Here is a 57,256-nt window from a genome sequence, read left to right as displayed (position 1 = left end):
CGACCGGCGATGCGCGGCTGCAGGACGTCGCGGCGTGCGCGATCGCCGCGGCGCTCGCGCGGCACGGCGGCAACGTGTCGGCGGCCGCGCGCGCGCTCGGCGTGTCGCGCAACACGATCTACCGGAAGATGCCGTCCGTCGGCACCGCGCCGCTGCGCACGGACGAACACTGAAGGGCGGCCTCACTGTCACACCCGCTGTGTCAGCTTGCAACACCGGTGTTCAAGGATTCAACAGTCGCGCAGCCGGACGCCTGCCGCCCGCCGCCTGCGCCGACGGCAATTGAAACCGTTTTGTGGGTGATTCGTAAGGTTGTCGCCGCAACGACCGCGCGGCGGCATCCGCACGTCGTCGCACAGGCGATACGCCCGCCCGGCACGCTCCTTGCTGGATAGTGATCGACCGCCGATCGACGCGGTTCATTCGATGCAACTCAACTGAACAAGGAGACATGCCATGCAGTGGACGACCCCCGCCTATACCGATCTGCGCTTCGGTTTCGAAATCACGATGTATATCGCCAACCGCTGATCGGCGTACGCCGCGCCGCCGCCTGCCGCGCAGGCGGCGGCCGGCATCGGAGCACGCATCGATGAAGATCAGGATCCTCGGATCGGGCGCAGGCGGCGGACTGCCGCAATGGAACTGCAATTGCGCGAACTGCCGTCGCGCGCGCGCCGGCACCGACGGCATCGTGCCGCGCACGCAGTCGTCGATCGCCGTCAGCAGCGACGGCGTCGACTGGGTGCTCGTCAACGCATCGCCCGACATCCTCGCGCAGCTGCGCGCCGCGCCCGAACTGCAGCCGGCGCGCGCCGTGCGAGACAGCGGGATCGTCGCGGTCGTGCTGTGCGATGCACAGATCGATCACGTGACGGGGCTGCTCATGCTGCGCGAACGTACGTCGCCGCTGCCGCTGTATGCGAGCGCGCCGGTGCTCGACGATCTCTCGACCGCGCTGCCGCTCGTGCCGCTGCTCGGCCACTACTGCGGCGTCGACGCGCACACCATCGCGCTGCACGAACCGTTCGCGATTCCGGGCGCGGGCGGCATCCGCTTTACCGCGGTGCCGGTCGACAGCAAGGCGCCGCCGTATTCGCCGCGACGTGCGGCCGCCGTGCCGGGCGACAACGTCGCGCTACTGATCGAGGACGTCGCGAGCGGACGGCGCGCGTTCTACGCGCCGGGCCTTGCCGACGTCGACGATCGCGTGCAGGCCGCGATGCAGGCCGCCGATCTCGTCCTCGTCGACGGCACGTTCTGGACCGGCACGGAGATGATCGAGCTCGGCCTGTCGGCGAAGCACGCGGCCGACATGGGCCATCTCGCGCAACGCGGCGACGGCATGCGGCCGGGGATGATCGACCGGCTGCGCGCGTTGCCGGCACAGACGCGCAAGGTGCTCACGCATATCAACAACACGAACCCGATTCTCGATCCCGCTTCGGCCGAGCGCGCGCATCTGCACGGGCACGGGATCGAGGTCGCGCACGACGGGATGCATTTCGAGGTATGACCATGAACGCACCGATTTCCGCGGCGGCGCTGCACGCGAGCCCGTGGAGCGCCGACGAATTCGAGGCGCGTCTGCGCGCGCTCGAATCGCGCTATCACATTCATCATCCGTTCAACCGGCGGCTCAACACGGGCGCCTGCACGCCCGCGCAGATTCGCGGCTGGGTCGCGAACCGCTTCTACTATCAGATCAGCATTCCGCTGAAGGACGCGGCGATCCTCTCGAACTGTCCGGACCGCGACACGCGCCGGCTGTGGGTGCAGCGCATCCTCGACCAGGACGGGCACGGCGACGATGCCGGCGGCATCGAAGCGTGGGTGCGGCTCGGCGAGGCGGTCGGCCTCGACCGCGCGTCGCTGTGGTCGCTCGAGCACGTGCTGCCCGGCGTGCGCTTTGCCGTCGACGCGTACGTGAACTTCGCGCGTCGCGCGACGTGGCAGGAGGCGGTGTGCTCGTCGCTGACCGAGATGTTCGCGCCGCAGATCCATCTCGACCGGCTCGCCGGCTGGCCGTCGCACTATCCGTGGATCGACGCCGACGGTCTGCAGTATTTCCGCAGCCGCGTGCCGCTTGCGCAGCGCGACGTCGAACACGGCCTCGCGGTCACGCTCGCCCATTTCACGACCGCGGCCGCGCAGCGGCGCGCACTCGAGATTCTGACGTTCAAGCTCGACGTGCTGTGGTCGATCCTCGATGCCATTGAAAAGGCGTATTGCGCATGAATTCCGTCGACGTCAGCGGCGTGCCGCTGCGCCCCACGCTGAGGGGCATGTACCGCCTGCAATGGGAGGCGGCCCAGGATGCCTACGTGCTGCTGTATCCCGAGGGCATGGTGAAGCTCAATCCGAGCGCGGGCGAGATACTCGCGCGCTGCGACGGCACGCGCGAACTCGACGAGATCATCGGCGAACTCGAACGGCTGTTCAGCACATCCGATCTCGCGTCGGACGTTTATCGCTTCCTCGATCATGCGCGACTGCGCGGCTGGCTGGACTGACATGACGCGCGATCCGAACCGGCCGTCGCCGTCACCGTCGCCGCCGCTGTGGCTGCTCGCCGAGCTCACCTACCGCTGCCCGCTGCATTGCGCGTTCTGCTACAACCCGGTCGACTTCGCGACGCACGGCGCGGAACTCGACACCGACACGTGGCGCACCGTGATCGCCGACGCGCGCGCGCTCGGCGCCGCGCAGCTCGGTTTTTCCGGCGGCGAGCCGCTGCAGCGCGACGATCTCGAAACGCTGGTCGAGCACGCACGCGCGCTCGGCTTCTACACGAACCTCATTACGTCGGGCATCGGCCTGACCGCCGCGCGCATCGAGCGGCTGAAGGCGGCCGGGCTCGACCATATCCAGCTGTCGCTGCAGGATTCGACGCGCGAGCTGAACGACTTCCTGACCAGTACGCGGACGTTCGAGCTGAAGCGCAGCGTCGCGCGCCTGATCAAGTCGCACGGCTATCCGATGGTGCTGAACTGCGTGCTGCATCGCTACAACCTGCCGCACGTCGACCGCATCATCGAGATGGCGCTCGACCTCGGCGCGGATTTTCTCGAACTCGCCAACACGCAGTACTACGGCTGGGCGATGCTCAATCGCGACCAGTTGATGCCGACCGCCGAGCAGTTGCGCGATGCGGAGGAGACGGTGAACCGCTACCGGAAGCTCGTCGGCGAGCGTTGCAAGATCCTGTTCGTCGTGCCCGACTACTTCGAGCAGCGGCCGAAGGCGTGCATGAACGGGTGGGGCTCGGTGTTCCTCGGCGTCGCACCGGACGGCACCGCGCTGCCGTGTCATGCCGCGCGTGCGCTGCCGGGGCTCGCGCTGCCGAACGTGCGCGAGCGCTCGCTGAAGGAGATCTGGTACGACAGCGACGCGTTCAACGCGTTTCGCGGCGACGGCTGGATGCGCGAGCCGTGCCGCAGCTGCGACGAGCGCCATGTCGATCACGGCGGTTGCCGCTGTCAGGCCTACCTGCTCGCCGGCGATCCGGCCGAGGCCGACCCGGTATGCGCAAAGTCCGCGCATCACGGCCGCGTCGAGCACGCGGTCCGGCTCGCGCGCCGTGCGACGCCGCGCGACGAACAGCCGCTCGTCTTTCGCAGCGTCGCGAACTCGATCGCGCGCTCGCGCGGCTAACCGCGCGCGGTTTTTGCGGCGCGCCGCGCGGCGCCGGCCACGAGCGCCGCGAACGCCGCTTCGTCGGCGCGCAGCCCGCGCGGCGCGCGCCGGATCACGAGCGTATCGAGCCGGCCCGACTCGTACATCTCGAGCACGTCGGGGTGGATGTAGCAGCGCCGGCACACGGCCGGCGTGTTGTGCAGCATGTCGGCGACCGCGCGCACGGTCTCGACGATCTGCTTGCGGGCCTCCGTGACACCGCCGTGCGGCGCGCGGCGCAGCAGCGCGAGCGCCTGCACGCTGCCGGCCCAGGTCCGGTAGTCCTTCGCGGTGAATTCCGCGCCGGCGACCTCGCGCAGATAGTCGTTCACGTCCGCCGAGCCGATCGAATGGCGTTCGCCGTCGTCGTCGACGTACTGGAACAGCTCGTGCCCCGGCAGCTCGGCGCAGCGCCGCACGATTCGCGCGACGCGCGGATCGTCGACCGTCACGTCGTGCTCGACGCCGCTCTTGCCGACGAAGCGCAGCCGCACCTGCCCCGATTCGATCTTCAGATGCCGCTTGCGCAGCGTCGTCAGCCCGTACGACTCGTTCTCGCGCGCGTATTCCGCGTTGCCGATGCGCGCGAGCGTCGTGTCGAGCAGCCGGACGATCGTCGCGACGACCTTCTCGCGCGGCATCCCCGGTCGCGCGAGGTCGCGTGCGACGCGTGCGCGGATGCGCGGCAGCGCGAGCGCGAACGCGGCCATCCGCGCATACTTGTTCGCGTCGCGCGTCGCCCGCCACTGCGGGTGGTAGCGGTACTGCTTGCGCCCGCGCGCGTCGCGGCCGGTCGCCTGCAGATGGCCGCGCGGGTCCGCGCAGATCCAGACGTCGGTGTACGCGGGCGGAATCGCGAGCGCGTTGATCCGCGCGATCTCGTCCGGATCGCGGATCCGTTCGCCGTCCTGCGTGTAATACGCGAAGCCGTTGCGGACGCGACGACGCGTGTAGCCCGGCTGCCGGTCGTCGACGTGGCGCAGCGTGGCGGCCGCGCGCGCGTCGGACATGCGCATGCCGTCGCCGGCCGCGGAGCGGGGCGCGCGCGGCTTCATGCGGCGATGCACGGCAAGCTGCGGGGAAGCGCTGCGACCATCGTTCTTGTCTCCTGTGAGGTTCGTGGCGATCGGATGTGTGCCGCACCGCGCGGCGTGCGCAGGTCGGTGGAGCAAGATGCGTGCGCCGTTCGGGCAACGCCGCGACGCGTGTCGCGACACGCTTAGGTGTTTATACGTATGCCAATTCGGATATTGATTCAATCCAATATTTCATTGGCAGGTTATCGGACTTGTTTCTAGACTGATCCGGGGCCCATCAACCGCCGCCCCGTCCGCACGCGGCCGTCAGAATCAGAACAGCGCAGCACACGGCCGTCGCCGCGATACACAACGACATCATCGGAGACGCAACATGACGATCATCAGGAAGCTCGCGGCCGGCGCGCTCGTGGCCGCGACGGCCATGCTGGCATCCGGCGCATACGCGCAGCAAAAGCCGATCACGCTCGGGTTCTCGCAGGTCGGCGCGGAAAGCGCGTGGCGCACCGCGAATACGGTGTCGGTCAAGAGCGCCGCCAAGGAAGCCGGCATCAACCTGAAGTTTTCCGATGCACAGCAGAAGCAGGAGAACCAGATTCGCGCGATCCGTTCGTTCATTGCGCAGAAGGTCGACGTGATCGCGTTCTCGCCGGTGGTCGAGTCGGGCTGGGAGCCCGTGCTGACCGAAGCGAAGGCCGCGCACATTCCGGTGATCCTGACCGACCGCGCGGTCGACGTGAAGGACCCGTCGCTCTACGTGACGATGATCGGTTCGGACTTCCTCGAGGAAGGGCGGCGCGCGGGCCACTGGCTCGAGGAGCGCTACAAGAACGACGCGGGCCCGATCAACATCGTCGAGCTGCAGGGCACGGTCGGCTCGGCACCGGCGAACGACCGCCGCGCGGGCCTGCTCGAGGTGATCAAGAACAATCCGAAGTTCAAGGTGATCGCCTCGCAGAGCGGCGACTTCACGCTCGCCGGCGGCAAGCAGGTGATGGAGGCGTTCGCGAAGACCTACGGCAAGCAGATCAACGTCGTCTACGCGCACAACGACGACATGGCGCTCGGCGCGATCCAGGCGATGGAAGAGGCCGGGATGAAGCCCGGCAAGGACGTCAGCGTCGTGTCGTTCGATGCGACGAAGGGCGGCTTCCAGGCGATGATCGCCGGCAAGATCAACGTCGACGTCGAGTGCAGCCCGCTGCTCGGGCCGCAGCTGATGACGGCCGTGAAGGACGTCGTGGCCGGCAAGCAGCTGCCGAAGCGGATCGTCACGAACGAGACGGTGTTCCCGATGAATGTCGCGGCGCAAGTGCTGCCGACCCGCAAGTACTGAGCACCGCCGACGGCGCCGGCGGCGGCGCAACGGCCGCCGTCCGCCAACTCCATCGAATCGAGGGCGATCCATGACGAATTCGCCGGTGGTCGAGATGACCGGCATCGACAAGGCGTTTCCGGGTGTCCGTGCGCTGCAGCAGGTGAACTTCCGGCTGTTTCCCGGCGAAATCCATGCGCTGATGGGCCAGAACGGCGCGGGCAAATCGACGCTGATCAACGTGCTGACCGGCGTGCATGCGCACGATGCGGGCGAGATTCGCGTCGGCGGCGCGCCGGTGCGTTTCGCCGCGCCGCGCGAGGCCGAGGCGGCCGGCATCCAGACGCTGTACCAGGAAGTGAACCTGTGCGCGAACCTGTCGGTCGCGGAGAACATCTTCGCGGGCCGGCAGCCGATGCGGCGCGGCGCGATCGACTGGAAGACGATCCATGCGCGTGCGCGCGCTGCGCTCGCGGAACTGGATCTGTCGCTCGACGTCACGCGCTCGCTCGACGCGTATCCGATCGCGGTGCAGCAGATGGTGGCGATTGCGCGTGCGGTGTCGGTCGAGGCGCGCGTGCTGATTCTCGACGAACCGACGTCGAGCCTCGACGACGGCGAGGTCGCGCGGCTGTTCGACGTGCTGCGCCGATTGAAGGCGTCGGGCATCGCGATCCTGTTCGTCACGCATTTTCTCGAACAGACCTATGCGATCTCCGACCGCATCACCGTGATGCGCAACGGCGAGCGCGAAGGCGAGTATCTCGCGCGCGATCTGCCGGTCGATGCGCTCGTCGCGAAGATGACGGGCCGCGAACGATTGTCCGATGCGTTGCAGGCGCGTGCGGCCGAGGCGGCGCGCGGCGGCGCGAGCGCGCCGTTCCTGTCGATGCAGCAGGTCGGCCGGCGCGGCATGATCAGCGCGCTCGACCTCGACGTGCGGCCCGGCGAAATCGTCGGGTTGGCCGGACTGCTCGGCTCGGGGCGCACCGAAACCGCGCAGCTCGCGTTTGCCGCCGAGCGTGCGGATACGGGCGCGATCGAGATCGACGGTGCGCGCGCACGGCTCGCGTCGCCGCACGACGCGGTCCGGCACGGGATCGCGTATTGCCCGGAAGACCGCAAGAAGGAAGGGATCGTCGCCGCGCTGTCGATCCGCGAGAACATCGTGCTCGCGCTGCAGGCACGGCGCGGCTGGTGGCGGCTGATCGGCCGCGCGCGTCAGCGCGAGCTCGCCGACGCGTATATCGAGCGGCTCGGCATCAAGGCGCGCGACGCGGAACAGCCGATCGGGCTGCTGTCGGGCGGCAACCAGCAGAAGGTGCTGCTCGCACGCTGGCTCGCGACCGATCCGAAGCTGCTGATCCTCGACGAGCCGACGCGCGGCATCGACGTCGCCGCGAAGTTCGACATCATGGAGCGCGTGCTCGGCCTGTGCGCGAAGGGGCTCGCGATCCTGTTCATCTCGTCGGAGATCGGCGAGGTCGTGCGCGTGAGCCATCGGATCGCGGTGCTGCGCGATCGGCGCAAGGTGGCGGAAGTGTCGGGCGCCGACGCATCCGAGGAACAGATCTATCGATTGATCGCCGGAGGCCAGTCATGACGCGGCTTCGTACGCTTCTTCGTCATCCGCTCGTGTGGCCGGTCCTCACGCTCGTGCTGCTGTGCGCGCTCGACGTCGCGCATCGGCCGGGCTTCCTGTCGATCGCGCTGCTCGACGGCCATCTGTTCGGCGCGCCGATCGACATCCTGAACCGCGCGGCGCCGCTCGTGATCGTGTCGCTCGGGATGACGCTCGTGATCGCGACGCGCGGGATCGACATCTCGGTCGGCGCGATCGTCGCGATTGCGGGCGCGGCCGCGGCGATCGTGCTCGATGGCGATCCGTCGCGCGTCGGCACCGCGCTCGCGGCCGCACTCGGCGTCGGCGTGCTCGCCGGCGCATGGAACGGCGTGCTCGTCGCGTTCGTCGGCATGCAGCCGATCATCGCGACGCTGATCCTGATGGTCGCCGGCCGCGGCGTTGCACAGCTGCTGACGGGCGGACAGATCATTCCGATCGGCGCGCCCGGCTATCTCGCGCTCGGCGGCGGCTACCTGGCGACCGTCCCGTGCTCGGTGTGGTTCGCGGTCGCGACGATCGTCGCGATTGCGCTGCTCGTCAATCGCACGGCGCTCGGGCTGTTCATCCGCGCGATCGGCGTGAATCCCGTCGCGACGCGGCTGGTCGGGCTGCGCGCCGGTGCGGTCGTGTTCGGCGTGTATCTGTGTTCGGGCGTGATGTCGGCGCTCGCCGGGATTCTCGCGAGCTCGAACGTGCGCAGCGCCGACGGCAACAACGCGGGGCTGCTGCTCGAGCTCGATGCGATCCTCGCCGTGACGCTCGGCGGCACGTCGCTGCTCGGCGGCCGCTTCAGCCTCGCGGGCTCCGTGCTCGGCGCGCTGATCATCCAGACGCTGACCTATACGACCTATTCGATCGGCGTGCCGCCGGAGGCGACGCTCGTCGTCAAGGCCGTCGTCGTGATCGTCGTCACGCTGATCCAGTCGGACGCGGCACGCGCGCTCGCGCTCCGCCATCTGTCGAAACTGATAGCTGTTGCGCGTTCGCGCGCGACGACGGGAGCCACGCCGCGATGAACCGATTCCTTGGGCGGCTCGCCGACCCGCGCACGCTGCCGATCGTCGTGACGATCGTGCTGTTCGCGGCGCTGTTCGGTTTCGGGTCCGTGATGTACACCGGGTTCTTTTCGATGCAGGTGCTGACCGGCCTGCTCGTCGACAACGCGTTCCTGCTGATCGTCGCGATCGGCATGACGTTCGTGATCGTGTCGGGCGGCATCGACCTGTCGGTCGGCTCGGTCGTCGCGCTGACGACGATCTTCTGCGCGGTCGGCGCCGAGCGGCTGCAGTGGCCGGTATGGGTCATCGTGCCGCTCGTGCTCGCCTTCGGCGCGCTATACGGCGCCGCGATGGGCGCGCTGATCCACTACTTCCGGCTGCAGCCGTTCATCGTCACGCTGGCCGGGATGTTTCTCGCGCGCGGCGCGTGTTTCCTGATCACGACGCAGTCGATCACGATCAACGAGCCGACGTTTCATGCGATCGCCGCGATCAGTGTGCCGATCGGCGGCGGGACGCTGAGCGCCGGCGCGCTCGTCGCGCTCGCGACGCTCGCGGCCGCGATCTACGTCGCGCACTTCACGCGCTTCGGACGCAACGTCTACGCGATCGGCGGCAACGAGCGTTCGGCGCTGCTGATGGGGCTGCCGGTCGCGCGCACGAAGGTCGGCGTCTATGCGCTGAGCGGCTTTTGCTCCGCACTCGGCGGCGTCGTCTTCACGCTGTACGTGCTGTCCGGATACGGGCTGCAGGCGCAGGGGATGGAACTCGACGCGATCGCCGCCACCGTGATCGGCGGCACGCTGCTGACGGGCGGCGTCGGGTACGTGATCGGCTCGGTGTTCGGCGTCGGCATCCTCGGCACGATCCAGGTGCTGATTACGTTCGACGGCACGCTCAGCTCGTGGTGGACGCGCATCGTGATCGGCGCGCTGCTGTGCGTGTTCTGCCTGCTGCAGCGGATCATCGAGCGGCATGCGGCGCGCCGGCGCACGGGCGGCACAGGCCTGGGCGCGCACGGCAAGACGGCGGACGCGGTGCCGCCGCCGGCCGCGAAGCCGGGCGAGGATGCGGCGCTCGTATCGTCGTTCAGGTAGCGGGCGGTGACTGACGACGGTTTGTGGCGGACGGCGAGTGGCGGACGGCGAGTCGCGTTGCGCTCGATCGAACACGCGCACGAAAAACGAAAACCGAAGTGCACGGATCGCGTCGCCAACCTTTCGATACGCTCGCCGATGTTCAGATGCTTCGTCAGCGGCGTTTCACACGTTCCCGGTTCCGATCCCTCCGCGCGGCGCCGCCGATGTGCGCGCACCGTGTGCGTCGTTCATCGCTCGTCGTGAGCGGAAAGCGGCGAGTTCAATAAAGGCGGGTGCGACGCTGGCGTCGCGCTGCCGGTCACGTCGCGGATCGTTTCTGCCGATCGTCCGGCGGAACAAAGCGGGTATCCCCACGGATCGACGCAGGCGCCCCGTCGATCGCCGCGCTCACGCCGCATAGCCGAGTTCGGCGCTGATCAGCGCCGCCTCATGGCGCAGCGCCGTCGCGACCGGCCCGTCGATCGCCGCGTCGAAGCCGCCGGTCGCGCCCAACGCCGTGATCGCCGCGCACATATGCCCGTTGGCGTCGAAGACAGGTGCCGACACCGCACTGATGCCTTTCAGGTTCGTGTCGCGCACGGTCGCGACACCGGCCGCGCGAATCTCGCGTTGCAACGCGCCGACCGGATCGCGCCGATCGAGCTGCGCGCGCAACTCGGCCGGCGCCGACGCGAGCTCGTCTTCCGCGAGCTGCCGCACGCGCGGCTCGTCGAGCAGCGCGACGAACAGCCGCCCGGTCGCAGACCACAGCAACGACATGACGGAACCCGCACGAACGTTGACCGTCACCGGCAGGCCGGGCTCCTCGAAACGCATGATCGTCGGCCCGCGGTTGCCCATGATCGCGACGAAGCACGTCACTTCGAGACGCTCGCGCAGCCGCACGAGCGACGGTTCGGCGAGCCGTATCGGGTCGGCCATCCGCATCGCGGCGAGCCCGATCGAGATGCACTGCGGCCCGAGCACGTATTGCTGCGTGCCGCGGTCCTGCGTGACGAACGACTCCTCCATCAGGCTCGCCAGATAGCGGTGCACCTTCGCCGGATTCTCGTCGAGCCGCGCGGCGAGCGCCGTCAGCGTCGCACGGCCGCCGCACGCGGCGAGTTCCTTCAGCACGAGCAGGCCGGTCGATGCGGACTGAACGCGCTGCCGGCGGTCGCGCTCGGCGGGCGCGGTCTTCTTCGTTCTGGCGATTTTTTCCATAGGCCGGATTCTAGCCCGACGACCGGCGGCACCCGGCCGCCAAGGTTTACCCCAGTCGTTCGATTACGCATTGCGTATTAGATTTACGCAAAATCATAGCACGGGAGCGAATCATGTCCGTCACGGAGCGCGACGCGTCGTCGTCGAAATGTCCGTTTCATCCTGCGCCGGCCGCGGCGACCGCGCCGAACGGCTGCCCGGTCAGCGCCGCCGCCGCTGCGTTCGACCCGTTCGACGACGGCTATCAGCAGGATCCGCCCGAGTACGTCCGCTGGGCGCGCGAGCAGGAGCCGGTGTTCTACAGCCCGAAGCTCGGCTATTGGGTCGTCACGCGCTACGACGACATCAAGGCGATCTTTCGCGACAACCTCACGTTCAGTCCGTCGATCGCGCTCGAGAAGATCACGCCGACCGGCCCCGAGGCCAACGCGGTGCTCGCGTCCTACGGTTTTGCGCTGAACCGCACGCTCGTCAACGAGGACGAGCCCGCGCACATGCCGCGCCGCCGTGCGCTGCTCGATCCGTTCACGCCCGACGCGCTGAAGCATCACGAGCCGATGGTGCGCCGGCTCGCGCGCGAATACGTGGATCGCTTCATCGACGACGGCCATGCCGATCTCGTCGACCAGATGCTCTGGGAAGTGCCGCTCACCGTCGCGCTGCATTTTCTCGGCGTGCCCGAGGAAGACATGGACACGCTGCGCGAATACTCGATCGCGCACACGATCAACACGTGGGGCCGCCCGAAGCCGGAAGAGCAGGTCGCGGTCGCGCATGCGGTCGGCAAGTTCTGGCAGTTCGCGGGCAAGGTGCTCGACAAGATGCGCGAGGATCCGTCGGGGCCGGGCTGGATGCAGTACGGCATCCGCAAGCAGAAGGAGCTGCCGGACGTGATCACCGATTCGTATCTGCACTCGATGATGATGGCCGGCATCGTCGCCGCGCACGAGACGACCGCGAACGCGACGGCCAACGCGATGAAGCTGCTGCTGCAGCATCCCGACGCGTGGCGCGACATCTGCGAGGATCCGTCGCTGATCCCGAACGCGGTCGAGGAATGTCTGCGGCACAACGGCTCGGTCGCCGCATGGCGACGGCTCGCGACGAAGGACGTCACGATCGGCGGCGTCGACATTCCGGCGGGCGCGAAGCTGCTGATCGTCACGTCGTCGGCGAATCACGACGAAGCGCGCTTCGCCGACGCGGACCTGTTCGACATCCGCCGCGAAAACGCGAGCGACCAGCTGACGTTCGGCTACGGATCGCATCAGTGCATGGGCAAGAATCTCGCGCGCATGGAGATGCAGATCTTTCTCGACGAGTTCACGCGCCGTCTGCCGCACATGAAGCTAGCCGAACAGCGCTTCACGTATGTGCCGAACACGTCGTTTCGCGGCCCCGAGCACCTGTACGTCGAATGGGACCCCGCGCTCAATCCGGAGCGCCGCGACCGGTCGGTGCTGCGCCCGCGCGCGGCGGTACGCATCGGCGAGCCGTCGTCGCATGCGGTGAGCCGCGCGGTGAAGGTCGAGCGCGTGTCGATCTGCGCCGATCGTGTCGCCCACGTGCGGCTCGTGTCGGCCGACGGCCGCCCGCTGCCGCGCTGGACGGCCGGCTCGCATATCGACGTGATCTGCGGCGATACCGGCATCACGCGCCAATACTCGCTGTGCGGCGATCCGGACGAGCGCGATGCGTACGAGATCGCGGTGCTGCACGAAGCGCAGAGCCGCGGCGGATCGGCATGGGTGCACGCCAATCTGCGCGCCGGCGACGTGCTGAAGATCCGCGGCCCGCGCAATCACTTCCGCTTCGCGACCGACGCGGGCAAGGCGATCTTCGTCGCGGGCGGCATCGGCATTACGCCGATCAGCGCGATGGCGCGCGAGGCGCAGGCGCGCGGCATCGACTACGAAATCCACTATAGCGGCGCGCGGCGCGCATCGATGGCCATGCTCGACACGCTGGCGGCACTGCACGGCGAGCGTCTGCATGTGTACGTGTCGGAAGAAGGCACGCGCAACGACTTTCATGCGCTGTTCGCGCAGCCGGCCGACGACACGCACGTCTACGCGTGCGGCCCGGCGCGGATGCTCGACGCACTCGAAGCGAGCTGCGCGCACTGGCCGCGCGATGCACTGCGCGTCGAGCACTTCGTGTCGACGAAGGCGGTGCTCGATCCGTCGAAGGAGCAGCCGTTCGAAGTCGAACTGAAGGATTCGGGCATCACGCTGACGGTGGCGGCGAACCAGACCGTGCTCGACGCGTTGCAGCACGCGAACATCGACGTGCAAAGCGATTGCCGCGAAGGGCTGTGCGGATCGTGCGAAGTGCGCGTGCTGGCCGGCCGCGTCGATCATCGCGACAACGTGCTCACGCGCGGCGAACGCGACGCGCACGACCGGATGATGACCTGCTGTTCGCGCGCCTGCGGCGGCGAGCGGCTCGTGCTCGAACTTTGAACGCGCGGCGCCGCCGCGGCGCCCCGCATCAACCACAAAAACGACCGGAGACATGCGCGATGAAAAAGCGTGCCAACCTGATGTTTGCCTGCACCGTCGGCACCACGCTCGAGTGGTACGACTTTTTCGCGTTCGCCGCGTGTGCGGTGCTCGTGTTCGACAAGCAGTTCTTCGTCGTCGGCAATCCGCTCGCGGCCACGCTGCTCGCGCTCGCGACGTTCGCGGTCGGCTTCGTCGCGCGGCCGCTCGGCGGCATCGTGTTCGGGATGATCGGCGACCGCATCGGCCGGCGCAAGACGCTCGTCGTCAGCCTGTTGATGATGGGCATCAGCACGTTCTGCGTCGGTCTGCTGCCGACCTACGCGTCGATCGGCATCGCGGCGCCGCTGCTGCTCGTGCTGCTGCGGATCGTGCAGGGCATCGCGGTCGGCGGCGAGGCAACCGGCGCGATCCTGATGATCGCCGAGTCGATGCCCGGCACGCAGCGCGGTTTCTGGACGAGTTTCACGATGTTCGCGGGCCCGCTCGCCAACGTGCTGACCGCGTTCGTGATCGGGATGGTGCAGCGGTTCTACGGCGATACGGCGTTCGTCGACTGGGCGTGGCGGATCCCGTTCTTCATCTCCGCGCTGCTCGTGATCGTCGGCTTCTGGACGCGGCGGCGCGTCGAGGAATCGGCAGCGTTCGCCGCGCTCGCGGCCGCGCATCGGACGGTCGAGCGCGCGTCGCTGCGCGAAGCGTGTGCGGGCAACTGGCGGCAGATGGCGCGTGCGTTCTTCGTGAAGGCCGCGGAAAACACGTTCCTCTATCTGTTTTCGACGTTCGCGCTCGGGCTCGCGACCGGCTATCTGCACTTCAGCCGGCCGCAGGCGCTGTCCGCGCTGATGTGGGCGTCGGCGATCGAGGTCGTCGTGATCCTCATCGCTGCACATGTGTCCGACCGGATCGGACGGCGCCCGGTGCTCGTCGCCGGCCTGATCGGCGCGGCGGTCGCCGGGTGTTCGCTGTTCACGCTGTCGCCGGGCAGCGACTATGCGCATCTGCAGCTTGCGCTGATTGCGTGCCTGACCTGCCACGGCATCATTCTCGGGCCGATGGCCGCGTACATGGCCGAATTGTTCCCGACGCGCGTGCGCTTCACCGCGCTGTCGACGAGCTATCAGCTCGCGTCGGTGCTCGGCGGCTCGATCGCGCCGATCGTCGGCACGCTGCTCGTCAGCTATACGGGCTCGGCGATCTTCGTCGCCGGCTACGCGATCGTGATGGCGCTGCCGGCGTTCGTCGCGGTGATCGCGTCGCGCGAGTCGCGCGGCCAGGAGTTTGCGTTCCAGCCGGCGTCCGACGGCAACGCCGCCGTGCGCGCGGACCAAGCGCCGCGCGCGACACGGGCGTAAACGACGATGCCACCGCCGCAATACGGGCGGCGAACACGCGGCTACGCGCGCGCTTGCAGCCGACTGCGGCGAGCGCGCATGCGCGACGCGACGCCGGACCGGCCGCGCGCGAGCGTCGGAAGCCGCTATCCGGTACGCCGCACGCCGGATTACAGAATCGTCATCCGGCGGTCAGCGTCGCGTGCGCCGCGATCGCGAGAATGGAAGCGTCGGACGGTGAACCGCATCCGGTCCCGTCGACGGCGCATCGTCGATGCGTCCCCATCGAACCGTTCTCGGGAGTGCCATCATGAACCGCAAGCTGATTGCCGCCGTCGCACTGGCAGCCGTCGTCGGAGCGCCGGCCGTCGCGTTCGCCCAGACCTCGTCGTCCGGCCTCACGCGCGCCGAGGTGATTGCCGATCTCGTCCAGGCCGAACGCGACGGCACCGTGCCGACGTCGAACTGGGACTATCCGCCGAGCGCGCAGACGATCGCGCGCAATCGCGAGCTGTATGCGATCGCGCACGGCGAGCAGCGCACCGCGACGGCAGCCGTGTCGACGTCCGGAAGCGCGGCGAGTGTCCAGTGATGCCGCGCGGAACGACGATGCGTGCGGCGAGGTTCGCGATCGCGGTCGCGCTGACGGCCGCGATCGCACCGGCGTTCGCGCGCGGGCAGCCGCAACTGCCCGACGACGAAGGCGGTCGCGCGAGCGTGATCGGTGCGCTTTTTCCGTCAGATGCGGCCGTCACGCGCGGCGTTGCCGGCCGCCCGCGATCCGGCGATCAATCGGCGGCAGGCGTTGCAGGATGCGATGCTGCTCGAGCGGACCCGGACCCGGACGCGGCGGCGGCATCGGCAACCGCGGCCGCGCGCCGCGCATGCAGCCGCAACGCGAGCCAGCAGAGCGCGGCCCCGAGCCCGCCGAGCAGTCCGCCGAACGTGCCGATCCACGGCAGCCCGAAATCGTTCGCGATGTGGTTGCCGAGCAGCGCGCCGCCGCCGATCCCGACGTTGTACAGCGCCGAATAGATCGACATCGCGAGGTCGGTCGCATCGGGCGCGAGCTTCAGCACCCACGCCTGCATCGCGAGACCGAAGCAGATGATCGCGCCACCCCATGCGACCGTGTGCGCTGACAGCGTGACGATCGTGAGCGCGCTTGGGAACAGGATCAGCAGGCACGTCGACGTCGCGACGATCGATCCGAGCAGGAATTGCGCTGGCCTTGCCGGAAACAGGCGGTTGAAGCAGACGGCCGCCGGAATGCCGGCCGCGCCGAACAGCACGAGGATGTACGTGATCCGGTTCTCGCTCGCATGATTCACGTGGCGGACGAACGGCTCGATATACGTGTACGACGTGAAGTGCGCGGACACGACGAGGATCGTGATCGCGTACAGCAGGATCAGCGCCGGATTGCGCAGCAGCGCCGGAACGCTTGCGAGCGAGCCGGTGCGCTGGCTCGGCAGCTCAGGCAGCGTAAAGCGCAGCATCAGCAGCGGGACGACCGCCGTGGCGGCGATGGCGAGGAACGTCATCCGCCAGCCGAGCGTCTCGCCGATCACGCGGCCGAGCGGGATGCCGGCCACCATCGCGATCGCGGTGCCGGTCGCGATCAGCCCGAGCGCGCGGCTTTTCTTGTCGGGCGGTGCGAGCCGGACCGCGAGCGCGATCGAGATCGACCAGAACACCGCGTGCGCGCCGGCGATGCCGAGCCGGCCGATGACGAGCAGCGGGAAATTCCACGCGACGCCGGTCACGACATGGCTCGCAATGAACAGCGCGAATACCGAGACGAGCAGCCGGCGGCGCTCGACCTTGCGCGTCAGCAGCGTGAGGGGCAGCGACGTGAGCGCAACGGTCCACGCGTAGATCGTCAGCATTAATCCGACGTCGGTTGGCGCCATATGAAGGCTGTCGCCGATCGCACCGAGCAGCGCGACCGGTACGAACTCGGTGGTATTGAAAATGAAGGCGGACAGGGCCAAGGCCCATACTCCCCACCACGAATGCGTGGCGGCGGGCGATTCGGAAGGCGTCGTGGGCGTCTGCATAGTCGGAACAGGGCGGTCGTCGTACCGCTCGGCGCGCGTGGCGACGCGGCGTTCGGCGGCTCAACGCGCAAGCTTACCTGCTGTGCGCGCGCGCGGTTCGCTTCGCGTGCGCGACAGGCGGGCCGGCGGCCGGGCGCGGCGGCGCCGCCGAAAGAAATTCCAGAACATCGCGGTCGCATCGGGCCCGGTAGCCGAGTGGAACGGCTCGCGCGGATCGCCGCCGCTCCACGCATGCGCGAGCCGGCGCACGACGCACACCCGGACGATCGCGCGGCCGGCGCGCAGATAGTCGGTGTATTCGGCGTCCCCGTCGACGTACGTGCGCTGCTCGCCGACGCGCGGCGCGCCGTGTTCGTCGACGAGCCGGTTCAGCCGCGCGAACGCGAGGCCGAGCTGCGCCGCATTGCGGTCGGCCACGACCGCATCGAGCGCGCCGTGCACGATCAGCGCCGGCATCCCGGGATATGCGGCAGCGTCCGCGCATGCGTCCGCGACGCCGATCGGGTCGTCGCGCAGACCGCGGCGCATCAGGCCGACCGCGGCCATCGTCGACAACGGCGGCGCGATCGCCGGGCCCGAATGCAGCCCGACGGCCGCGAACAGATCGGGATAGCGGATCGCGAGCCGCGCCGCGAGCCCGGCGCCGGCCGACATGCCGGCCAGATAGATGCGGTCGCGGTCGATCGCACGCTCGCGGGCGACCGCATCGATCAGCGACGCGATCGCCGGTGCCTCCGACTGCGACGCGTCGCCATGCCAGTTCCAGCAGCGTTGCGCATGCGCGGTTTTTGCCTGTTCGGGAAACAGCACCGCAAATCCGGCGCGCTCCGCGACGCGGCAGATGCGCGTGCCGGCCGCGAACGACTCGGCGGTCTGCTTGCATCCGTGCAGCATCACGACGAGCGGCATCGCACCGCGCGTCGGCCCGGCTGCGGCAGCGGCCGAGGCGGGCAGATACAACGCATACGCAAGATGATTGATCAGCTGTCCGGCGGCCGGGCGCGCCGAATGAAACGAGCGTAGCCAGGTGCCGGGTGCGTCGCGTACCGACGTGCGGGCGGCGGGCGCCGCGGCCGCGCGTTTGGCGGTTCGCACAGCGCCCGCGCGCGCGACCGACGTCGCGGGCCGCGCGGGTTTCTTCTTCGGCCGGGCGGCGGTCGCGATGCCGCGCAGGTCGAAAGGCCATAACCGAACGCCGGATTTTTTCCTGGGCATCACGCGTTCCGTGCCGGCAGCGCGCTCGACAGCTGCGAACGCCGGCGGAGGTCGATGGAGGCAGCGCAGGTGTCGTGCTGCCGCGAACGTCAGCGTGCCGTGTGCGATCGTCTGTCGGTACGGCCGGACGAACGATCGGTGTCATCGAATGACGCGACGGCAGCAACACCGATACCGAGCGATCGCTCGGTCGGCGGAGCCGGACATTCTAGTCGAATCGGATGAAACGGGATCGGCAGAAAAACAGGCGTCCGGCCCGATTAAAGATAATTGAGCAGCACGACCATCGTCGCGTTGACGGGGCCCGGTTGCATGCTCGGTTCGGTCTGCACGTAAGACGCCGTCATCGGAATCGAATAGTTTCCGCCGACGGTTCGGTCGTAAGCGCTCAGCAATTGAGGAGACTGGAACGTGACCGGCGTCCCCGCTTCGTCGGTCAGTTGCACGCCGATGCCCGCGGTCGTGGAACCGGGTGCCAGTTGCAGCGTGCCGGGTATGGCGGAAACGACGCCTTGTGTCGGGTAAAAGCCGAATTCCACGCGATTGAAACCGGCTGGGCAATCGTTCACGCGGATCTGAAACGGCGTCTTGCCGATCGATGAACCGACGCCCTTGAATTGCGACGTATAGACGGTCGGCATCAGGACCGTCTCCTCCGGAATCTTGCATGCGCCGGCGATGGCCCGGACGCTGCCGTTCAGATAGATCGACGTCTTCGTGCCTGCCCACGATCCGTCGTCGTAAGTCAGGAGGTAATAGGTGTTGAACGACCCGCTCGCGAATTTCCCGCTCGATATGGGCGCACTGTTCCGGAGCAACTGAACCTCGCCGGTGCCGGAGAAACGCCCGCTGAATCGCTCTTTGACCACCTTCCCGTCGAGGACGACCTGCACCGAGACGCCCGGCACATTCGTTTCGAGCGAATCGCTCGTCGTCGGGGAACCCCAGATGCTGCCTTTGTTGTACCGAAGCACCTGCGTGATGGTGCAAACGGGCTTTCCGCATACATCGTTCGGTGTGAGCGTGTAGCGGGCGAACACGGTGCCGACGCCGATACCGGTGGGTGCGGTCATTTCGGCATTGCCGAACGCATAGATGCTCGCACTGAGCGCAAGCGAAGAATGGATGAGCGCCGCTACGACGAGCGCAGGGCGAATGATACGGAGCATGATGTTCATGGGCTGCCTGGCAAGTAGGATGACGAACGTCCTGGAAATCCGGATCCGGGAACTGCCTGGACAATGCCGTGGCGTTCGTATGAGTCGACTCCCTTTTCAAGCCGGGGGATCGGGCGGGTGGATGAATGCCGATCGCATGCACGTGAGAATCGGTGCCGCGATCGCCGTGCCGGCGATCTTAGCAATGCGTCTCCACGAGGGAAATGGGACGATTGCTCGAAATATTGAGATTAATTAGGACGTGTCCGATTTCGTGGCGATCCTCCGTATATCGGCGCTGGTAATCGGTGCGGCCGGTACTGGTCATTCGACTGCTTTCCCGAAAATACGGCTTGGTGCGGTCCTGCGCGGCGTTAGTACAAGTCTTATCGATTATTCAAAAATCGAGCATCTGTCCCATATCCATCCTGTAAACGGATTGATAGTATTCGCTCGGTCGATCCGCATTCAAAACAACTTCATGTGGATCGGCGGCTGCGATGTAGCGGACATGTCGAGATGATGGTCCGCATCGCTGTACGGGGACCATCATGGATAAATTCAGCGTTCGAACCGTGATTGCAAACGACCGGCCGTTGATGCTCGCCGGAATGGAATACGTTGCGATCCACTCAGGCGCAATCGAACTTGCCGCACTGTGCAGAAGTACCGATGAGCTGATCGAAACGCTGCAGAACGTGCGATGCGATGTCGTGCTGCTCGATTATTCGATTCGCGGCAGCGGAAAGCTTGAAGGACTGGCATTGCTCGGTTATCTGAAGCGCACGTTTCCGGATATGGCGATCGTGACGTTGCTAAGACATGAAAGCCCCGTTCTTGCGCATGCGATTCTGCAAAGCGGCGTGTCGAGCATCGTCAGCAAGTTCGACGAAGTCAATCATATCGTCACCGCGATCCACATGGGTTATGGCGGCGGTCAGTATCTGTCGCCGAAAGTGCGGTCCGCGCTGGAACATGCGTCGACCGAAAACGGCGACCGCATCGCAAAACTGTCGCCGCGCGAAATCGAAATTATCCGGCTTTACTTGTCCGGACTATCGGTCGGCGAAATTGCGGTGCAGTTGAAGAAGGGTAAGCAGACGATCAGTGCGCAGAAAACGTCCGCAATGAAAAAGCTCGGTGCAAAGACCGATGTCGCGCTGATCGAATGTGCAATGAATCTCGGGCTTGGCGATTTATCGCCATGATCGGTGGGAAATTATGAAGAAACCGATTGAATCGGGAGTGGCGCGCTGTCGTGACGGGCGCATGGGAGGTGATGGATGGCGTGAGTTATTGACTGATTGAATAACGAAGTCTTTCGATTTACTTCGCTTGGTCGACGAATACCGTCGATTTTTTATTGACCGATAGAAACTGGAAATCTCTATGACCAAATATTCACTCCTGACGGCGGCAGCCGGTCTGGCATTCGTCGCGATGAACGCGGCACACGCGTCGGAAGGCACGATCACCTTCCAGGGCTCGGTGGTCGCGTCCACCTGCAAGATCAACGGCGGCACGAACGATCTGACCGTGCAGCTGCCGCGCGCAGCGACGAACCAGCTGGCGACCGTCGGTGCAACGGCCGGCCGTACGCCGTTCACGCTCGCGCTGTCGGGCTGCACCACCGACAAGAAGGGCGAAGACGGCACGACCGTGATTCCGGCGCCGGTGAAGAAGGTGTCGGTCGCGTTCGAACCGGGGCCGACCGTCAATGGCAACGGCCGTCTGAAGCTGACGGGTGACGATGCCGCGAAGGGCGTCGAGATCGCGATCCTGAACGATAAGTACCAGCCGATCAAGATCGGCGCCGACACCGGCATGCAGGGCGTGCAGGTCGCCGACATCGACACCGCGCTCGACGGCACCGGCACTGCGACGCTGCAATTCGCGGCGCAGTACGTCGCGACCGGTCCGGTCACCGGCGGCTCGGCCAATTCGAACGTCACGTACTCGCTCACGTATCCCTGATCGGCGACGCGTCGATTGACGTTGCCGGCCGCCTCGCGCGGCCGGTCGGCGTCGGCTCTTTCGAATGCGTGACAAGCAGTTGATTCGCAGTACCAATGACAGGAGAGGAAAGATGAACGCACGTTCCTACCGCCACCTGCTCGCGTGGATGACGTTCGCGCTGAGCTTTTCGTTTGCACACGCGAGCGTGACGTTGTCCGGCACGCGCGTGGTGTTCGACGCGAACGAGAAGGAAGTCACGATCCAGATGACCAACGACGGCAAGCGTCCGGCGCTGGTTCAGACGTGGATCGACAGGGGCGACGAACGTGCTGCTCCGGAGAGCATCGACGTCCCCTTCGTGATTACCCCGTCGATTTTCCGCATCGAAGGCGGCAAGGGCCAGACGCTGCGGATCCTCCACACCGGAGAGCCGTTGCCGGCCGACAAGGAGTCGCTGTTCTGGCTGAACGTGCTCGACGTGCCGCCGAAAGCGGCGGTCGATGAGGACGCGAACCGGCTGCAGCTCGCGTTCCGCACACGCGTGAAGCTGATGTACCGGCCGGCCGGGCTGTCCGGCAATGCGCTCGACGCGCCGTCGCAACTGAAATGGCGGATCGCGGCCGACGCCGAGCGTCGTCCGGTGCTCGAAGCGACCAACCCGACCCCTTACGTCGTCAACCTGTCCGGCATCGCGCTCGTCGCGAACGGCAAGACGCTCGAGGCGGGAGTCGGCTTCGTGCGGCCCGGCGAGACCGCATCGTTCCCGATCGACGGCGCACTGTCCGCCGACGTTACGGCCGGCAAGGTCGTGTTCAGCAGCATGGACGACTGGGGCGCGAGTCATGCCCATCAGTCCGATGTCGCGCAATGACCGCACGGCGTGACCCGTTCGCAACCGGTTAGGCCCGCACGGGTCTGCCCGGCCGATACAACCGAATCGAAACAAGGGCGTGGTGAATATGGAGAAGCAAGTCATGGATCGGAGGCTAGACAACCAGCCGCGTCTGAAGCCTATCTGCGCACTGCTTCTCACCATTATCGCGGGATGGCAGGCGCAGGCGCGTGCCGGCGAGCCCGGTGAAACGTTCCAGGTCGCGCAGACGGAGTTTGCACAGGTCGAATTCGAGAGCGCGTTTCTGCAAGGTGCCGGCGCGATCGACGTGTCGCGCTACGGGCGCGGCAACGTCGTGCGGCCGGGCCGCTATACGCCGGACATCTACGTCGACGGCCGCTGGGTCGGCCGCGCCGACGTTCCGTTCAAGGCCGCCCCGAACACGCCCGACGCGCAGCCGTGCTTCGACCGCGCGCTGCTCGACCGGATCGGCGTCGATCGTGCACGCCTGCCGAAGGACATTCGCGCGACGTTCGAGCAGGAAGAGGCGTGCCTGCGTATCGGCCAGATCATTCCCGACGCGTCCGTCAGTTTCGACTTCAGCGAGCAACGGCTCGATCTGAGCATTCCGCAGATCGCGATGCGCCGCAGCGCGCGCGGGTACGTGAGTCCCGATCAGTGGACGGCCGGCGTGCCAGTCGCGATGCTCGGCTACAACGCGAACACCTACCACTCGCAGATGCGCGGCGGGCACGGCAACACGCAGGGCTACGTCGGTCTCGACGGCGGCCTGAACGTGCAGCGCTGGCATTTCCGGCACAACGGTTCGTTCAGCTGGGACGATCGCGGCGGGCGGCGCTATCAGAACGTCGCGACCTATTTGCAGCGCGATGTCGCGCGCTGGTCGTCGCAGTTCGTTGTCGGCGATACGTATACGTCCGGCGATCTGTTCGATTCGACGTCGTTCCGCGGTGTTCGGCTGTACACCGACGACCGGATGTTGCCGGAATCCCAGCGCGGTTATGCGCCGGTCGTGCGCGGCGTCGCGAACTCGAACGCGAAGGTCACGATCACGCAGAACGGGATGCGGCTGTACGAAACGACGGTCGCGCCGGGCGCGTTCGTGATCGACGATCTGTACCCGACCGGCTACGGCGGCGATCTGCATGTGACCGTGACGGAAGCGGACGGCTCCGTCCACGCGTTCTCGGTGCCGTTCGCGGCGATCCCGCTGTCGCTGCGTCCGGGGCAGAACCGCTACAGCTTCACGGCCGGCGCGGTTCGCAACCTCGACAACACGTCGCCGCTGTTCATGCAGGCGACGTGGCAGCGCGGGTTCACGAACACGCTCACCGGCTACGGCGGCGTGACGGTGGCCGAAGGCTACGTGTCTGCAATGCTGGGCGGCGTGCTGAACACGTCGCTCGGCGCGATCGGCGCCGACGTCACGCACGCGAGCACGCAGGTGCCCGGCGAGCGCCGCTACTCGGGACAAAGCGTCCGCGTGAGCTATGCGAAGACGGTCGCCGCCACCGGGACGAACATCGCGATCGCCGCGTACCGCTATTCGACGAACGGCTTCTTCGGGCTGAACGACGCGATGCGCGCGCGCGACCAGGCGGCCTCCGACATCCGCTCGTCGAGCCTCTACCGGCAGCGCAATCGCGCATCGCTGACGCTGAGCCAGCAGTTCGGCGACACGTGGGGCAGCGTGAACGCGACCGTATCGGCGGCCACGTACTGGAACCGCAGCGGCTCCGACGTCGATTACACGATCGGCTACAACAACACGTTCCGCAACATCGCGTATACCGTGTCGGCCACGCGCCAGCGCAATGCGTTCGCAGGATCGAGCACGATGATCTATGCGGGGCTGTCGATTCCGCTCGGCCGCACGCGGCCGGCCATCGTGTCGACGAACTTCAGCCACGATTCGCGTGGGTCGACGCAATGGCAGACCTCGCTGTCGGGGTCGGCCGGTACGGACGGCAAGCTCGCATACGGCGTCAACGTGATGCACCGCTCGGGCTTCGGCAATTCGCAGACGAGCGGCGGTGCGAACTTCACGTATCGCGGCGCGCTGGCCGAACTGAGCGGCAGCATGGGCGCGAGCGCCGACTATCAGCAGTACTCGGTCGGCGTGCGCGGCGCGGTTGTCGCGCATCCGGGCGGCGTCACGCTGTCGCAGCCGGTCGGCGAGACGTTCGCGATCGTGTCGGCACCGCATGCGGCCGGCGCGCGGATCACGAACTCGACCGGTGTGCAGGTCGATCGCAACGGTTACGCGATCGTCCCGTATCTGTCGCCGTTCTCGATCAACGACATCACGATCGACCCGAAGGGGCTGTCGACGGACGTCGAGCTGCGGGAAACCAGCCAGCGTGTCGCGCCGCTCGCAGGCGCGGTGCCGATGGTGACGTTCAAGACCGTATACGGCCGCTCCGCGGTGATTCGCGCGCGTCAGCCGGACGGCACGCCGTTGCCGTTCGGTGCGGCGGTGAAGGACGGCAAGGGCGCGGACGTCGGCATCGTCGGGCAGGGCGGAAAGATCTTCGCGCGCGGCCTCGCGGATCAAGGCGAGCTTACCGTCACGTGGGGCGCAGCCGACTCGGCATCCGCGTGCCGGTTGTCGTACGCGCTGCCGGTGCGCAAGCGAACTTCCGGCTATCAGCCGCCGCAGAGCCTCGATTTGCCATGCGCCGCGGCGCCCGCTGCCGATTACGCGCCGGCGCTGTCGAACCGCACGACGTCCGGCGCGTGACCGCGGCGCACGCCGTCGCGCGTGCGAATGCGACATTGCGATCGGCCGCGAGCCGACCCGATCGCTCGATCAACGAAAGTGTGTACGCCGAGGGGCATTATGCGCAAGGATTTGAAGCGTCTGCTGCAGATGCTGAAGTACGCGTCGCTGGCCGTTCTGCTGGTCCATGGCCAGCAGGCGCTCGCGGCTTGTACGGCCGCCCGGTGGACCGTGACGTCGAACGTGATCGGCATTTCCGCGCTATCGTTCTCCGGGCCGGCGGACGCGGTGCAGCACGGATCGTTGCTTGCACCGACTGCAACGGCGAAAGTGAACGGATGGCGTTACGAGTTCAACGAGCCGACGACCAATGCAGATTGCCAAAATCTGAAGGGCAGGTTCCAGTCGCTGGGAAAAGTGGTGCCCGGCGTACAGCACGTGTGGAACGGAGGACAAGTGTCGGACATCTGGGAAACAGGCGTTCCGGGTGTCGGCTATGCGCTTCTGATCCAGACCTTCCGCGGCCCCGAAACCGGCGTGAAAGAAGGCGGAATCGATGTGCCGTACGGCAGTGCGGCAAGCCCTTCGTCAATGGAAACGTCCATCACGGTGAAAGCCGCGCTTGTCGTGACCGGACGTCTCGCAACCGGCAGCTACCGGGTCCCGACACAGAACGTCGGCAGGTACACCATCATCGACGGCAGCGGAAAGCCGCTGACCGCCGATATTCCGTTGGCCAGCGTGCCGATCACCGTCGCGGCGCAGGGCTGCAAGGTGGTCGCGGGGGACGGCCAGACGGTCACGCTGCCGAGAGTCATTACGTACGACTTCAAGGAGGTCGGCGCGACATCGGCCGTTTCTTCTTCGTTCGAAATCGGTCTCAAATGCGATACCACGCTGGCCGTTCATGCGACGCTGACGGATGCGAACGATCGATCGAACCTGTCGACGGCACTCACGCTTGGGCCGGGCTCGACTGCGAGCGGGTTCGGTCTGCAGATCTTCCGCGATAAATCGTCGACGCCGATCGCGTTCGGCCCGGAATCGTCGACGAAGGGCAATCCGAACCAGTGGCTGGTCGGGACGGCCAACGCGTATAACACGCTGTTGATTCCGTTTACCGTGAAGTACGTGAAGACCGAGCCGAAGGTCGGGCCGGGAACCGTCAACGCGCGGATGTTCGTCACGTTTTCATATCAGTAGCCGGCAGGCGGCGCCGGATGCGGCGCGGTGACGCGTCGTTTCGGTCGGGATGCGCGATCGATATCGGTCGGCTTGCGAGAGCGGGCGTCGCCGGCCCGCATTCGCGCAGTCGCATGACTCATGCGTGTAAGCCGGCATCAAGCTCACGGTGCGCCGCACTCAGGACCACGCCGCCACGGGCGTTACACCCCTTCTCGAGAAAATCGGTCACCGAATCGCGACCCGGCACGAACGCGGGCAACTGCAGCGGCGCATCCGCGTTGCCGCGATGATACGTGCCGTGATGGCACGCGTGCTGCAGAATGTCGCCGTGCCGCATCCGTGGCGGCTTGCCGCTCGTGAACGTGAAATCGATCGGCTCGTCGAGGGCGCCTGCGTCGACACCGGCGACATACGCGACCTACCCGTCGTCGGCGTCGGCCGCGTCGCGCGCGAGCGTGTCGAGGTCGGGCAATGTGTCGGACCGAGCGGCGCGAAATGCCGGCCGGCGAAGAAACGGCAGGCGATCCGTTCGCGGCGCGCGCACAGATGACGAAATTGTCATCTTCGGGTCGGGCGCCGGTAAGGCGACACCGGCTACGCTCGTTTCATCCCGTTACCGAATCGGGTCGATCCCGTCTCGCTCGCCTGCGCCTGCGCCTGTGCCGCGCGGTGCTCGATGCGCGGCAGCGGCGGCCGCCGGCCGCGACCGGTCCGCGTTTCCGTATCCGGAGCGACAGATGAATCGGTTTGCTTCCATTCGCGTATTGCCGCGGCGACGCGACCGGATGCGTACCGGATGCGTACCGGATGCCGGCGTGCTGCCGGGCGCGCGGCCGGTGCCGACGTGCGCGGAGCGGCGCGTCGCCGAATGCGCGTAGTGCCGCCGCGCGACCGCGCCCGGCTGCCGAAGCGCGGCGGCCGACGGTCGCATGTGCCCGTCCGCCGGTCTGCCGCACCGGCCGGCGCCGGTCGCGCCGTATCCCGATTTTTCCCGGTAACATCACCGAATCTCCGCCAACCGCCTGCGATGGAGCCGATCATGCGCATCCTGATAGTGGAAGACGAACCGAAGACCGGCGCCTATCTGAAGAAGGGGCTCGAGGAATCCGGCTTCAGCGTCGATCTCGCGACCGACGGCGCGCAAGGGTTGCTGCTCGCGCAGGAAGAGTCGTACGACGTGATCGTGCTCGACGTGATGCTGCCGGTGCTCGACGGCTGGGGCGTGCTCAAGCGGCTGCGCGACACGCATACGACGCCGGTGCTGTTCCTGACCGCGCGCGACGACGTGCAGGACCGCGTGCACGGGCTCGAACTCGGCGCGGACGATTACCTCGTCAAACCGTTTGCGTTCGTCGAACTGCTCGCGCGCGTGCGCACGCTCGCGCGCCGCGGGCCGCCGCGCGAGACCGAGCGGATCACGGTCGGCGATCTCGACATCGACGTCGTGCGGCGGCGCGTGAAGCGCGGCGCGGTGCGGATCGACCTGACGCCGCGCGAGTTCTCGCTGCTGCAGCTGCTCGCGCGCCGGCACGGCGAAGTGCTGAGCCGCACCCAGATCGCGTCGTACGTGTGGGACATGAACTTCGACAGCGACACGAACGTCGTCGAAGTCGCGATCCGGCGGCTGCGCGCGAAAGTCGACGACGATTTCCCGGTCAAGCTGATCCACACGGTGCGCGGCGTCGGCTACGTGCTCGAACCGAAGGACGGCGCATGACGCGCGGCCGCTCGCTGACCGCGACGCTCGCGATCGCGTTCGGCGCGACCACGCTCGCGGCGTTCGGGCTCGTCGGCACCTATGTCTACAAAGGACTCGAACGGCAGGTCAGCACGCAGGACGATCTCGACATCGTGCTCGCCGCGCGCCATGCGCGGCGGCTCGCGAGCGAACTCGAGTCCGTCGACGCGGTGCGCGCGCACGCGGATCGCCTGACGAGCCAGGTGCTCGGCAACGAGGCGCTGTCGATGGCCGTCGTCGATACGGACGGCCACGTGCTCGCGCGTCACAACGTCGAGCGCACCGAACTCGGCGAGCTGCGCGACGCAGCGCCGGCGGCGGCCGGATCGTCGTCGGTGCTGCCGGACGCCGGCCTGTTTCCGCCGCACGCGGCGGCGGTGCCCGCGACCGAGCGCATCACCGTCGACCGCATCGCATCGTGGACGGCCGACGGCGGCACGCCGGTGCGCGGCGTCGTCACCGATGCGGCGCTGCGCGACCGGTCGCAGATCCGCATCGCGGTCGCGCGCAACATGAGCGATCGCGCGGAACTGCTGCACGGCTATCGCGACACGCTCGAGATCGCGGGCGGCGTCGGCGCGCTGTTCGCGATGCTGCTCAGCGTGTGGCTGATCCGCACGGCGCTCGCGCCGCTGCGCGAGATCGTCGCGAACACGGGCGCGATCACGGTCGACAAGCTCGACATGCGCGTCGACGCGTCGCGCGCACCGCGCGAGCTGCGCGCGCTCGTCGACGCGCAGAACGCGATGCTTGGCCGGCTGCAGCAGGCGTTCGGCCATCTGTCGCAATTCAGCGCCGATCTCGCGCACGATCTGCGCACACCGCTGAACAACATGCGCGGCGCCACCGAAGTCGCGCTCGCACGGCCGCGTGCCGTCGCCGAATACCAGGCGCTGCTCGAATCGAATCTCGAGGAGTACGACCGTCTCGCACGGATGATCGAGAACGTGCTGTTTCTCGCGCGCGCCGAACATCCGGGCTTCGTCACGCGGCAGCGCGCATTCGACGTGCGCGACGAGCTCGCACGCATCGCCGGCTATTTCGAAGGGCTTGCCGACGAAGCGGGTTCCACGCTGCACGTCGACGGAAGCGGGCATCTGACCGCCGATCTCGAACTGTTCCGCCGCGCGGTCAGCAATCTGCTCGCGAACGCGCTGCGCTATACGCCGGCCGGCGGCACGATCGCGCTGCGTGTCGACGAGACCGACGACGCGGTGCACGTGAGCGTCGCCAATCCCGGCGAGCCGATCGATCCCGCGCTGCTGCCGCGCATCTTCGACCGCTTCGTGCGCGGCGATCCGGCACGCAGCGGCGGCGTGCCGGGTGGCGCGGCCGGTCTCGGCCTCGCGATCGTCCGCTCGGTGATGGACTTGCACGGCGGCACCGCGCGCGTCGAAAGCGACAGCAGCGGCACGCGCTTCATCCTCACGTTCGTCAAGCATCCGGCTTCGTAGCGGCTGCACCGATCGCGGCGTTCGCCACCGCGTCGGCGCCGGCGTGCCAGCCGCCGCCGAGCGCCTTCATCAGCGCGACCGCCGCTTCCATCCGGCGGGCCGCGATCTGATCGGCGAGCCGGCGGTTCGTCAGCGCGATCGTCTGTGCGGTCACGACATCCAGATAGCTGACGGCGCCTGCTTTGAAGCGGTTCGTCGTGAGCCTCAGCGACAGGTCGGCCGCATCGGTCGCGCGCTGCTGACTGCGCGCTTCGGACGCGAGCGCGTCGAGTGCGGACAACTGATCCTCGACCTGCTGAAACGCGACGAGCACGGTTTGCCGATAGTCGGCGACGGCGCCGTCGTACTGCGCATGCGCGCCGCGCAGCGACGCGCTGCGGCGGCCGCCGTCGAACAGCGTGCCGGCGAGCTGCGGGCCGAGCGACCAGAACAGGCTCGGCGCGGACAGCCACGGTGCGAAGAAGCCGCTTTCGAGCCCGGCGCTTGCCGACAGCACGAGATCGGGGAAGAACGCGGCGCGCGCTTCGCCGATTTGCGCATTTGCGGCCGCGACGCGGCGCTCGGCCGCCGCGATGTCGGGCCGCCGTTCTAGCAGCTGCGCCGGCACGCCGGCCGGAATCGCCGGCACGTCGAACGTCTGCACGCGCGGCGGCAGCGCGAACGTCGACGCGCTTTCGCCGACGAGCGTCGCGATCGCGTGCTGCAACTGCGCGCGAGACGCATCGATGTCGGTGTCCTGCGTGCGCGTCGATTCGAGCTGCGTCTGCGCCTGCGCGACCGCCGACGCGTCGATCGCACCGGCGGCGAGTTGCTGCTTCAGCAGCGTCAGCGCGTCCGTATACGCGCGAACGGTATCGTCGAGCAGCTGCTTCTGCGTATCGAGCGAGCGCAGCGCGAAATAGTCGGTCGCCAGTTCGGCAGTGACCGACAGCTTCACGGCTTCGAGGTCGGCCGCGCTCGCGTCCGCATTCGCCTGCGCGCCGGCCACTGCATCGCGCACGCGGCCGAACACGTCGGGCTCCCAGCTTGCGGCGACGCCGGCTTGATAGTCGGGCGTCGTCTTGCCCGCGAGCGACGAGCCGAGCCGGTTCTGCGACACGCGCGCGCGGCTCTGCGCGACGCCGGCCGTGATCGTCGGCAGAAAGCCCGCATGCCGATAGTCGACCATCGCGCGCGCCCGTTGGAGCTCGGCAACGGCTTGCTTCACGGTCTGGTTCGACACGTCGACGCGCGCTTCGAGCGCGTTCAGATCGGCGTCGCCGAACACGGTCCACCACGCGCCGCGCGGTGCGGCATCGGCGGGTGCGGCGACGTCCCAGCCGGCCTGCGCGCCCGCATAGTGCGCGGGCACCTCGACCGAAGGGGGCGAATAGGGCGGCAGCGTCGAACAGCCGGCGAGCACAGCGGCGATGCCGAGCGCGACGACGCGGCGCGCGAACGGGAGCGGAGAAAGGATGCGCATGGCAGGCACCTCGCAGGTTGTCGTCGATGGGTCAGTTGCGCGCGGGCACGGCAACCGGCGCCGCCGCGGCGGCCGCGCGCATCGCGCGCAGGTTCGCGTTCGACGCCGCATTGGCCGCAGCGGTCGGCCGAGCGTGAGCCGACGACGACGCAACCGGCACCGCTTCATGTGCGGTCGACACGATCTTTACCGCTTCGCCGGCCGTGATCGCATCGCCCGGGTTGTCGATCACGCGGTCGGTCGCCGCGAGCCCGGCGACGATCTCGACGCGCGTGCCGAAGTCTCGGCCGATCTGCACGGTCTTCAGCGCGGTGCGTCCGTGCGCGTCGACAGTCGCGACGGTCACGCCATCCGGACGGAACAGCAGCGCGCTGACGGGCAGTTCGAGCGCGGGCGCCGCGCTCGGCACGACCAGATGCGCCTGCGCATATGCACCGGGCATCAGCGCGCCGTCGCGGTTGTCGACGTCGATCTCGACGCGCAGCGTGCGCGTGACGGGATCGATCGCGCCCGCGGTGCGCGCGACGCGCGCGGGAAAGCGCCGCCCCGGATACTGCTGCGTGGTCAGGTAGACCGGCGTGCCGGCCGATACGCCTGCCGCGCTGTCCTGCGGCACGTCGACGAACACGCGCAGCGTGTCGGTCTGTTCGAGATGAAACAGTTCGCCGTACAGCCCCGGGCTGCCCGGCGTGCCGCCGGCCGTGACGAGCGTGCCGACGTCGACGTTGCGCGCGGTGATCACGCCGTCGAACGGCGCGGCGACCGATTCGTACGACACGAGTTCGGCGAGATGCGCGACGTTCGCCTGCGCGGACGCGAGCATCGCGCGCTTCGCGTTCATGTCGGCGACTTTCGTGTCGGTGTCCTGCTGCGATACCGACTGCGTTTTCAGCATGTCCTGCCAGCGCTGCGCGGTCGATTTCGCATAGTCGTAGTTCGCCTGCGCGCTCGCCGCGTCGGCGCGTGCCTGCCGCAGCTGTGCGTCGAGATCGGGCGCCGCGATCTGCGCGAGTGTCTGGCCCGCCTTCACGTGCGTGCCGAGATCGGCACTCCAGTGTGCGATATAGCCGCTCGTGCGCGCATAGATCGACGCCTCCGCGTACGGCATCACCGCGCCGGGCAACGTAAGCGTCTGATCCGCAGGTGCGGCGCCCGGTACGATCACGGACACGGGCAGCGCCTGCTGCGCGGCAACCTGCGTGCGTTGCGCGGCGCGCGCATCGATCCGCGGCACGATGCCGATCGCGAGCAGCGCGGCGGCGGCCGCGATCGCGGCAAGCGGCAGCGCGACGCGGCGCCGGCGGTGCGCCGGCGGTGCATCGGGAAGTGCGCCGCGTGCGGCGGCAGCGGGTCGGTGCGCGTCGGTGGGCGGCGCGAGCGGTTCGAGGGTCGGGTCGGTCATGAGGAATTCCCCAGTCGGTCGATTCGAATGGAAAGGGCGGGCAGCCGCGTTCAGCGCAGTGCGGGCGTGTCGGGTGCGGCGCGTTCGGCGGCCGCCGCGCGGCGCCGTGCGAGCCACGCGTGGACGAAGCCGAACAGCACCGGGACGAACAGCAGCGTCGACAGCGTGCCGAACGCGAGCCCGCCGATCACCGCGCGTCCGAGCGGCGCGTTCTGCTCGCCGCCGTCGCCGAGACCGAGCGCCATCGGCAGCATGCCGATCAGCATCGCGAGCGCCGTCATCAGGACCGGACGGAAGCGGCTGAAGCCGGCTTCGAGCGCGGCCTGCCACGGCGACGCGCCGCCGGCAAGCTGTTCGCGCGCGGTGTTCACGACGAGAATGCTGTTCGCGGTCGCGATGCCGATGCACAGGATCGTGCCGGTCAGCGCGGGCACCGACAGCGTGGTGCGCGTGACGAACAGCATCCATGCGATGCCGGCGAGCGACGCGGGGAGCCCGCCGACGATCACGAGCGGGTCGAGCCACGACTGGAAGTTCACGACCATCAGCAGATAGACGAGCGAGATCGCGAGCACGAGTCCGCCGAGCAGGCCCGTGAACGATTCGTGCATCGCCTGCACCTGGCCGCGCAGCACGATCGACGAGCCGGGCGGCAGTTGCGCGCGCGCGTCGTCGACGAGCTTCGTCACGTCCGCGGTCACGCCGCCGAGGTCGCGCCCCTGCACCGACGCGAAGATGTCGAGCACCGGCTGCACGTTGTAGTGCGACACGACGGCCTGCTGCGTCGCACGCGAGAACGTGCCGAGCGCGCCGAGCAGGTTCTGCGCGGGCGCACCGGCGGCCGGGCCGCCGGCCGGCGTCTGCGGCGCGCGCGCGGCGCTCGTCGGCAGCGGCACGTTCGCGAGCGCCTGCAGCGAGTTCACCGTGTACTGCGGCGTCTGCACGAGCACCGGATAGCTGACGCCGTTGCGCGGATCGAGCCAGAAGTTCGGCGTCGTCTGCGAGCTGCCGGACAGCGCGATCAGCAGGTTCTGCGCGACGTCGCGCTGTTGGAGGCCGGCCTGGATCGCCTTCGTGCGATCGACGTTCACGTCGATCGCGGGCTCGTCGCCGGGCTGCTGGATGCGCGCGTCGACGAGCCCGCGCACGCCGCGCAGCTTCGCGAGCAGTGCATTCGCGACCGCACGGTTCCGGTCGAGCTTGTTGCCGACGATCTGGATGTCGATCGGCGCAGGCAAGCCGAAATTCAGGATCTGGCTGACGATATCGGCCGGCAGGAACGCGAATGTGACGCCGGGGAACGACTGCGCAAGCACGTTGCGCAGCGTCGCGACATACGCGGCGGTCGGCGCGTGATCGGGCCTCAGGGTGATCATCACGTCTGCGTCCTCGCTGCCGATCGGGTCCGACGAGTCGTACGTGAGGTTGATCCCGCTCACCGGCACGCCGATGTTGTCGAGCACGCCCGCGAGTTCGCGCGGCGGAATCACGGTGCGGATCTTCGCTTCGACTTCATCGGTGAGCCGCGCGGTTTCCTCGATCCGCGTGCCGGTCGGCGCGCGCAGGTGCAGGCGAATCTCGCCGGTGTCGACCGACGGGAAGAAATCCTGCCCGGCAAATGCATACAGGCCGGCCGACGCGATGCACGCGAGCAGGAACGCGGCCGCGAAGCGGCGGCGTCGCGCGATCGCCGCGGACAGCAGCGCGCGGTAGCGCAGCCGCACGGCCTCGAAGCGGTGTTCGAACGCGGCCTGGAACCGCGCGAGCCGCGCGAACATGCCGCGCGGCGGCCGGCCCTGGCGCTTCGCGCGCATCAGTGCCATCGCGAGCGTCGGCACCAGCGTGCGCGAGAAGAAGTACGACGCGATCATCGCGAAGATCACGGCCTCGGCGAGCGGCACGAACAGGTAGCGCGCGACGCCGGTCAGCAGGAACATCGGCACGAACACGATGCAGATCGACAGCGTCGACACGAAGGTCGGCACCGCGATTTCGCCCGCGCCGGTCAGGATCGCGTCCTCGAGCGGCGCACCGAGTTCGAGATGATGCGTGATGTTCTCGATCGCGACGGTGGCGTCGTCGACGAGGATCCCGACCGCAAGCGCGAGCCCGCCGAGCGTCATGATGTTGATCGTCTGGCCGAGCGCCGACAGCGCGAGCAGCGACGTCAGCACCGCGAGCGGAATCGAGACCGCGATGATCAGCGTCGCGCGCCAGCTGCCGAGAAACAGCAGGATCATCAGCGCGGTCAGGCACGCGGCGATCAGCGCTTCGCGCACGACGCCCTGCACCGCGGCCTTCACGAACACCGACTGATCGTCGAGCGGCGCGATGTGCAGCGCCTTCGGCAGTCCGGCCTCGATCTTGGGCAGCATCGCCTTCACCTGGTCGATGATCGTCAGCGTCGATGCGCTGCCCGTCTTCTCGACCGTCAGCAGCGCCGCGCGCCGGCCGTCCGCACGCACGATGTTGGTCTGCGGCGCATAGCCGTCGCGGACGTGCGCGACGTCGCGCACGTACACGACGTTGCCGCCGACCGTCCTCACCGGCAGGTTATTCAGTGCGGCGACGGTCTGCGTGCTGCCGTTCATCTGCACGTTGTATTCGCGCGTACCGATCTTCGCGGTGCCGCCCGGCAGGATGAGGTTCTGCGCGTTGATCGCGTTTACGACGTCGATCGGCGCGAGCCCCTTCGCCTGCAGTGCGCGCGTATCGAGATCGACGACGATCTGCCGGATCTTGCCGCCGAACGGCAGCGGCACGGCGGCGCCCTGCACGGTCGCGAGCTGCGTGCGGATGAAGCTGTTGCCGAGGTCGTACAGCTGCTGTTCGGCGAGCGTGTCGCTCGACAGGCCGAGCTGCAGGATCGGCACCGTCGACGCGTTGTACGTGATGATGTTCGGCGGCAGCGTGCCGGGCGGCAGGATCCGCAGGATCGAGGCCGCATTGCTCGCGGCTTCGGCGATCGCGCGGTTGATGTCGGCGCCCGGGTGGAAAAAGATCTTCACGACCGACACGCCGTTCAGCGACTGCGACTCGATGTGCTCGATGTCGTCGACGTCGGACGTGAGCGCGCGTTCGTAGTTCGACGTGATCCGCTTCGCCATGTCCTCGGCCGAGAAGCCGTTGTACGACCACACGATGCTGACGACCGGAATGTCGATGCTCGGAAAGATGTCGGTCGGCGTGCGCAGCAGCGCGAGCGGTCCAGCGATGAAGATCAAGAGCGCGAGTACGACGAACGTGTAGGGCCTGCGCAGCGCCAGCCGGACGATCCACATGATGTTGCTCCTCGATGCAGGGCTCGGATTCGCATTCGTTGCGACAAGCGTGCAGTCTGCCGTCGCGGCGTTGACCCGTCGCTGACCCGAAGATTACGAAGCCGTTATCTGGGCACCCGGGCCGAGGATCTCGAATTTGGCGTTTGCCGATCGGTGCTGCGCGCGCGTACGCGATGGCCGAACGCGTTTCGTCGCCCGGGCAATGCGGAGCACCCGCACGGCAACACGGCGCCGCCCTCGCGCCGGTGCCGACAGCCGCGCATCGCTTCGTCCATAATGTCGAACCCCGACCATCCGCCTGTCCAGACGATTGCCAGGAGCTTGACCGATGTCGTTGCGCACCGATGCAGACTTCTTCCTTCTTCTCGCCGACTCGTATCGCCGGCTTCTGAACCGGCCGCTCGTGCCTGACGGCCTGAACGCGGCGGACGGCGCCGCATGGCTGTACGACGCCGCGCCGTTCGGTATCCTCGCGCACGACACCTCGGCCGATCCGGTGTTCGTGTACGGCAACAAGCGCGCGCAGGCGATCTTCGAATATGGCTGGGACGAACTGACCGCGTTGCCGTCGCGGCTGTCGGCGGAACCGATGGAGCGGCGCGAGCGCCAGTCGTTCCTCGAGAAGGTCGCGCGCGACGGCTTCGTGTCCGACTACCGCGGCGTGCGCGTGACGAAGTCCGGCAAGCGTTTCTGGATCGAGCGCGCGACCGTGTGGCAACTCGTCGACGCGGGCGGCATCGTGCGCGGCCAGGCCGCGATGATTCCGCAGGTGCGCACGATCGACCCGGGCGCATGAACGCACGACCGCGACGCGGCGGCGCGCGGATAACAACACCGTAATGAAACGCTCACCGTCCGGAAAGCGCGTGAATCGCAGAATGAACCCGACTCTTCATCGCATCGATGGGGAGCGGAAGTCCGGCTTCGTCAGCGGACGCGAACACGTCATTTTCAAAGGTGAACATCATGAACAGCTGGATCCGTGCAGTCGTGCTTTCCTGCGCATTGAGCGCGCCGCTCGTCGCATTCGCGCAAACCGCCAACGGCCCCGTCACGCGGGCCGACGTGCGCGCCGATCTGGTGCGCGTCGAGCAGGCCGGCTACCGGCCGGTCGGCACCGATCCGTCCTATCCGGACGACATCCAGGCCGCCGAGGCGAAGGTCGCCGCGCAGCAATCGCAAGCGGCGGCCGCACAGCCGAACGCCGGCGCGAACGCGCACGTCGCGTTGGTCACATCGGTCGCGTCGGTCGACACGCAGCGTCCGTACGAGCATCACTGAGCCGGTGATGCGTGTCGTACGACCGACCGCGCGCGTTACGCCGCGCGGTCCATCGAACGCCGCTCAAGCGGCGGACAGCACGACCGACACGCCCGTTGCCGTGTACACCGGCGTTGCGTGGAACCCGTCGACGATCACCGTCGAGAATTTCGCTGCCGCCGCCGCGCCGTCGACCAGCGCGATCGTATCGCCGGCCTTCGGCGCATAGCCGTTCACGAATTTCACGCGCAGCGTGCCGCCCGCGATCGTCAACGGGCCGCCGACGCGCAGACGCCCGCCGCCGTTGCCGTCAATGTCGAGTTCCAGCGTCGCGCCGTCGAGCTGCGTATAGCGCGTCGCGATCGTCACCGGCGCGGCCGCCGCGATCCGCACGCTGCCGCCCGTGCCGACGTACACATCGCCGCTGCCGAACGCGGACGCCGATGCGGCCGTGAGCGTGCCGCCGGCGACCTGCGTGCCGCCGGTATAGCGGTTGTTGCCCGCAAGCGTGAGCGTGCCGCTGCCTTGCAGCGTCAGCTTGCCGGCGCCTGCGATGTCGTTGCGCCACACGTCGGCCGCGTTCAGCCCGCCTTTCGATCCGTCCATCGACACGGTCACGTTGCCGTTGAACGCGCCGTACCCGTCGGCGGCGGCGAACAGGTTCAGCCGGCCCCAGCCTTCCGCATCGTCCATCACCGGATAGCCGGACGGCATTTCGGTGGTCTTCAGCACGACGCGGCGCTGGTCCGCGCTCAGATACGGGAAGCGCGTCAGCAGCAGGATCTCCGCGCCCTTCGGCACGACGGGCGGTGCATCGGTCGGCTCGATCGGCGCGAAGCCGAACGTCATCCGGCGCAGGAATGCGGCCTTGTTCGTCGCATAGTCGGCGAACCGGTCGGTGGCCGCGGTGCCCGAATGCGCGAACGCGGCGAAGGTCGCGTCGGTCGTGCCGGTGAGCTGCTGCAGCGTCTGGTGCGCCTGCGCGTACGCGGCCTGCGCATCGTTCGCGTACACGGTGAGGTTCGCCGCGCTGACCGCCAGCGCGAGCATGCGTCCGCCGATCACGTCGAGCGGCGAGTGCATGCCGGCGAGGATCCGGTTCTCGCCGAGTTCCAGCCCGCGGCCGACCATTTCCTGGAAGCGCTCCGGCACGAGCCACGCCATCGTCACCGCATCGCGCACCGCTTCGGCCGTGTGGCCGCTGACGAAACCGCCGTCGGTCGCGGGCGTCGTGCTTTTCGCCGGCACGAGCGTCGGCGCGACGACGACGCTCGAGCTCCAGCGGTACGGCCGTGCGTATTTGTAGAAGCGCTTCGCCGGCTCCGTCGACGCGTTGCTGCCCATTTCGTTCAGCAGATCGACCACTTTGCCGAAACCGGCGTTCGCGCTGCCGCCGACGCCGACGTTGTTGCCGGTGTCGTTGTACAGCACGGTCGTCGCGTCGGCCGGCACGCTCGTGATGCTCGTCGTCTGCTGTGCCGCGGTGCGCCACGCGGCGGTCAGCGGTCCCATCCCGTCGGTCACGCTGTACCCTTTGCCGCGCCGGTCGTCGAAGTACGCGGCGTCGGCCTGCTGCGGCGTGCGCGCGGTCGTCGCATCGATCACGTATTGCACGTTCGCGGACAGCACCGCCGCGTTCAGGATCGTCCCGCACGGCGTGCCGCTGTCGGGCAGCCCGGAGCACGTTGACGGCGAGATCGCGGGAAACGCGCCGTTGGCCGGCGCGCTGACGCCCGCGTCGACGAGCATCGTCGACGGCTGCCACAGGTCGAGGAAGCGGCTCAGCAGGCGCACGGCCGCGTTCGTCGACAGCGTCGCGTAGCGCGCGTCGCCGCGCTGGTTGGTCGCGATGGTGTCGACGAATGCGGGCACGCTCGGCACCGGCGCGCTGTCGACGAAGCCGGGGTCGGGCGGCGGCGCCGGTACGGCCGCCTGCGGCGTGTCGGTGGCGACGATATCGTCGCCGCCGCCGCACGCGGCAAGAACGATCGCACTCGACAGCGCGGCCACGTGCAGCGCGAAACGATTCGATGACGCGAACATGCAGCACTCCATCCTGAAAGCCGAAGATGGCGAATTGTCGGGATCGATCGTGACGTGGCCGTTACGGATTTGTTGCGCGTCGTGCCGCCGTGCGGTGCATCGCGCGACGCGGCGCCGTCGCCGTGCGGCGTGCGAGGGTGCGCTGTGCGGGCGCTAGACGATCGCCGGTTCGGCTGGCGCGGCGGTTTCGACGTCGGCGTGGCACACGCGATTGCGGCCGCGGTGCTTCGCCGTATACAGCGCACGGTCGGCGCGACGCGCCAATGCATCGGCCGATGCCGCACGCGCGTGGTCGGCCGTCGCGCAGCCGATGCTGACCGTGAACGCGGGCACCGGATCCGCAAATCCGTCGAGCCGGTTGCGTTCGACGTCGCGGCGGATCGCGTCCGCGATCTGCATCGCGCCGCGCGCGTCGGTATCGGGCAGCACCGCGACGAATTCCTCGCCGCCGTATCGCGCGGCGACGTCGCCGCGCCGGCATACATGCGCGCGAATGCAGGCGGCGAGAAAGCGCAGCGCCGTGTCGCCGTGCGCATGCCCGTAGCGGTCGTTGTACTGCTTGAAGCGATCGGCATCGATGAACAGCACCGACAGGCTGCCGCCGTCGCCGCGCTGCAGCCGCGCGCACGCGTCGACGAGCATCGCATCGAGCGCGCGGCGGTTGTGCAGGCCCGTCAGCGGATCGGTACACGCGAGGTCGGTCAGCCGCTGCTGCTTGCGCAGATTGTCGCGCAACGCGAACGCAAGCAGCCAGACCACCGCGCAGAACAGCGCGCCGATCACCGACGCCGACACGCCGACCGTCCACGACAGCCGCGTGATGCCGGCCAGCACGTCGCGCTCGGCCGGCGCGACGACCGCGATCAGTGGCGTGCCGGGCACGCGCTGGAACGTATACAGACGCAACGTGCCGTCGATCGACGAATGCGCGGCATAGAACCCCGACTCGCGGCTCACCATGCGCTCGAACGACTTCGAGCGGCGCAGGCGCGTCATCTGATGCTCGCTGAGCGGCGGGTTTCTCGCGAGGATCGTGCCGTCCGCGCGCAGGATCGCCGTGACGCCGTGCGGCCCGACGTTCAGCCGCGACAGCAACTGGCCGAAGTACGCGAGGTCGATCGCGACGACGGCAATGCCATCGAACGTATGGTCCGGCCGCTCGATGCGCCGCGACAGCGCAATCGATTCGGCGCCGCCGCGCGAGCGTGCGCGATACGCTTGCGACACGTAAAGCCCGACGCCGTCTGCCTTGCGATGGACGTTGAAATAGTCGCGATCGCTGAAATCCCAGCGATGCGACGAACTGCAACATCCGTCGATCAGCCGACCGTACCGGTCCGTCACGCCCATTCCCGTCACGTACTGCGCGGCCGTGCGCTCGAACAGCAGGTCGTGCCGCAAGCCGGCGTCCATGCGTCGCACGGCCGGATTGCCGAGGTCGGACGCCAGCGCGACGAGCGCGGCGTTCGACGTTTCGACGGTCCGCGCGATCTCGCTGACGAGCACCGCGGCGACGTTGCGCGACGTTTCATGCGCATGCTCGACGACTTCGCTGCGTGCGGCCCACAGCGTGAGCGCGCTGATCGCGAGCGCGGCCAGCGACATCAGCGTGCCGAGCGCGCCGACGAACAAGGTGTGGCGCCCCGCCCAGTCGGCGATTTTCTCGATTGAAGTGGAGGCAGACATGCTCGCGCGTGTCGTGCCGGCCCGCACAACGCGCACGGTCGGCATCAAAATCCGGGTTAACGGCAGTGGCGCGAAGAAATGGAGGCCCGGCGCGCGGTGCGCGCGGGGCTGGGGCGCCGCAAACGTGTGCGCGGCGATACGGGCCGCGCGATGCGCGCGATCAGGCGCGCGTGCCGGTATCGTCGACGAGGCGCCCGAGGCGCACGACCGTCACGCCGGGCCGCAACTGACGCAGCGACGGCATCACGAGCACGCAGTCGGGATAGGGCGTGACGACCGGTTCGCCGTTCGCCGACGATGCCGACCGTCTCGACGGGCAGCGGTGATGTTGTGTTCTGCATGTTCATCCTGCGGAAGACGTGGGAAACGTTCGTTGCGGTCGACGGATACGGCCCCGGCGCGATCGAGTGCGAGGACGTGTGTCGCGTCGCGATCGAGGTATGGCGTTGCAGGATCGTCAGTCAAGCGTCACCACGTATTTGCCTGACGATCGGCCGGACGCCAGCTTCGTCAGCGCCTCGCCGGCGCGAGCGAGCGGCAGCCTGGCGGCAATCCTCGGCTTGATCGCGCCCTGCTCGTACAGTCGGAAGATCGCCTGCTGGACGGCGCGAACCTTCTCGGGTTGCCGATCCCGATAGTCGCTCCATTGCAGGCCGCTGACGGCAATGTTCTTGACGAGCAGTTAGTTGACCTTGACCTCGGGAATGCGTCCGGACGCGAAGCCGACCACGACCGCCCGGCCGCACCATGCGATCGCCCGCAGCGCGGCATCGAACGCGTCTCCACCGAGCGTGTCCAGCAGCACGTCGACACCGCGATCGACGGTCGCCGCGCGCACCTGCTCGCGCAGCGAATCGCGCAGGTTCGGCGCGGTCAGGTCGATGATGGCGTCGGCACCCGTCTCGGTCGCGACACGGGCCTGCTCGGCGCCGCTGACGGCCGCCAGCGCCCGGCCGCCGAGACTCTTGACGAGCTGGAGCGCCGCGGAGCCCACACCGCCGCCCGCGCCCGTGACGAGCACGGACTCGCCTTCGCAAAATCCGCCACGTTCTACCAGCGCGAAATACGCAGTCTGGTACACGAGCCCCATGGCGGCGGCATCGTCGAAGGGCATCGAATCGGGGAGGACGAAGCACGATCGCTGGTCGACGCTGACCCGCTCGGCGAATGCACCGTACTCCATTTGCGCGACCACGCGATCGCCTGGTCGGATGTGCGTGACGTTGCGCCCGACGGCACGCACGATGCCGGCCGCGTCCTTGCCCGGTGCGAACGGACGCTCGGGCAGCACCTGATACGTTCCGCGTACGACGAGCAAGTCCGGATAGTTGACGGCCGCGGCGCGCACGTCGATCAGGACGCTGTCGTCGCCGACGTGCGGATCGGGCAACTCGCCGAGTGTCAGCTGTTCCGGTTCGGTGAATGCGTGGACCACGATTGCTTTCATGTCCGTACCCTCACCGGTTCAACAGCGCATTGTCGGCCCCAAGGGCGGGCGAGGGCCGATCGCGGCATGGATCGCGGAAGGGTGCGGCTACCGGCACCGGCAGAGCAGGCAGCGTGCTGCCGGCTGCCGTGCGCACCGTACGATCGAATACGCCGCGCGAAACGAAATGCGGATCGCGGCAGGCCTCCTCGAGGCTCACGACGCGGCTCGTGCAAACGTCCTGACCGGCGAAACGGTCGAGCCAGTCCGCGAGCGGACGCTGCGCGATCGCATCGGCCACCGCGTCGGTCGCCTCGGCGGGAGACAGCCGGGCCAACGCCTCCGCATCCAGCCCGACGAGCGCGACGAAGTTGCTCCAGAACTTGTCCTCGATTGGTGCGGCCTCGAGAAAGGCATCGTCGGCCGTGCGATAGATCTGGTAGCGCGGCGATCCGCCCGTCACGAGTTCCGACGCGGGTCGCGGCCAGCGGCCGCGTGCGCCGCTGCCGAGGCCCCAGTACAGGAACGTGAAGAGGTTGTCGGCCATCGCTACGTCGAGATGGCAGCCCTGGCCGGTCTGGTCGCGCTGCCGCAGCGCGAGCAGGATGTTCATCATGGCCGGATACGCGCCGCCTGCGACATCCGCAATCAGCGCCGGTGGCAAGCCCGGCCGGCCGTCGACGCCGGCCGTCAGCGACAGCATGCCGGTTGCCGCGACATAGTTGAGGTCGTGAGCCGCCTCGTGTGCGCGCGGCCCATGTTGTCCGAAGCCCGTGATCGAGCAGTACACGAGCCGAGGGTTGCGTTTGGCGAGCGCGGTATAGCCGAGGCCGAGCCGTTCCATCACGCCGGGGCGGAACTGTTCGATAAGCACGTCGGCCGCATCGATCATCGGCGCCAGTCGCTCGAATGCGTCGGGCGCTTTCAGATCGATGGCGATCGATCGTTTGCCGCGGTTCAGCAATACGAAATTGGTGCTGTCGTCGTCGATCTTCGGTTCGTACGCGCGCATGTCGTCGCCGCGCTCCGGCCGTTCGAACTTGATCACCTCCGCACCGGCCTCGGCGAGCAGCAGCGAGCACAGCGGTCCCGGCAGCAGCGTACTGAAGTCGAGCACTTTGAGTCCGGCGAGCGGTTGCGTCATTGCGCACCTCCGCTCGCCCGTTCGGCAGCCACGCGAGCGCGGCGTGCGGGCGCGTAGGGTGCTTGCCCGAGCGCCCGGTAGAGCGCGTCCGTAATCGAAAAGTGGTGGGCGAGACCGGTGCGTTCGAGCAGCGAGATCGGCCCCTCGGGATAGCCGAGCCCGAGGCAGAGCGTCTGGTCCAGGTCGTCGGCGCTTGCCAGTTTCTCGTCGAGACGCGTCAACGCCGCATTGAAGTACGGACGAATCAGCCGATCGACGATGCGCCCCGGAAAGTCGTTGCAGACGGCAACCACCAGCCCGGAAGCCTCGAACGCGGCCTTGGCGGCATCGATTGCAGCCGTCGACGTACCGGGTTGCCGGACCAGTTCGACGAGCGCACTCGGCTCCGCGTCGCCGAGCCGAAACCGTGCGAACCCGACGACATTGCTGCCTTCGAGCCCGCGACGCTCGCCTGTGTGGACGCCGAGACACTCGGTACCCAGCTCGATGGCGACGAAGGTGCGCGACGCGAGGCCGGTGGACGCCGCATAGGCGCGTCCTGCGTCGGCGCCGACGAACACCAGCGCGTCGCCGCCGGCGCACGCCTGCTCCAGGAACGGGTGCGCGGCAGGGAAGGACCGGCTTTCGCCGGCAGTGACGATCTCATAGCGCATGTCAGGCTCCGAACATCTTGTTGTCGCGGTACACGTGAAAACCCCGGCCGGTCTTCTTGCCGAGTCGATTCGCGGCGATCATCCGCCGCACGAGCGGCGGGCAGGCCGCACGAGGCTCGTGGGTCAAGCCGTACATCGCGTCGCACAGCAGCTTCTGCGTGTCCATGCCGACGAGGTCGAGCAGTTCGAGCGGACCCATCGGGTAGCCGAGCGCCGTCTTGATGGCGACGTCGATGTCGGCGGCTTCCGCCACGCCCTGCTCGAGGAGGCGGATCGCATCGTTGTTGAACGGGATCAGAAAGTAGTTGAGGATAAAGCCGGGCGTGTCCTGCGTGGCGACCGGCTTCTGTCCCATCGCTTCCGCGAACGCCCAGGCTCGCCGGAACGTTTCGTCGGAGGTCTCGAGACCGGGCGACATCTCGACCAGCTTCATCAGTTGCGCAGGCAGGCAGAAATGCATGCCGACGAACCGGTCGGGCCGGCCCGATCCGCCGGCGATCTCGGTGATCGAGATCGTCGACGTGTTGGACGCGAACAGCGTCGTCGCCGGGCATATCGTGTCGAGGGCCCGGAAGACCTGATGCTTGACGGCGAGATCCTCGAACACGGCTTCGATCACGATATCGCACTGCGCGAGTCGCGCCAGCTCGGTCGTAGACTGCCAGCGTTCCATGGTCGCGGCAGCGCCGCCCGCGGGCAACTTGCCGCGTTGCTCCGATTTGGCGAGAAAGGCCTCGGTCTGCGTGCGTGCGTTGTCGAGCGCGTCCTGTCGCGCATCGAAGACGATGGTGCGAAAGCCCGCCCGCGCCGCGACGATCGCGATCCCGGCGCCCATCGTGCCCGCGCCGGCGACGCCGACGGTCTGAATGGTTGTCATGAGTGTCTCCTATTTCTTGAGAAAGCTGCGTCCGATCAGCTGACGATGAATCTGGTTGGTGCCTTCCCAGATTTGCGTGATCTTCGCGTCGCGCATCAGGCGCTCGACGCGGTAGTCGTTGCAATAACCGTAGCCGCCGAACAGCTGCACGGCGTCGGTCGTAATGCGCATCGCGGCATCGGACGCCCGCTGTTTCAACACGGACGCCTCGACGCCGAAATCCTGTTCACCGGCATCGATGCGCGCGCCCAGCTGCCAAAGCAGCGATTCGCACAGGATCAGTTCAGAGGCCATGTCGGCCAGCATGAACTGAATGCCCTGAAATTCGAGAATGCGCTTGCCGGATTGCCGGCGTTCGTTGATGTAGTCGACGGCATCTTCGAACGCGGCCCGCGCGATGCCGAGTGCATGTGCGGCGATACTGGGACGAGACCGGTTGAGCGACCCGAAGAGAATGCGCAGACCGTCGCCCGGATTGCCGATGAGATTGGCACGCGGCACGCGGCAGCCGTCGAACGACAGGCTGGCGGTGCTCGATGCGCGCGTGCCCATCTTGTGCTCGGTTCCGAGCACGCGCAGGCCGTCGGTGCCCTTTTCGAGGATCAGCACGGAGATCGCGGCTTTCGCATCGTCGATCGTCGACCATTTGCCGAACAGCAGATATAGATCGGCGACGTCGCCGTTGGTGATAAAGATCTTGCCGCCGTTGACCACGATGTCGTCGCCATCGGGCGTGAAGGTCGTGCGCATGCCGGTCGCATCCGATCCCGCCGCGCTTTCGGTGATCGCCAGCGAGGCAAGCGCGCCTTCGGCGATGCGCGGTAGCAGCCGGTTTTTCTGCGCTTCGTTGCCGTACTCGATGAGCGGCTTGATCGCATGGAAATTGGTTGCCCAGATGATGCCCGTCGACGCGCATGCCTTCGATATCTCGCGCACGCAAGCCAGATAGCACAGGTAGGAAAGCGGAGCGCCGCCATAGGCCTCGGGGACGAACATCGCGTTGAGTCCGAGTGCGTTGATCGCCCGCAGGTTGTCCCACGGGAACGTGCCGGATCGATCGTATTCGGCGGCACGAGGCGCAAGTTGCGACGCGCAGAGATCCTTGACGCTGTCGAGAATCATCCGTTCTTCTTCGGCAAGCGGGAGGCGTGCGTCCAGCCGTTCCAGAATGTTCATAGAGAGTCCTTGCATCAAAGGGCAATGCCCTGGCCGCCATCGACATAGAAGGTCTCACCGGTCACGAACGCTGACGGGAGCTGGAACAGGCCGGCGACGAATCGCCCGATGTCGTCGGCCTTGCCGGGGCCACCGAGCGGGATGCGCTTTTTCAGGAACGACTGCAGTGCCCCTTCGTTGAGCTCGTCGCGATTCAGGTCGGTTTCGATGTAGCCCGGCGCGACGTTGACGACCCGGATGCCTTGACGCGCCCACTCGACCGCGAGACAGCGCGACAACGCGCCCACCGCAGCCTTCGATGCGCAATACGCCGCATTGCCCTTGACGCCGAGCTTGTCGTAGAACGAGCCGATATTGACGATCAGCGATGCACCGGCGTTGCACAGCAGCGGGTAGGCGGCCTGGCTCGCGAGCAGGACCGACGCTGCATTGGTGAACATGACGCGTTCGAAATCTTCGAGCGCAAACGTCGCGGAAGGGCCTTGCAGGTGAATGCCTGCATTGTTGACGAGGCCGACGACAGCCTGCCCCGATGCCTTCGGCACCGACGAGAACGCGGCATGCACGGCCGGTGCGTCGGTGATGTCGCACCGTATCGCCATCATCCTGCGCCGCGCTTCGCCGTCGAGATCCGTCACGTGCGGCAACTCGCCGGACCGGGACAGACACACGACACTGAATCCGGCCATCGCGAGTTCGGCCGCGATCGACGCGCCGATTCCGCGGCTCGCTCCCGTCACGATGACGGTCCCGTTGAGACGATCACGCATCCTTGAACTCCGGCGTCCGTTTTTCGATGAACGCGCGCATGCCTTCGGCCGCGTCGGCGGTCTGGTAGGCGAGCGTCGACAGATCCGCCTCGATGGCGAGGCCTTCGTCGAGCGTCGTCGCGACGCCGCGGGCGACTGCTTCGCGCGCGAATTGGGACGCGCACCGGCTGTAGCCGACGAACTCGGCCATGAATGCCTTGCCAAGTTCGACCGGATCGCCATCCGGCACGATGCGGTTGACGAGCCCCCATCGTTCGGCCTCGGTTGCGTCGACGGTGCGGCCCGACATCACGAGTTCGATTGCGCGTGCCTCGCCAATGAGGCGCGACAGGCGCTGCGTTCCGCCATATCCGGGAATCAGACCCAGTTTGATTTCGGGCAGTCCCATGCGCGCGTGCGACGTCGCGATGCGGAAGGTGCAGGCCATCGCCAGTTCGAGACCGCCGCCGAACGCATATCCGTGGAGCACTGCGACGGACGGGATCGGCAATGCGGCCAGTGTGGCGAACGTACGCTGACCACGCTGCGCGCCGCGACGCTGATCCATCAGCCCGCGATCCATCAGTTCCTTGATATCGGCACCGGCGCAAAATGCCTTCGGGCCTGCGCCCGTCACGATCAGCGCGCGCGCAGTCGACGCGGCAACGTCGTCGAGCGCGCGGGCGAGCGCGTCGATCATCGAAAACTGCAATGCGTTGTGCGCGTCGGGCCGATTTAGCGTCAGCAGCGCGTAAGGCCCGGAAAAATCGAGTTCGATTGCCATGTTCAGACTCCTGCGGTAACGGGGGCCTTGTATCGGACCGAGACGGGCTTCAACTCGCCGCGTAACGTCATCTCGACCAGATCGCGCTTGAGGATCTTGCCGCTGGCGGTAAGCGGAAACGCATCGAGCGGCAGGTAGTACTCGGGCATGTCGTATTTCGACAGCCCGCAGTTGGCGAGGTGGGCCAGCATGTCGTGCGGATCGAGATGCTGGCCCGTACGTACGATCACCGACAGGCAAACCTTCTCGCCGAGCCGCTGATCCTGTACCGGATACGCGGCCGCGCGCTCGACGAGCGGATGACGCATCGCCAGTTCCTCGATCCGCGCGGGATGGATGTTGTGTCCGCCGCGAATGATCAAATCCTTTTTGCGACCGACGATCACGAGACAGCCGTTGTCGTCGAGCATGCCGAGGTCGCCGCTCATGAACCAGCCGTGAATGTTGAAGGACGTTTCCGTCGCGACCTGATTGCTGAAATAGCCGAGCATCAGCAGTCCGCCACGGCCGCCGATTTCGCCGATCTCGCCGGGCTCCGCTTCGACGTCCGAGTCGTCCTGTTTCCACAGGCGGACTTCGTAGCCGCGGCACGCGCGCCCGCATGTCGAAACGATGGTGTCCGGCGTGTCGTTCGGGATGGTGTAATTGTGCGAGCCGTTTTCAGTCATGCCGTAGACGTTCTGCGGAGTCACGCCGAGACTGAGAAACTTTTGTGCGACTTCCCGGGGAATCGCGGCGCCGGCCATGTAGAACGTGCGCACGTCGCCGAGCGCGCGCAGGTTGCGATCGCGCACGGCCTGCAGGATGTCCATCGCATGGGTCGGCACACCCATCACATAGGTCGCGCCGGTTTCGAGAATCCAGTCGAGTGCGTGCTTGCTGCCGCGCAGGTTCGTCATCACCAGCTCGAGACCGGCCACGAGCATCTGCTCGATCGCAACCGTCGCGATGTGATGACTCATCGGACTGAGCGTGAGGAGCGTCGTATCGGACGTGTGCCCCCAGTCCTCGACCAGTGCACGGCCGTTGGCCAGCAACGTGTTGTCGCTGTGCATGACGCCTTTGGGCTGCCCCGTCGTGCCGGACGTAAACGCGAGGTAGACGATCTTGTCGGGGTTCAGGTCGGGCGGCGCGACGGCCGCTGGCGGCTGGCGTTCCGGAAACGGCAGGGCGCCGGCCAGGTCGGCCGGCCGATCCCGCAGCGGATCGGGAAGGGCGAACACCGCAGCGAGCGTCGGGATCTCGTCGATGCGCGCGAAGATCGAATGGCGATCGGCGTCTGCACCGTATCCCGGCATCGCGAACAGGGCGCGGCATTGCGTGCGGTGCAACAGCGTGCGGATCTCCTCGACCGTGTAGTTCTGGTGAAGCGAAGGGCAGCAGACGTAGCCGTTCCGCGAGCAGGCGAGAAAAACGATCGCGGTATGGACGACGTTGGGCAGCCAGATGCCGACGCGATCGCCCGGTTTCAGGCCCTGCCGGTGAAGCGCTTCGGCGACGCTGTCGACCCAGTCGACCACTTCGCGCCACGTGAGGCGCACGTCGGCATCGCGCAACGCGCAGGACGTCGGACGTTCGCGCGCATGCCGGCGGGCCAGCGTGTAGAGCGTCTCCTGCTGCCATACGCCGGACAGGTAGTAGTCGCGCGCGTTCTGCGGATTGTGAAGAGTCAGGATGTTCTGCATGGCGTCATCCGCGCATCAGTGCCCGAACTTGCTCGGGTCCGGCTTGCGGCGCTCCGCGAATGCGGCGGCCAGTTCGTCGTGCTCCGCGGTGTCGAGATAGCCGCGCAGCAGCAGGTCGTGCGCCATGCGCGACAGACCGCTCACGCCGCCGTGGCGTGCATTGAACGCGCCCTTCAGCGACGCGAGCGCGAATGCACCGCGCTCGGCGACTTCCAGGGCGTACTCGCGCGTCGCGGCCTTCAACTGATCGTCCGGCACGACGCGGTTGATCAGGCCGATCTCGAGTGCCTCGCGGGCACTGATCTTCGGGTTGCGAAACCAGATGTCCTTCGCGCGCTTCTTCCCGACCAGGTCTTCGAGGTACCACGTGCCGTAGCCGCCGTCGAAACTGCCGACCATCGGACCGACCTGCCGGAACACGGCCGATTCCTTCGCGATCGTGAGGTCGCACACGACCTGAAGAACGTTGCCGCCGCCCACGGCAAACCCGTTGACGGATGCGATCACCGGCTTCTGAAGACGGTCGATGCTCTCGTACATTTCCAGCGTCGGCAGCACCCCCGCATAGAGCGTCGTGTCAGGCATGCCTTCCTTGCGGCCGCCCGTGCAGAAGAACTTGTCGCCGGCACCGGTGATGACGACGACGCGCGTCCGTGTTTCGCGCCGGATCGCATTGATGCAGTCGCGCACTTCGTGGCACATCGTCTCGGTGAACATGTTGCCGTCGTCCGGTCGGTTCAGCGTGATCGTGCCGATCGGGCCGTCTTCCTCGTAGAGGATTTCCGAGTAGTTCATTGTGTCTCCTGTTCAAACGATTTCTGCGTCGATAAGACCCGCGATGCAAACGGCGGACATGGATAAGTGATCCCGGAGAATGCGCTCGGTGTCCTGGCCCAGGGCCGGCGGCGCACTGCGGTAAACGGCGCTGCCGCCGTCGAAGCGAATACCGAGGCCGACCTGCGGCACGCGGTCGACCGTGCCCCGAGCCGCGAAGAACATCCCGTCGTCGCGCAGCGGCACGTCGTCGACCAGTTGATCGATCGTGTTGATCGGTCCGGCGGGAATGCGATGTTTCGCGAACAACGGAAGCCAGTGGTCGCGCGATTGCGTAGCGAGCAAGGCCGCGATCGTGGCCACGATGCGCTCACGTGCATCGCGTCGCTTCGCGTTCGTATCGAAGCCGGACGCGCGGCCGTATTCGGGCTTGCCGACGGCTGCCCAGAACCGATGCCAGATCGCATCGTTGCCGAGGCCGAGCGTGATCGGGAAGTCGGCCGTCTCGAATACCTGATAGATCGCGATGACGGAATCCGTGCCGCCCGAGCGCATCGGCGACTCGCCGGAACCCAGATAAGGCACGATGCGCGGCGCCATGAACCGTGCGGACGTGGCGACCATCGAGATATCGATTTGTTTGCCGGCGCCTGTGCGCTGGCGTTCGAACAGCGCAGCGAGCACGGCCATCGCGATGTCCTGACCGGCGAGCAAGTCGGCCGCGGGCGTGCCGATTTTCTGAGGCGGCCCATCGGCCTGGCCGGTCAGATGCATGATGCCCGAATAGCCCTCTGCGATCAGGTCGTAGCACGGCAGGTCGGCGCGCTCCCCGTGAAGGCCGAAGCCGGTTACGGACGCGTGGACGAGCATCGGATTGATCGCCTTCAACGTCGCGTAGTCGAGTTCGAGCTTTTCCTGTACGCGCTGCGTCGTGTTGACGACGACGACGTCGGCTCGCCGCACCAGATCGTGGGCGATCCGGCGCCCCTCGGAGCGGGTCAGGTCGATCGTCATGCTGAGCTTGTTCCTGTTCATGCTGAGGAACCACAGCGATTCGCCATCGAGAAACGGCGGCCCCCAACTGCGGCTGTCGTCTCCGCCCTGGCGCTTTTCGATCTTGATGACCTCGGCGCCGAGATCGGCAAGCAGCAGCGTGCCGTACGGGCCGGCGACCGAGGTCGTGAAGTCCAGCACCCGTACGCCGTGCAGGCATGTCAGCCCGGGCCCGGAAGCCACGAGGGGAAGTGTATTCAGTGCGTCCATTGCGATCGAGTTCTGATGGGTGCGTCTCTCGATGCAACGACCGTGCCAAGCGAGTGGCGTGGAGTTTGCTTGCTCCGTATACGAACGCGCGCAGCGTCAATGCCGACGGGCGTCCCGCACGCGCTTGCGTCGCGGCGTGAGGGTCGGCGCACGATCGTCGACTTGGAATCGGACTGTATTCATGCTGTACTTGACGCAGTACCCGACAACAGATGTGTAGCCGACAAATACACTTCGGGGTAAACCCAGCCCCTTGGCATGGTGGGAGACATGAAACGCGAATCTGAAGGCATTCTCGTGCTGGACGACGACGGGAACACCACGTTTGCAAGCGGTCTCGGTCGAGATGCGCTGGTCTCGACGTCGCTCGGCCGGCTTTGGCGCAACCGCGACCGCACGCCGGTGAAGCGCCTGTCTGCGATGACGGAGTTTGAACGCCCGCTGACGATTGCGGCGATTCCGACACGCGATGCGGTGTGCTTCCTGATCTTTGCACTTCAGGAGGCCGATGCGCTGAGCGAATTCCTCGCAGGGGTGGACCTCGCAGAAGACATCCTCAGGCACTTCATCACCGATCCGTACAAGGCAATGATCGTGGTCGATACGGCCGGCAAGATCGCCTACATGAGCCCGGTCCATGAAAAATTTTTCGGACTGAAACATGGCGAGGCCGTCGGTCGTCACGTGACGGCGGTCATCGAGAACACGAAGCTGCATGAGGTGGTCGCGACCGGGAAAGGGCAGGTCGCGCAATTGCAGGAGATGAACGGAATCTCGCGCGTCGTCTCGCGCCTGCCGATCTTCGATCGCAACAAGCGCGTGGTGGCCGCGATCGGGCAGGTGATGTTCAAGGGCCCCGAAGCGATGCGCGAGCTGACGGCCGAGCTCGCACGCGTGAAGCAGGAGCTCGATTTCTACAAGCGTGAGCTGTCCGGCATCCGCAACCGCAGCTATGGGCTCGATCAGATCGTCGGGAGCAGCGAAGCGGTACGGCGACTCAAGGAGGACATCCTGCGTGTCGCGCCGCTCGATGTACCGGTCCTGCTGGTCGGCGAAAGCGGGACGGGAAAGGAGATGGTCGCGCACGCGATCCACATGCTCAGTCCGCGCAGCGACAAGCCGCTGGTATTGGTGAACGCCGCGGCCATGCCGCCCAACCTGGTCGAAAGCGAACTGTTCGGCTACGAGCCCGGTGCGTTTACCGGAGCGGATCGCAAAGGGAGAAAAGGCAAGTTCGAAGCGGCGGACACCGGCACGCTGTTTCTCGACGAGATCGGCGACATGCCGGTCGACATGCAGGTCAAGCTGTTGCGTGTGCTGCAGGACGGGCACTTCGAGCGCATCGGCGGCGACCGTGCACGCCATTCCGACTTCCGGCTGATTTCGGCCAGCAACCGGGATTTCAAGGCAATGATCGCGAACGCGAGCTTTCGGCTCGACCTTTTCTATCGCATCAGCGCCGTCACCTTGCGCCTGCCGGCGCTGCGCGAGCGGCTCGACGACATTCCGGAGCTCGCCGACACGTTTCTCGAAGCCTTCGCGATTCGTCACGGCGCGCCGAAGAAGGCGATCGCCGACTCCGCCATTCAGTTCCTGCAGTCGCGCGAATGGCCGGGCAACATTCGCCAGCTGCAGCATGCGGTCGAACGCGCCGCGATCTTTTGCGACGGCCCCGTCCTCTCCATCGCAGACTTCGGCAGTCTGGAAGGCGCGATACCTGCGCGGCTCGCCGAGCCCGTGGGCGAGGCACTGGCGGTGCCGAACAAGGGCGCCGTCGATATGCGGGAAGCGAAGGAGCGTGTCGAGTCCGAACTGATTCGCGACGCGATGCGGCGCACCGGCGGCAACAAAAAGCGGGTTGCCGAGGAGCTCGGCATTTCGCGCTCGTACCTCTACAAGCGCCTGAGCGCGATGGACGACCCGCAATCGGACAAGCCGCTGTCTCCGTAGCAGCACGGCCGCACACGCGGCGGCCGCTCTCTGCCGTTGCCGTCGCGCTCCGACGCGTTACGCCGTCCGTCGCCCGCTGCGCTGCGTAACCGGCAGATCGACGTTGTCCTTGGCCACGCGAATCGCACTGTCGAAGCTACGTTCGGTCGCAACGTGTCGATGATCGACACTGACGAACCAGGTTTCACCCGAGACGCACCAGCGAATACGCCGTTCTTCAAGCAGCGAAGAGAACCAACGCCAGACCTCTGCATCTTCGTCGTTTGCGGCGCGTGCCGCATTGATTCTGGTTTGCCTCATGTCATCGTAGAGATCCATGCCCACCTCGTCGAACGTGCTCAACGTCGTTGTCCCGATGTTCGTCCAGGCTCGCGGGCTCACAGCTCCGCGTTCTTCGTCTCCGGTCCCATGAGCGCGCCGACGCACGCCACGATGCCGCCGATCACGAGCAGCGCGACCGGTGCATATCGCGACGGGACCAGCGCACCGAGCCAGTTCATGTAGAACGCGTAGAACGACGGAATGATCACCGACAGGCTGTAGCCGACGCCGAATCCCGTGGCACGGACGCCCGTCGCAAAACGCTCGTTGATATAGGTGACGATGACGGCCCATGCCGAACTGACCGTGATGGCGAGCGCGCACACGAGCAAGCCGATGTGGACGAGACTCGCGCCTTGCGCTTCGATCAGCGCACCGAGCAAGCTGGCGCCGATCGTCGACGACAGCACGCCGATTGCGGCCAGCATCGTGCGTCTGCCTATCCATTGGCCCACGATTCCGGCACCCACGTAGGCGAAACAGAGCACGGTATAAGCGATCATCAGCGTAACCGTCATCTCGAATGCGGACAGATGCAGGGTTTTCAGCAGAATGCCTGTCGGCAGGAACAAGCCGACCACGTTTTGCGTGAGCCAGAACCCGGTCATCATCAACAGCACCTGCATCAGGTTGCGAAACTGCTGGCCGCTGACAAGTCGCGTCGCGGAGGTCGCTTCAGGCTGCCGTGCGGATTTTCCCGCCCATACTTCGGACTCGGAGACCTTGCGCACGTAATACACCGCAAGCAAACCGGCCATCGCTGCACCGATGACGAATGGAAGACGCCAGCCCCACATTGCGTAAGGCGAATCGGGGCCGCCGAGCGGGAACAGCGCGAACATCGCCATGGCCATCACGTTGATCGCGACATAGGCCGCCGGAAAACCGGCGAGGATGAGCCCGCCCACGAGCCCGCGCTGCTCCTTTCTCGAGTACTCGATCGCGAGCGGCAGCGCGCCGGTATATCCGCCGCCGAGGAATATGCCGTCGACGAACCGCAGGAGGACCAGCAGCCAGTACGACGCGATGCCGATGGAGGCGTAGCCGGGAATGAGTGCAATCAGCAAGGTCGCCACGCCGAATCCCGTCACTGACAGGATCGATGCGGTGCGACGGCCGACGCGATCGGCGATGCGGCCGAACAGGATGGCGCCGAGCGGGCGGCCGAGCAGCGTCGTGATGAAGACCAACGACTCGAGGATCGCCTGGTGACCGCCGGACACATGCTTCGGGAGGAAATACGACTGTATCGGCGCAAGAATGATCACCGGCAGATAGATGTCGAACATGTCGATGAACTCGGAAAACACCGCACCCTTGATGGCGCTGTTCCGCTTCTTGTCGAGTGACTGTTCCATCGCGACCTGTGTTGCGTGGCCGGCGCGCACAACTTCGTCCATGCTTGTCTCCAGTTTCATTCTTTGTCGATCCGTCCATGTGTCGGCCGTAAGCGCCGGCATGCCGTCTCGTTGTCGATGTCCGACCGAACGGCGGGCCGACCGCAGCGGCCGTATGTGACGGCAGTGCCGGCGAACCGGCCGGAAAGGCGAAGCGATATTCGTGCCAAGGAGTGCGACGCTCAGGCTATCGCTTGGCGCGCACGCAAGTCCGTATGGACGACCCGCAGCGATCTATCTTGGCTGCTTCGATCGGCCCGGTGCAGTGGCCGAGCCGAGGACACTTCGTCGATCCTGTGTCTGCCGGATCGACACTGCGCGCAGCCGCCAGGACGCCGTGACGATATCGTCGAATTCTTCACCTGCGGTTGCGCGGCAAGGATGCCTCCGTGTATCACCGCTCGATCAGGCGGCTATTTTGGTTGACATAATGCGTATGATCGTCGGATTTGGTTGTAGCGGCTAAGTTGTAATGGCCGCTTTGGGGCGCGGCTTAGCCGATGACACTTCGCGGCCGCCATTTGCGCCGCGGCGAATGTCGCCGAAGCGTCAGCGTCCGTGACCGCCCGGCTATCGACGGCTGCTTGCGGAGGAACGCGGTTCGGTGGTGGTGGTGACTTGGCCGGCGTCGGTGATGGCGGCGGCCACGTTCATGCATGTGATGCGCGATTCTCGGCATCGGTGCCGTTTCGCGTGATGCAGCGTAGCGTCCGTTCGGGCCGGTGCCGGGTCGGGCGACTTGCGACTGAGGTCGTATGCTTGCTCTCGGCCGCCGATCAGATCGGTGCTGTCGCCACATTGCACGATGCCGCCAATCGGCGCGACATCACTCTTTACGACGCCGCAGCGTCACACGCTGCCCTAGCTTAGACGGCGTCCAAGGAGTGCTACACAAGGCTCGAAATCAGGTGGCAACCGCACGTCGCACGGTGGCCGTGCCGCGAGATCGGAATGCCGTTGTCCTTCATCGACTCGTCACCTTCTTCAATGACGTTCGGTGACACCTCCGGATGCAGTGGACACGATACGCGGTCGCCCTTACGTGCTACGTAGCGGCCATCGAACTTCATCGACGATGAGCCCGTCTCGACTTTGCCGCCGTGGTCGGTGTCGTCACCTACGCGAATTAGATTTATCATGAACCAAACACTCGGACAGTATATTATTTTGCCCTATCCACAACTCTAGGAGGAATCTTCGCAGACAATCCTTTCAAATGCATTTGACGCCGATATTCCCTATATTCCGAAATAGCCAATTCCTTGGCATCAATTTCCCAATATGCGTCAGCCAAATTTAGGCGTGCAACAGTGCGATTTGGAAATTTTTTAACCAAGGATTGCAGAAGTTGCGCCGCCTCACTATTTCTCTTATATTTTTCAAGGAAGAATGCCAAATTGTTAACATCTTCGACATTTTCCGCATCAATATAAGCGGCAAGTTCGGCAACTTGAAAATGAGGAATCTCAGAAACATATTTCTCTAAAGACGTCGGCGCTTGAGTCGCCTTTTTAAATTCATCTAACTCACCACGAATTTCGTCTTGAACCTGTTTCTTTGATTCATATGTTAGAGAGTCGTTTTTTCCAATGGGCGAACACCCACTGACTCGCAATACATCCTCCACCGGGACCACCGTTCCCGATGTTATATCCGGTTTTTCTCCATTAATCTGCCGAATCAAACACCAATTTTTATCTGCGGCACTCCACTTGTAGATATGGCGATATATCTGCCCGCCTTGACTTGAGCACGAGCCATCAACAGCCAAAAGATTTGTGTGAGGGACGATATAGGCGCCCATCATGCTACACTCATCAAAATTCTCAACCCTATACGAAAGGGTTCGCCGCAATGAGGGTGAATAGTATTGGATATCCAAACCATTATTCATTGCCTTTGACGAAAAGACACCAGGCCTTCCAATGCCTTCAAAGTCACCGGCCATTTTGCTTTTATCCGTCAACGCCCAGGCACAAGAGACACCGAAAACAAAGAACAAAATGAACGCAATTCCCAGTACATTTTTTCGATTCATAATCCAATCCTTTATCAGGATGCCATCAGTGCCGCCAGTCTCGCCTCTGCGCGCGGACGCACGACAGTAACATGATACCAATTTTGATCCTTGGGCTTACCGTGCTTATCTACCGGCTTGCCCGCTGCGTCGTCAAGATCAAGATATCGCCGATACCCTTTTATGGCCTCGTCCTTATCTTTAATCGTGCCCGCCGCCGACGAACCCGGATCGTGCCAATGCCCCCAGCCAAATGAGGCGCGTTTTTCATTAAAGGCGCGACTCTCCTCAAATTTGTACACTCCTTCGCGATTCAATTTTGCGCAATCTTTCAATCCAAAAAACTTGATGGCTTGATTTATATATTTGAGTCGATGTTCGTATCCATTAAACCCCCCATTTATGATGCGACATACCCAAATGAAATCATCATCCTCACTAGCTTTGAGCAAATTAGCGTGGATCGCAAAATACCATGCCGCAGACAAAACAGAATGAGGCGCCCTCTCGAGTTTCTCCATTGCCGATTTTCCGGACGTCACATCTTCATTCGAATATTCCTGATATGCGTCGTAGTTCTCTTCGTGAGTAATCTGAATCAATCCGCGCCCCCTCCACGGATCATACGGCAGTGGCCCATTGTCTTTCGATAGCTCGCGGGTATATCTGAACTCTCCGCTTTCCGTGAGAATTTGCGCAATAAAATGCGCGCGCTGCATACACGCATCCATTTTATAGTCGATAAATGCTTGATTAATCGCATCCAAATATTCGTTGATCTT

General features: G+C 66.4%; 51 protein-coding genes and 1 pseudogene (2 of these 52 cut by a window edge). 24 read left to right on the top strand and 28 right to left on the bottom strand.

Annotation, left to right across the window (positions count from 1 at the left end):
- The 6 genes from BCR55_RS28485 to pqqE form a co-directional block, all read left to right on the top strand.
- On the top strand, positions 1-173 hold the 3' portion of the coding sequence (locus tag BCR55_RS28485) for a sigma-54-dependent Fis family transcriptional regulator (RefSeq protein ID WP_006399094.1). 1,828 nt of this gene lie to the left of the window's left edge; the window shows 173 of its 2,001 coding nt (coding positions 1,829-2,001); the start codon falls outside the window, past its left edge; the stop codon is at positions 171-173.
- 283 nt (positions 174-456) lie between these two features.
- Positions 457-531 carry a pyrroloquinoline quinone precursor peptide PqqA gene (gene pqqA / locus BCR55_RS31940; RefSeq protein WP_006410019.1) on the top strand — a complete coding sequence of 25 codons (75 nt, stop codon included), beginning with the start codon at positions 457-459 and terminating at the stop codon, positions 529-531.
- A gap of 61 nt (positions 532-592) precedes the next feature.
- Positions 593-1,516 carry a pyrroloquinoline quinone biosynthesis protein PqqB gene (gene pqqB, locus BCR55_RS28480; protein WP_065497076.1) on the top strand — a complete coding sequence of 308 codons (924 nt, stop codon included), beginning with the start codon at positions 593-595 and terminating at the stop codon, positions 1,514-1,516.
- A 2-nt stretch (positions 1,517-1,518) separates the two neighbouring features.
- Positions 1,519-2,238, top strand: coding sequence for a pyrroloquinoline-quinone synthase PqqC (pqqC, locus tag BCR55_RS28475; protein ID WP_065497075.1), 720 nt, complete (start codon positions 1,519-1,521; stop codon positions 2,236-2,238).
- Positions 2,235-2,513: a pyrroloquinoline quinone biosynthesis peptide chaperone PqqD gene (gene pqqD / locus BCR55_RS28470; protein WP_006413117.1), complete on the top strand. Its 279-nt coding sequence runs from the start codon at positions 2,235-2,237 to the stop codon at positions 2,511-2,513. The genes pqqC and pqqD overlap by 4 nt, the downstream gene beginning before the upstream one ends.
- A 1-nt stretch (position 2,514) precedes the next feature.
- Positions 2,515-3,654 (top strand): pyrroloquinoline quinone biosynthesis protein PqqE, encoded by a 1,140-nt coding sequence (gene pqqE / locus BCR55_RS28465; RefSeq protein WP_065497074.1) that lies wholly within the window; start codon positions 2,515-2,517, stop codon positions 3,652-3,654.
- Here the strand turns inward: pqqE and BCR55_RS28460 are convergent.
- Positions 3,651-4,730, bottom strand: a complete 1,080-nt coding sequence (locus BCR55_RS28460) for a DNA topoisomerase IB (protein WP_043279294.1) — start codon at positions 4,728-4,730, stop codon at positions 3,651-3,653. The two genes, pqqE and BCR55_RS28460, sit on opposite strands and share 4 nt — an antisense overlap.
- 355 nt (positions 4,731-5,085) lie before the next feature.
- Between BCR55_RS28460 and BCR55_RS28455 the strand changes: the two genes are divergently transcribed.
- The 4 genes from BCR55_RS28455 to yjfF all read left to right on the top strand — a co-directional run bounded on the left by BCR55_RS28455 (position 5,086) and on the right by yjfF (position 9,746).
- On the top strand, positions 5,086-6,048 hold the full coding sequence (locus BCR55_RS28455; RefSeq protein ID WP_006399085.1) for an ABC transporter substrate-binding protein: 963 nt from the start codon (positions 5,086-5,088) through the stop codon (positions 6,046-6,048).
- Between the two features lie 70 nt (positions 6,049-6,118).
- Positions 6,119-7,630 (top strand): sugar ABC transporter ATP-binding protein, encoded by a 1,512-nt coding sequence (locus BCR55_RS28450; RefSeq protein WP_065497072.1) that lies wholly within the window; start codon positions 6,119-6,121, stop codon positions 7,628-7,630.
- Positions 7,627-8,667 (top strand): ABC transporter permease, encoded by a 1,041-nt coding sequence (locus tag BCR55_RS28445; protein ID WP_065497070.1) that lies wholly within the window; start codon positions 7,627-7,629, stop codon positions 8,665-8,667. Before BCR55_RS28450 ends, BCR55_RS28445 begins: the two co-directional genes overlap by 4 nt.
- Positions 8,664-9,746, top strand: a complete 1,083-nt coding sequence (gene yjfF, locus BCR55_RS28440; protein WP_006399082.1) for a galactofuranose ABC transporter, permease protein YjfF — start codon at positions 8,664-8,666, stop codon at positions 9,744-9,746. The genes BCR55_RS28445 and yjfF overlap by 4 nt, the downstream gene beginning before the upstream one ends.
- A gap of 390 nt (positions 9,747-10,136) precedes the next feature.
- On the opposite strand, the gene BCR55_RS28435 is transcribed toward yjfF, so the two are convergent.
- Positions 10,137-10,952 (bottom strand): IclR family transcriptional regulator, encoded by an 816-nt coding sequence (locus BCR55_RS28435; RefSeq protein WP_006409286.1) that lies wholly within the window; start codon positions 10,950-10,952, stop codon positions 10,137-10,139.
- 113 nt (positions 10,953-11,065) lie between these two features.
- Here BCR55_RS28435 and BCR55_RS28430 point away from each other — a divergent pair, with 113 nt between their 5' ends.
- From BCR55_RS28430 to BCR55_RS28420, 3 genes are all read left to right on the top strand, one after another.
- Positions 11,066-13,414, top strand: coding sequence for a cytochrome P450/oxidoreductase (locus tag BCR55_RS28430; protein WP_065497068.1), 2,349 nt, complete (start codon positions 11,066-11,068; stop codon positions 13,412-13,414).
- Between the two features lie 59 nt (positions 13,415-13,473).
- Positions 13,474-14,808, top strand: coding sequence for an MFS transporter (locus tag BCR55_RS28425; protein ID WP_053299041.1), 1,335 nt, complete (start codon positions 13,474-13,476; stop codon positions 14,806-14,808).
- A 289-nt stretch (positions 14,809-15,097) separates the two neighbouring features.
- Positions 15,098-15,379, top strand: coding sequence for a DUF4148 domain-containing protein (locus BCR55_RS28420; protein WP_006399076.1), 282 nt, complete (start codon positions 15,098-15,100; stop codon positions 15,377-15,379).
- Between the two features lie 196 nt (positions 15,380-15,575).
- Here the strand turns inward: BCR55_RS28420 and BCR55_RS28415 are convergent, their stop codons facing one another.
- The 3 genes from BCR55_RS28415 to BCR55_RS28405 all read right to left on the bottom strand — a co-directional run bounded on the left by BCR55_RS28415 (position 15,576) and on the right by BCR55_RS28405 (position 19,240).
- The gene (locus tag BCR55_RS28415) at positions 15,576-16,847 is read right to left on the bottom strand and encodes a sugar transporter (RefSeq protein WP_053299040.1); all 1,272 of its coding nucleotides are present in this window, start codon (positions 16,845-16,847) and stop codon (positions 15,576-15,578) included.
- A 60-nt stretch (positions 16,848-16,907) separates the two neighbouring features.
- The gene (locus BCR55_RS28410; protein ID WP_065497066.1) at positions 16,908-18,062 is read right to left on the bottom strand and encodes a PHB depolymerase family esterase; all 1,155 of its coding nucleotides are present in this window, start codon (positions 18,060-18,062) and stop codon (positions 16,908-16,910) included.
- A gap of 260 nt (positions 18,063-18,322) precedes the next feature.
- On the bottom strand, positions 18,323-19,240 hold the full coding sequence (locus BCR55_RS28405; RefSeq protein ID WP_065497063.1) for a fimbrial protein: 918 nt from the start codon (positions 19,238-19,240) through the stop codon (positions 18,323-18,325).
- Positions 19,241-19,481: 241 nt separating this feature from the next.
- Here BCR55_RS28405 and BCR55_RS32855 point away from each other — a divergent pair, with 241 nt between their 5' ends.
- From BCR55_RS32855 to BCR55_RS28380, 6 genes are all read left to right on the top strand, one after another.
- Positions 19,482-19,742 carry a hypothetical protein gene (locus BCR55_RS32855; RefSeq protein ID WP_125902333.1) on the top strand — a complete coding sequence of 87 codons (261 nt, stop codon included), beginning with the start codon at positions 19,482-19,484 and terminating at the stop codon, positions 19,740-19,742.
- A 28-nt stretch (positions 19,743-19,770) separates the two neighbouring features.
- Positions 19,771-20,427: a response regulator transcription factor gene (locus BCR55_RS28400; RefSeq protein ID WP_006399072.1), complete on the top strand. Its 657-nt coding sequence runs from the start codon at positions 19,771-19,773 to the stop codon at positions 20,425-20,427.
- 181 nt (positions 20,428-20,608) lie between these two features.
- Positions 20,609-21,193, top strand: a complete 585-nt coding sequence (locus BCR55_RS28395) for a fimbrial protein (protein ID WP_006399071.1) — start codon at positions 20,609-20,611, stop codon at positions 21,191-21,193.
- 112 nt (positions 21,194-21,305) lie between these two features.
- On the top strand, positions 21,306-22,046 hold the full coding sequence (locus BCR55_RS28390) for a molecular chaperone (protein WP_006399070.1): 741 nt from the start codon (positions 21,306-21,308) through the stop codon (positions 22,044-22,046).
- A gap of 103 nt (positions 22,047-22,149) precedes the next feature.
- Positions 22,150-24,768 carry a fimbria/pilus outer membrane usher protein gene (locus BCR55_RS28385; RefSeq protein WP_053299052.1) on the top strand — a complete coding sequence of 873 codons (2,619 nt, stop codon included), beginning with the start codon at positions 22,150-22,152 and terminating at the stop codon, positions 24,766-24,768.
- Between the two features lie 99 nt (positions 24,769-24,867).
- Entirely contained in the window at positions 24,868-25,950 is a 1,083-nt protein-coding gene (locus BCR55_RS28380) for a fimbrial protein (protein WP_053299036.1), read from the top strand.
- A gap of 118 nt (positions 25,951-26,068) precedes the next feature.
- Here the strand turns inward: BCR55_RS28380 and BCR55_RS31930 are convergent, their stop codons facing one another.
- Positions 26,069-26,269, bottom strand: a complete 201-nt coding sequence (locus tag BCR55_RS31930) for a hypothetical protein (RefSeq protein WP_081000751.1) — start codon at positions 26,267-26,269, stop codon at positions 26,069-26,071.
- Positions 26,270-26,971: 702 nt separating this feature from the next.
- Between BCR55_RS31930 and BCR55_RS28370 the strand changes: the two genes are divergently transcribed.
- Both BCR55_RS28370 and BCR55_RS28365 read left to right on the top strand, forming a co-directional pair.
- The gene (locus BCR55_RS28370; protein WP_006411957.1) at positions 26,972-27,649 is read left to right on the top strand and encodes a heavy metal response regulator transcription factor; all 678 of its coding nucleotides are present in this window, start codon (positions 26,972-26,974) and stop codon (positions 27,647-27,649) included.
- Complete coding sequence (locus tag BCR55_RS28365; RefSeq protein ID WP_065497061.1) at positions 27,646-29,124, top strand: heavy metal sensor histidine kinase; 1,479 nt, start codon at positions 27,646-27,648, stop codon at positions 29,122-29,124. The genes BCR55_RS28370 and BCR55_RS28365 overlap by 4 nt, the downstream gene beginning before the upstream one ends.
- On the opposite strand, the gene BCR55_RS28360 is transcribed toward BCR55_RS28365, so the two are convergent.
- Genes BCR55_RS28360 through BCR55_RS28350 form a run of 3 tightly spaced genes read right to left on the bottom strand, consistent with a single transcriptional unit; the run spans position 29,105 to position 35,269 of the window.
- A complete protein-coding gene (locus tag BCR55_RS28360) occupies positions 29,105-30,586 on the bottom strand; it encodes an efflux transporter outer membrane subunit (RefSeq protein ID WP_065497059.1) in 1,482 nt (493 codons plus the stop codon). The two genes, BCR55_RS28365 and BCR55_RS28360, sit on opposite strands and share 20 nt — an antisense overlap.
- A gap of 31 nt (positions 30,587-30,617) precedes the next feature.
- Complete coding sequence (locus tag BCR55_RS28355) at positions 30,618-31,988, bottom strand: efflux RND transporter periplasmic adaptor subunit (protein WP_065497057.1); 1,371 nt, start codon at positions 31,986-31,988, stop codon at positions 30,618-30,620.
- 50 nt (positions 31,989-32,038) lie between these two features.
- Positions 32,039-35,269: an efflux RND transporter permease subunit gene (locus BCR55_RS28350; protein ID WP_065497055.1), complete on the bottom strand. Its 3,231-nt coding sequence runs from the start codon at positions 35,267-35,269 to the stop codon at positions 32,039-32,041.
- Positions 35,270-35,597: 328 nt separating this feature from the next.
- Between BCR55_RS28350 and BCR55_RS28345 the strand changes: the two genes are divergently transcribed.
- Positions 35,598-36,065 carry an MEKHLA domain-containing protein gene (locus BCR55_RS28345; protein WP_006399059.1) on the top strand — a complete coding sequence of 156 codons (468 nt, stop codon included), beginning with the start codon at positions 35,598-35,600 and terminating at the stop codon, positions 36,063-36,065.
- 170 nt (positions 36,066-36,235) lie between these two features.
- A complete protein-coding gene (locus BCR55_RS28340; RefSeq protein WP_006399057.1) occupies positions 36,236-36,550 on the top strand; it encodes a DUF4148 domain-containing protein in 315 nt (104 codons plus the stop codon).
- Between the two features lie 63 nt (positions 36,551-36,613).
- Here BCR55_RS28340 and BCR55_RS28335 read toward each other — a convergent pair whose 3' ends face one another.
- From BCR55_RS28335 to BCR55_RS28280, 14 genes and pseudogenes are all read right to left on the bottom strand, one after another.
- A complete protein-coding gene (locus BCR55_RS28335; protein ID WP_065497053.1) occupies positions 36,614-38,572 on the bottom strand; it encodes a phosphatase PAP2 family protein in 1,959 nt (652 codons plus the stop codon).
- 153 nt (positions 38,573-38,725) lie between these two features.
- On the bottom strand, positions 38,726-40,258 hold the full coding sequence (locus BCR55_RS28330) for a GGDEF domain-containing protein (protein WP_065497211.1): 1,533 nt from the start codon (positions 40,256-40,258) through the stop codon (positions 38,726-38,728).
- A gap of 160 nt (positions 40,259-40,418) precedes the next feature.
- Positions 40,419-40,550: pseudogene (locus BCR55_RS32845) on the bottom strand (succinylglutamate desuccinylase); the annotation flags it as partial.
- A 165-nt stretch (positions 40,551-40,715) separates the two neighbouring features.
- Positions 40,716-40,910: a zinc-binding dehydrogenase gene (locus BCR55_RS33640; RefSeq protein ID WP_254661863.1), complete on the bottom strand. Its 195-nt coding sequence runs from the start codon at positions 40,908-40,910 to the stop codon at positions 40,716-40,718.
- 30 nt (positions 40,911-40,940) lie between these two features.
- Positions 40,941-41,705 (bottom strand): NADPH:quinone oxidoreductase family protein, encoded by a 765-nt coding sequence (locus BCR55_RS28325; protein ID WP_254661861.1) that lies wholly within the window; start codon positions 41,703-41,705, stop codon positions 40,941-40,943.
- A gap of 10 nt (positions 41,706-41,715) precedes the next feature.
- Positions 41,716-42,828, bottom strand: coding sequence for a CaiB/BaiF CoA-transferase family protein (locus BCR55_RS28320; protein WP_065497049.1), 1,113 nt, complete (start codon positions 42,826-42,828; stop codon positions 41,716-41,718).
- Entirely contained in the window at positions 42,825-43,481 is a 657-nt protein-coding gene (locus BCR55_RS28315) for a 3-hydroxyacyl-CoA dehydrogenase family protein (protein ID WP_006410439.1), read from the bottom strand. Before BCR55_RS28315 ends, BCR55_RS28320 begins: the two co-directional genes overlap by 4 nt.
- A gap of 1 nt (position 43,482) precedes the next feature.
- Positions 43,483-44,358, bottom strand: coding sequence for a 3-hydroxyacyl-CoA dehydrogenase family protein (locus tag BCR55_RS28310; protein WP_065497048.1), 876 nt, complete (start codon positions 44,356-44,358; stop codon positions 43,483-43,485).
- Between the two features lie 9 nt (positions 44,359-44,367).
- Complete coding sequence (locus BCR55_RS28305) at positions 44,368-45,534, bottom strand: acyl-CoA dehydrogenase family protein (protein ID WP_006399049.1); 1,167 nt, start codon at positions 45,532-45,534, stop codon at positions 44,368-44,370.
- Positions 45,535-45,548: 14 nt separating this feature from the next.
- Complete coding sequence (locus tag BCR55_RS28300) at positions 45,549-46,304, bottom strand: SDR family NAD(P)-dependent oxidoreductase (RefSeq protein WP_065497043.1); 756 nt, start codon at positions 46,302-46,304, stop codon at positions 45,549-45,551.
- Positions 46,297-47,067 (bottom strand): enoyl-CoA hydratase/isomerase family protein, encoded by a 771-nt coding sequence (locus tag BCR55_RS28295; protein WP_065497041.1) that lies wholly within the window; start codon positions 47,065-47,067, stop codon positions 46,297-46,299. The genes BCR55_RS28300 and BCR55_RS28295 overlap by 8 nt, the downstream gene beginning before the upstream one ends.
- A gap of 2 nt (positions 47,068-47,069) precedes the next feature.
- The gene (locus BCR55_RS28290; protein WP_006399046.1) at positions 47,070-48,752 is read right to left on the bottom strand and encodes a class I adenylate-forming enzyme family protein; all 1,683 of its coding nucleotides are present in this window, start codon (positions 48,750-48,752) and stop codon (positions 47,070-47,072) included.
- Between the two features lie 15 nt (positions 48,753-48,767).
- On the bottom strand, positions 48,768-49,547 hold the full coding sequence (locus BCR55_RS28285) for an enoyl-CoA hydratase-related protein (RefSeq protein WP_006399045.1): 780 nt from the start codon (positions 49,545-49,547) through the stop codon (positions 48,768-48,770).
- A gap of 12 nt (positions 49,548-49,559) precedes the next feature.
- Complete coding sequence (locus tag BCR55_RS28280) at positions 49,560-50,789, bottom strand: CaiB/BaiF CoA-transferase family protein (RefSeq protein WP_006410455.1); 1,230 nt, start codon at positions 50,787-50,789, stop codon at positions 49,560-49,562.
- A 270-nt stretch (positions 50,790-51,059) separates the two neighbouring features.
- Between BCR55_RS28280 and BCR55_RS28275 the strand changes: the two genes are divergently transcribed.
- The gene (locus BCR55_RS28275) at positions 51,060-52,739 is read left to right on the top strand and encodes a sigma-54-dependent Fis family transcriptional regulator (RefSeq protein ID WP_065497039.1); all 1,680 of its coding nucleotides are present in this window, start codon (positions 51,060-51,062) and stop codon (positions 52,737-52,739) included.
- Positions 52,740-52,796: 57 nt separating this feature from the next.
- Here the strand turns inward: BCR55_RS28275 and BCR55_RS28270 are convergent, their stop codons facing one another.
- The 5 genes from BCR55_RS28270 to BCR55_RS28260 form a co-directional block, all read right to left on the bottom strand.
- Positions 52,797-53,057, bottom strand: a complete 261-nt coding sequence (locus BCR55_RS28270) for a hypothetical protein (RefSeq protein WP_006399042.1) — start codon at positions 53,055-53,057, stop codon at positions 52,797-52,799.
- Between the two features lie 59 nt (positions 53,058-53,116).
- The gene (locus BCR55_RS28265; RefSeq protein ID WP_083211907.1) at positions 53,117-54,520 is read right to left on the bottom strand and encodes an MFS transporter; all 1,404 of its coding nucleotides are present in this window, start codon (positions 54,518-54,520) and stop codon (positions 53,117-53,119) included.
- 824 nt (positions 54,521-55,344) lie between these two features.
- Complete coding sequence (locus BCR55_RS31920) at positions 55,345-55,596, bottom strand: PAAR domain-containing protein (RefSeq protein WP_081000749.1); 252 nt, start codon at positions 55,594-55,596, stop codon at positions 55,345-55,347.
- A gap of 23 nt (positions 55,597-55,619) precedes the next feature.
- Positions 55,620-56,495 carry a type IV pilus biogenesis/stability protein PilW gene (locus BCR55_RS32840; RefSeq protein WP_139094100.1) on the bottom strand — a complete coding sequence of 292 codons (876 nt, stop codon included), beginning with the start codon at positions 56,493-56,495 and terminating at the stop codon, positions 55,620-55,622.
- A gap of 14 nt (positions 56,496-56,509) precedes the next feature.
- Positions 56,510-57,256 carry the 3' portion of a lytic transglycosylase domain-containing protein gene (locus BCR55_RS28260; protein ID WP_244104632.1) on the bottom strand. It continues 2,307 nt past the right edge of the window, so 747 of the gene's 3,054 nt are visible here — the last part of the coding sequence; the start codon falls outside the window, past its right edge; its stop codon occupies positions 56,510-56,512.

Origin of the sequence: Burkholderia sp. CCA53 (genome assembly GCF_001685525.1) — a bacterium.
GTDB lineage: Bacteria > Pseudomonadota > Gammaproteobacteria > Burkholderiales > Burkholderiaceae > Burkholderia > Burkholderia multivorans.
This window is presented reverse-complemented; position numbering and strand designations above follow the sequence as displayed.

Bases quoted from the DNA above. Each gene is read 5' to 3' on its own strand.
- BCR55_RS28420 (WP_006399076.1), top strand. From the start codon at position 15,098: ATGAACCGCAAGCTGATTGCCGCCGTCGCACTGGCAGCCGTCGTCGGA.
- BCR55_RS28450 (WP_065497072.1), top strand. From the start codon at position 6,119: ATGACGAATTCGCCGGTGGTCGAGATGACCGGCATCGACAAGGCGTTT.
- BCR55_RS28460 (WP_043279294.1), bottom strand. From the start codon at position 4,730: ATGAAGCCGCGCGCGCCCCGCTCCGCGGCCGGCGACGGCATGCGCATG.
- BCR55_RS28350 (WP_065497055.1), bottom strand. From the start codon at position 35,269: ATGTGGATCGTCCGGCTGGCGCTGCGCAGGCCCTACACGTTCGTCGTA.
- BCR55_RS28285 (WP_006399045.1), bottom strand. From the start codon at position 49,547: ATGAACTACTCGGAAATCCTCTACGAGGAAGACGGCCCGATCGGCACG.
- pqqC (WP_065497075.1), top strand. From the start codon at position 1,519: ATGAACGCACCGATTTCCGCGGCGGCGCTGCACGCGAGCCCGTGGAGC.
- BCR55_RS28405 (WP_065497063.1), bottom strand. From the start codon at position 19,240: ATGAACATCATGCTCCGTATCATTCGCCCTGCGCTCGTCGTAGCGGCG.
- BCR55_RS32840 (WP_139094100.1), bottom strand. From the start codon at position 56,495: ATGAATCGAAAAAATGTACTGGGAATTGCGTTCATTTTGTTCTTTGTT.
- BCR55_RS28265 (WP_083211907.1), bottom strand. From the start codon at position 54,520: ATGCCGGCGCTTACGGCCGACACATGGACGGATCGACAAAGAATGAAA.
- BCR55_RS28425 (WP_053299041.1), top strand. From the start codon at position 13,474: ATGAAAAAGCGTGCCAACCTGATGTTTGCCTGCACCGTCGGCACCACG.
- BCR55_RS28370 (WP_006411957.1), top strand. From the start codon at position 26,972: ATGCGCATCCTGATAGTGGAAGACGAACCGAAGACCGGCGCCTATCTG.
- BCR55_RS28365 (WP_065497061.1), top strand. From the start codon at position 27,646: ATGACGCGCGGCCGCTCGCTGACCGCGACGCTCGCGATCGCGTTCGGC.
- BCR55_RS28400 (WP_006399072.1), top strand. From the start codon at position 19,771: ATGGATAAATTCAGCGTTCGAACCGTGATTGCAAACGACCGGCCGTTG.
- BCR55_RS28430 (WP_065497068.1), top strand. From the start codon at position 11,066: ATGTCCGTCACGGAGCGCGACGCGTCGTCGTCGAAATGTCCGTTTCAT.
- BCR55_RS28390 (WP_006399070.1), top strand. From the start codon at position 21,306: ATGAACGCACGTTCCTACCGCCACCTGCTCGCGTGGATGACGTTCGCG.
- BCR55_RS28410 (WP_065497066.1), bottom strand. From the start codon at position 18,062: ATGCCCAGGAAAAAATCCGGCGTTCGGTTATGGCCTTTCGACCTGCGC.
- BCR55_RS28360 (WP_065497059.1), bottom strand. From the start codon at position 30,586: ATGCGCATCCTTTCTCCGCTCCCGTTCGCGCGCCGCGTCGTCGCGCTC.
- pqqB (WP_065497076.1), top strand. From the start codon at position 593: ATGAAGATCAGGATCCTCGGATCGGGCGCAGGCGGCGGACTGCCGCAA.
- BCR55_RS28340 (WP_006399057.1), top strand. From the start codon at position 36,236: ATGAACAGCTGGATCCGTGCAGTCGTGCTTTCCTGCGCATTGAGCGCG.
- BCR55_RS28300 (WP_065497043.1), bottom strand. From the start codon at position 46,304: ATGCGTGATCGTCTCAACGGGACCGTCATCGTGACGGGAGCGAGCCGC.
- pqqE (WP_065497074.1), top strand. From the start codon at position 2,515: ATGACGCGCGATCCGAACCGGCCGTCGCCGTCACCGTCGCCGCCGCTG.
- BCR55_RS28290 (WP_006399046.1), bottom strand. From the start codon at position 48,752: ATGCAGAACATCCTGACTCTTCACAATCCGCAGAACGCGCGCGACTAC.
- BCR55_RS28395 (WP_006399071.1), top strand. From the start codon at position 20,609: ATGACCAAATATTCACTCCTGACGGCGGCAGCCGGTCTGGCATTCGTC.
- BCR55_RS28305 (WP_006399049.1), bottom strand. From the start codon at position 45,534: ATGAACATTCTGGAACGGCTGGACGCACGCCTCCCGCTTGCCGAAGAA.
- BCR55_RS28455 (WP_006399085.1), top strand. From the start codon at position 5,086: ATGACGATCATCAGGAAGCTCGCGGCCGGCGCGCTCGTGGCCGCGACG.
- BCR55_RS28355 (WP_065497057.1), bottom strand. From the start codon at position 31,988: ATGACCGACCCGACCCTCGAACCGCTCGCGCCGCCCACCGACGCGCAC.
- BCR55_RS28445 (WP_065497070.1), top strand. From the start codon at position 7,627: ATGACGCGGCTTCGTACGCTTCTTCGTCATCCGCTCGTGTGGCCGGTC.
- BCR55_RS28345 (WP_006399059.1), top strand. From the start codon at position 35,598: ATGTCGTTGCGCACCGATGCAGACTTCTTCCTTCTTCTCGCCGACTCG.
- yjfF (WP_006399082.1), top strand. From the start codon at position 8,664: ATGAACCGATTCCTTGGGCGGCTCGCCGACCCGCGCACGCTGCCGATC.
- BCR55_RS28270 (WP_006399042.1), bottom strand. From the start codon at position 53,057: ATGGATCTCTACGATGACATGAGGCAAACCAGAATCAATGCGGCACGC.
- BCR55_RS31930 (WP_081000751.1), bottom strand. From the start codon at position 26,269: ATGCGGCACGGCGACATTCTGCAGCACGCGTGCCATCACGGCACGTAT.
- BCR55_RS31920 (WP_081000749.1), bottom strand. From the start codon at position 55,596: ATGATAAATCTAATTCGCGTAGGTGACGACACCGACCACGGCGGCAAA.
- BCR55_RS28315 (WP_006410439.1), bottom strand. From the start codon at position 43,481: ATGCGCTATGAGATCGTCACTGCCGGCGAAAGCCGGTCCTTCCCTGCC.
- BCR55_RS28280 (WP_006410455.1), bottom strand. From the start codon at position 50,789: ATGGACGCACTGAATACACTTCCCCTCGTGGCTTCCGGGCCCGGGCTG.
- pqqD (WP_006413117.1), top strand. From the start codon at position 2,235: ATGAATTCCGTCGACGTCAGCGGCGTGCCGCTGCGCCCCACGCTGAGG.
- BCR55_RS28435 (WP_006409286.1), bottom strand. From the start codon at position 10,952: ATGGAAAAAATCGCCAGAACGAAGAAGACCGCGCCCGCCGAGCGCGAC.
- BCR55_RS28380 (WP_053299036.1), top strand. From the start codon at position 24,868: ATGCGCAAGGATTTGAAGCGTCTGCTGCAGATGCTGAAGTACGCGTCG.
- BCR55_RS28385 (WP_053299052.1), top strand. From the start codon at position 22,150: ATGGATCGGAGGCTAGACAACCAGCCGCGTCTGAAGCCTATCTGCGCA.
- BCR55_RS28325 (WP_254661861.1), bottom strand. From the start codon at position 41,705: ATGAAAGCAATCGTGGTCCACGCATTCACCGAACCGGAACAGCTGACA.
- BCR55_RS28335 (WP_065497053.1), bottom strand. From the start codon at position 38,572: ATGTTCGCGTCATCGAATCGTTTCGCGCTGCACGTGGCCGCGCTGTCG.
- BCR55_RS28310 (WP_065497048.1), bottom strand. From the start codon at position 44,358: ATGACAACCATTCAGACCGTCGGCGTCGCCGGCGCGGGCACGATGGGC.
- BCR55_RS28330 (WP_065497211.1), bottom strand. From the start codon at position 40,258: ATGTCTGCCTCCACTTCAATCGAGAAAATCGCCGACTGGGCGGGGCGC.
- BCR55_RS28295 (WP_065497041.1), bottom strand. From the start codon at position 47,067: ATGGCAATCGAACTCGATTTTTCCGGGCCTTACGCGCTGCTGACGCTA.
- BCR55_RS28415 (WP_053299040.1), bottom strand. From the start codon at position 16,847: ATGCAGACGCCCACGACGCCTTCCGAATCGCCCGCCGCCACGCATTCG.
- BCR55_RS28320 (WP_065497049.1), bottom strand. From the start codon at position 42,828: ATGACGCAACCGCTCGCCGGACTCAAAGTGCTCGACTTCAGTACGCTG.
- BCR55_RS28275 (WP_065497039.1), top strand. From the start codon at position 51,060: ATGAAACGCGAATCTGAAGGCATTCTCGTGCTGGACGACGACGGGAAC.